Source organism: Nocardia sp. SYP-A9097 (genome assembly GCF_009649815.1).
Lineage (GTDB): Bacteria > Actinomycetota > Actinomycetes > Mycobacteriales > Mycobacteriaceae > Nocardia.
In genome coordinates this window covers 57,405-115,075 of sequence record NZ_WJIC01000018.1, presented here as the reverse complement: position 1 = coordinate 115,075, position 57,671 = coordinate 57,405, and the positions used below count along the sequence as shown (strand labels likewise).

At 66.6% G+C, this 57,671-nt stretch carries 53 protein-coding genes (1 of these 53 only partly in view); 24 read left to right on the top strand and 29 right to left on the bottom strand.

The features are described from left to right. From GFY24_RS29030 to GFY24_RS29015, 4 genes are all read right to left on the bottom strand, one after another. Positions 1 to 479: the 5' portion of a helicase-associated domain-containing protein gene (locus GFY24_RS29030; RefSeq protein ID WP_375336119.1), read on the bottom strand. Its footprint begins 1,858 nt before the window's first position; the window shows 479 of its 2,337 coding nt (coding positions 1-479); the start codon lies at positions 477 to 479; its stop codon lies beyond the left edge, outside the window. Between the two features lie 259 nt (positions 480 to 738). Then, positions 739 to 927, bottom strand: coding sequence for a hypothetical protein (locus GFY24_RS29025; RefSeq protein ID WP_309231466.1), 189 nt, complete (start codon positions 925 to 927; stop codon positions 739 to 741). A gap of 124 nt (positions 928 to 1,051) precedes the next feature. Next, entirely contained in the window at positions 1,052 to 1,681 is a 630-nt protein-coding gene (locus GFY24_RS29020) for a resuscitation-promoting factor Rpf1 domain-containing protein (protein WP_153808288.1), read from the bottom strand. A gap of 426 nt (positions 1,682 to 2,107) precedes the next feature. Next, positions 2,108 to 2,338, bottom strand: a complete 231-nt coding sequence (locus GFY24_RS29015) for a hypothetical protein (RefSeq protein WP_153808287.1) — start codon at positions 2,336 to 2,338, stop codon at positions 2,108 to 2,110. A gap of 182 nt (positions 2,339 to 2,520) precedes the next feature. On the opposite strand from GFY24_RS29015, the gene GFY24_RS29010 reads away from it, so the two are divergent. Continuing rightward, positions 2,521 to 2,949, top strand: a complete 429-nt coding sequence (locus GFY24_RS29010) for a cold-shock protein (protein ID WP_309231477.1) — start codon at positions 2,521 to 2,523, stop codon at positions 2,947 to 2,949. A gap of 82 nt (positions 2,950 to 3,031) precedes the next feature. On the opposite strand, the gene GFY24_RS29005 is transcribed toward GFY24_RS29010, so the two are convergent. The 3 genes from GFY24_RS29005 to GFY24_RS28995 form a co-directional block, all read right to left on the bottom strand. Next, positions 3,032 to 3,616, bottom strand: coding sequence for a DUF2771 domain-containing protein (locus GFY24_RS29005; RefSeq protein WP_153808285.1), 585 nt, complete (start codon positions 3,614 to 3,616; stop codon positions 3,032 to 3,034). Positions 3,617 to 3,631: 15 nt separating this feature from the next. Then, the gene (locus GFY24_RS29000; RefSeq protein ID WP_309231465.1) at positions 3,632 to 5,383 is read right to left on the bottom strand and encodes an MFS transporter; all 1,752 of its coding nucleotides are present in this window, start codon (positions 5,381 to 5,383) and stop codon (positions 3,632 to 3,634) included. Positions 5,384 to 5,618: 235 nt separating this feature from the next. After that, the gene (locus GFY24_RS28995) at positions 5,619 to 6,413 is read right to left on the bottom strand and encodes a glutaminyl-peptide cyclotransferase (RefSeq protein ID WP_153808284.1); all 795 of its coding nucleotides are present in this window, start codon (positions 6,411 to 6,413) and stop codon (positions 5,619 to 5,621) included. Positions 6,414 to 6,430: 17 nt separating this feature from the next. Here GFY24_RS28995 and GFY24_RS28990 point away from each other — a divergent pair, with 17 nt between their 5' ends. Both GFY24_RS28990 and GFY24_RS28985 read left to right on the top strand, forming a co-directional pair. Next, positions 6,431 to 7,444, top strand: a complete 1,014-nt coding sequence (locus tag GFY24_RS28990) for a DUF3027 domain-containing protein (protein WP_309231464.1) — start codon at positions 6,431 to 6,433, stop codon at positions 7,442 to 7,444. Between the two features lie 322 nt (positions 7,445 to 7,766). Next, on the top strand, positions 7,767 to 10,778 hold the full coding sequence (locus GFY24_RS28985) for a sacsin N-terminal ATP-binding-like domain-containing protein (RefSeq protein ID WP_153808283.1): 3,012 nt from the start codon (positions 7,767 to 7,769) through the stop codon (positions 10,776 to 10,778). 191 nt (positions 10,779 to 10,969) lie between these two features. On the opposite strand, the gene GFY24_RS28980 is transcribed toward GFY24_RS28985, so the two are convergent. Beyond that, complete coding sequence (locus GFY24_RS28980; protein ID WP_153808282.1) at positions 10,970 to 11,584, bottom strand: TetR/AcrR family transcriptional regulator; 615 nt, start codon at positions 11,582 to 11,584, stop codon at positions 10,970 to 10,972. A gap of 169 nt (positions 11,585 to 11,753) precedes the next feature. Between GFY24_RS28980 and GFY24_RS28975 the strand changes: the two genes are divergently transcribed. Then, the gene (locus tag GFY24_RS28975; protein WP_309231476.1) at positions 11,754 to 13,787 is read left to right on the top strand and encodes a neutral/alkaline ceramidase; all 2,034 of its coding nucleotides are present in this window, start codon (positions 11,754 to 11,756) and stop codon (positions 13,785 to 13,787) included. Between the two features lie 24 nt (positions 13,788 to 13,811). On the opposite strand, the gene GFY24_RS42335 is transcribed toward GFY24_RS28975, so the two are convergent. Continuing rightward, positions 13,812 to 14,051: a DUF2530 domain-containing protein gene (locus GFY24_RS42335; RefSeq protein WP_309231463.1), complete on the bottom strand. Its 240-nt coding sequence runs from the start codon at positions 14,049 to 14,051 to the stop codon at positions 13,812 to 13,814. A gap of 163 nt (positions 14,052 to 14,214) precedes the next feature. On the opposite strand from GFY24_RS42335, the gene GFY24_RS28965 reads away from it, so the two are divergent. Next, positions 14,215 to 14,652, top strand: a complete 438-nt coding sequence (locus GFY24_RS28965) for a MarR family transcriptional regulator (RefSeq protein ID WP_309231462.1) — start codon at positions 14,215 to 14,217, stop codon at positions 14,650 to 14,652. 4 nt (positions 14,653 to 14,656) lie between these two features. On the opposite strand, the gene GFY24_RS28960 is transcribed toward GFY24_RS28965, so the two are convergent. Together GFY24_RS28960 and GFY24_RS28955 are read right to left on the bottom strand one after the other, a co-directional pair. Beyond that, positions 14,657 to 16,369: an AMP-binding protein gene (locus GFY24_RS28960; protein ID WP_153808278.1), complete on the bottom strand. Its 1,713-nt coding sequence runs from the start codon at positions 16,367 to 16,369 to the stop codon at positions 14,657 to 14,659. Positions 16,370 to 16,409: 40 nt separating this feature from the next. Further along, positions 16,410 to 16,799, bottom strand: coding sequence for a YccF domain-containing protein (locus GFY24_RS28955; RefSeq protein WP_309231475.1), 390 nt, complete (start codon positions 16,797 to 16,799; stop codon positions 16,410 to 16,412). 213 nt (positions 16,800 to 17,012) lie between these two features. On the opposite strand from GFY24_RS28955, the gene GFY24_RS28950 reads away from it, so the two are divergent. Further along, positions 17,013 to 18,686 (top strand): hypothetical protein, encoded by a 1,674-nt coding sequence (locus GFY24_RS28950; protein WP_228566736.1) that lies wholly within the window; start codon positions 17,013 to 17,015, stop codon positions 18,684 to 18,686. 60 nt (positions 18,687 to 18,746) lie between these two features. Here the strand turns inward: GFY24_RS28950 and GFY24_RS28945 are convergent, their stop codons facing one another. From GFY24_RS28945 to pdxH, 5 genes are all read right to left on the bottom strand, one after another. Further along, on the bottom strand, positions 18,747 to 19,952 hold the full coding sequence (locus tag GFY24_RS28945; protein ID WP_153808276.1) for a GNAT family N-acetyltransferase: 1,206 nt from the start codon (positions 19,950 to 19,952) through the stop codon (positions 18,747 to 18,749). Between the two features lie 452 nt (positions 19,953 to 20,404). Then, positions 20,405 to 21,718: a citrate synthase gene (locus GFY24_RS28940; protein WP_084514680.1), complete on the bottom strand. Its 1,314-nt coding sequence runs from the start codon at positions 21,716 to 21,718 to the stop codon at positions 20,405 to 20,407. A 203-nt stretch (positions 21,719 to 21,921) separates the two neighbouring features. After that, positions 21,922 to 22,296, bottom strand: coding sequence for a DUF4189 domain-containing protein (locus GFY24_RS28935; protein ID WP_153808275.1), 375 nt, complete (start codon positions 22,294 to 22,296; stop codon positions 21,922 to 21,924). A gap of 97 nt (positions 22,297 to 22,393) precedes the next feature. Next, positions 22,394 to 23,674 (bottom strand): MFS transporter, encoded by a 1,281-nt coding sequence (locus tag GFY24_RS28930; protein ID WP_309231461.1) that lies wholly within the window; start codon positions 23,672 to 23,674, stop codon positions 22,394 to 22,396. Between the two features lie 109 nt (positions 23,675 to 23,783). Then, positions 23,784 to 24,509, bottom strand: a complete 726-nt coding sequence (pdxH, locus tag GFY24_RS28925; protein WP_153808274.1) for a pyridoxamine 5'-phosphate oxidase — start codon at positions 24,507 to 24,509, stop codon at positions 23,784 to 23,786. A gap of 101 nt (positions 24,510 to 24,610) precedes the next feature. On the opposite strand from pdxH, the gene GFY24_RS28920 reads away from it, so the two are divergent. After that, on the top strand, positions 24,611 to 25,750 hold the full coding sequence (locus GFY24_RS28920; RefSeq protein ID WP_153808273.1) for a citrate synthase 2: 1,140 nt from the start codon (positions 24,611 to 24,613) through the stop codon (positions 25,748 to 25,750). A gap of 94 nt (positions 25,751 to 25,844) precedes the next feature. Here the strand turns inward: GFY24_RS28920 and GFY24_RS28915 are convergent, their stop codons facing one another. Continuing rightward, entirely contained in the window at positions 25,845 to 26,630 is a 786-nt protein-coding gene (locus GFY24_RS28915) for an RDD family protein (protein WP_153808272.1), read from the bottom strand. Positions 26,631 to 26,806: 176 nt separating this feature from the next. Here GFY24_RS28915 and GFY24_RS28910 point away from each other — a divergent pair, with 176 nt between their 5' ends. Together GFY24_RS28910 and GFY24_RS28905 are read left to right on the top strand one after the other, a co-directional pair. Next, positions 26,807 to 26,992, top strand: coding sequence for a DUF1272 domain-containing protein (locus tag GFY24_RS28910; RefSeq protein WP_153808271.1), 186 nt, complete (start codon positions 26,807 to 26,809; stop codon positions 26,990 to 26,992). Between the two features lie 44 nt (positions 26,993 to 27,036). Then, positions 27,037 to 27,906: a polysaccharide deacetylase family protein gene (locus GFY24_RS28905; protein WP_309231460.1), complete on the top strand. Its 870-nt coding sequence runs from the start codon at positions 27,037 to 27,039 to the stop codon at positions 27,904 to 27,906. A 134-nt stretch (positions 27,907 to 28,040) separates the two neighbouring features. Here GFY24_RS28905 and GFY24_RS28900 read toward each other — a convergent pair whose 3' ends face one another. After that, positions 28,041 to 28,868, bottom strand: a complete 828-nt coding sequence (locus GFY24_RS28900; RefSeq protein WP_228566735.1) for a hypothetical protein — start codon at positions 28,866 to 28,868, stop codon at positions 28,041 to 28,043. Positions 28,869 to 29,001: 133 nt separating this feature from the next. On the opposite strand from GFY24_RS28900, the gene serC reads away from it, so the two are divergent. From serC to GFY24_RS28885, 3 genes are all read left to right on the top strand, one after another. Continuing rightward, positions 29,002 to 30,126, top strand: a complete 1,125-nt coding sequence (gene serC / locus GFY24_RS28895) for a phosphoserine transaminase (RefSeq protein ID WP_153808270.1) — start codon at positions 29,002 to 29,004, stop codon at positions 30,124 to 30,126. A gap of 175 nt (positions 30,127 to 30,301) precedes the next feature. Continuing rightward, positions 30,302 to 31,456: a septation protein SepH gene (gene sepH, locus GFY24_RS28890; RefSeq protein WP_309231459.1), complete on the top strand. Its 1,155-nt coding sequence runs from the start codon at positions 30,302 to 30,304 to the stop codon at positions 31,454 to 31,456. Positions 31,457 to 31,867: 411 nt separating this feature from the next. Next, positions 31,868 to 32,605, top strand: a complete 738-nt coding sequence (locus tag GFY24_RS28885; protein ID WP_153808269.1) for a DUF6928 family protein — start codon at positions 31,868 to 31,870, stop codon at positions 32,603 to 32,605. 20 nt (positions 32,606 to 32,625) lie between these two features. On the opposite strand, the gene GFY24_RS28880 is transcribed toward GFY24_RS28885, so the two are convergent. Next, positions 32,626 to 32,916 carry a DUF2537 domain-containing protein gene (locus tag GFY24_RS28880; protein ID WP_309231458.1) on the bottom strand — a complete coding sequence of 97 codons (291 nt, stop codon included), beginning with the start codon at positions 32,914 to 32,916 and terminating at the stop codon, positions 32,626 to 32,628. Continuing rightward, the gene (locus GFY24_RS28875) at positions 32,913 to 33,716 is read right to left on the bottom strand and encodes an RNA methyltransferase (protein ID WP_309231457.1); all 804 of its coding nucleotides are present in this window, start codon (positions 33,714 to 33,716) and stop codon (positions 32,913 to 32,915) included. Before GFY24_RS28875 ends, GFY24_RS28880 begins: the two co-directional genes overlap by 4 nt. 91 nt (positions 33,717 to 33,807) lie before the next feature. Here GFY24_RS28875 and GFY24_RS28870 point away from each other — a divergent pair, with 91 nt between their 5' ends. Then, entirely contained in the window at positions 33,808 to 34,170 is a 363-nt protein-coding gene (locus tag GFY24_RS28870) for an FKBP-type peptidyl-prolyl cis-trans isomerase (protein WP_153808268.1), read from the top strand. Between the two features lie 96 nt (positions 34,171 to 34,266). Here GFY24_RS28870 and GFY24_RS28865 read toward each other — a convergent pair whose 3' ends face one another. The 6 genes from GFY24_RS28865 to GFY24_RS28840 all read right to left on the bottom strand — a co-directional run bounded on the left by GFY24_RS28865 (position 34,267) and on the right by GFY24_RS28840 (position 40,603). Then, positions 34,267 to 34,551, bottom strand: a complete 285-nt coding sequence (locus tag GFY24_RS28865) for a hypothetical protein (RefSeq protein WP_153808316.1) — start codon at positions 34,549 to 34,551, stop codon at positions 34,267 to 34,269. A 153-nt stretch (positions 34,552 to 34,704) separates the two neighbouring features. Further along, a complete protein-coding gene (locus tag GFY24_RS28860; RefSeq protein ID WP_309231456.1) occupies positions 34,705 to 35,862 on the bottom strand; it encodes a hypothetical protein in 1,158 nt (385 codons plus the stop codon). 29 nt (positions 35,863 to 35,891) lie between these two features. After that, entirely contained in the window at positions 35,892 to 37,268 is a 1,377-nt protein-coding gene (locus GFY24_RS28855; protein ID WP_153808267.1) for a sensor histidine kinase KdpD, read from the bottom strand. Between the two features lie 4 nt (positions 37,269 to 37,272). Further along, complete coding sequence (locus tag GFY24_RS28850) at positions 37,273 to 37,980, bottom strand: response regulator transcription factor (RefSeq protein ID WP_309231455.1); 708 nt, start codon at positions 37,978 to 37,980, stop codon at positions 37,273 to 37,275. Between the two features lie 25 nt (positions 37,981 to 38,005). Then, entirely contained in the window at positions 38,006 to 38,392 is a 387-nt protein-coding gene (locus GFY24_RS28845) for a hemophore-related protein (protein ID WP_153808265.1), read from the bottom strand. A gap of 81 nt (positions 38,393 to 38,473) precedes the next feature. After that, positions 38,474 to 40,603: an AMP-binding protein gene (locus GFY24_RS28840; RefSeq protein WP_153808264.1), complete on the bottom strand. Its 2,130-nt coding sequence runs from the start codon at positions 40,601 to 40,603 to the stop codon at positions 38,474 to 38,476. A gap of 337 nt (positions 40,604 to 40,940) precedes the next feature. On the opposite strand from GFY24_RS28840, the gene GFY24_RS28835 reads away from it, so the two are divergent. The 6 genes from GFY24_RS28835 to GFY24_RS28810 all read left to right on the top strand — a co-directional run bounded on the left by GFY24_RS28835 (position 40,941) and on the right by GFY24_RS28810 (position 49,360). Further along, positions 40,941 to 45,239 (top strand): sensor histidine kinase, encoded by a 4,299-nt coding sequence (locus GFY24_RS28835; protein ID WP_153808263.1) that lies wholly within the window; start codon positions 40,941 to 40,943, stop codon positions 45,237 to 45,239. After that, complete coding sequence (locus GFY24_RS28830) at positions 45,236 to 45,649, top strand: roadblock/LC7 domain-containing protein (RefSeq protein WP_029930951.1); 414 nt, start codon at positions 45,236 to 45,238, stop codon at positions 45,647 to 45,649. The genes GFY24_RS28835 and GFY24_RS28830 overlap by 4 nt, the downstream gene beginning before the upstream one ends. A gap of 7 nt (positions 45,650 to 45,656) precedes the next feature. After that, positions 45,657 to 46,031: a DUF742 domain-containing protein gene (locus tag GFY24_RS28825; RefSeq protein ID WP_067531005.1), complete on the top strand. Its 375-nt coding sequence runs from the start codon at positions 45,657 to 45,659 to the stop codon at positions 46,029 to 46,031. Next, positions 46,012 to 46,614 carry an ATP/GTP-binding protein gene (locus GFY24_RS28820; RefSeq protein ID WP_174562575.1) on the top strand — a complete coding sequence of 201 codons (603 nt, stop codon included), beginning with the start codon at positions 46,012 to 46,014 and terminating at the stop codon, positions 46,612 to 46,614. Before GFY24_RS28825 ends, GFY24_RS28820 begins: the two co-directional genes overlap by 20 nt. Before the next feature lie 62 nt (positions 46,615 to 46,676). Next, positions 46,677 to 48,251 (top strand): carboxyl transferase domain-containing protein, encoded by a 1,575-nt coding sequence (locus tag GFY24_RS28815; RefSeq protein WP_375336118.1) that lies wholly within the window; start codon positions 46,677 to 46,679, stop codon positions 48,249 to 48,251. A 248-nt stretch (positions 48,252 to 48,499) separates the two neighbouring features. After that, a complete protein-coding gene (locus GFY24_RS28810) occupies positions 48,500 to 49,360 on the top strand; it encodes an aldo/keto reductase (RefSeq protein WP_153808261.1) in 861 nt (286 codons plus the stop codon). 60 nt (positions 49,361 to 49,420) lie between these two features. On the opposite strand, the gene GFY24_RS28805 is transcribed toward GFY24_RS28810, so the two are convergent. Further along, on the bottom strand, positions 49,421 to 50,047 hold the full coding sequence (locus GFY24_RS28805; RefSeq protein ID WP_153808260.1) for a TetR/AcrR family transcriptional regulator: 627 nt from the start codon (positions 50,045 to 50,047) through the stop codon (positions 49,421 to 49,423). An 87-nt stretch (positions 50,048 to 50,134) separates the two neighbouring features. Between GFY24_RS28805 and GFY24_RS28800 the strand changes: the two genes are divergently transcribed. Then, positions 50,135 to 51,121 (top strand): NAD-dependent epimerase/dehydratase family protein, encoded by a 987-nt coding sequence (locus tag GFY24_RS28800; RefSeq protein WP_153808259.1) that lies wholly within the window; start codon positions 50,135 to 50,137, stop codon positions 51,119 to 51,121. 3 nt (positions 51,122 to 51,124) lie between these two features. On the opposite strand, the gene GFY24_RS28795 is transcribed toward GFY24_RS28800, so the two are convergent. Next, positions 51,125 to 52,324: an FAD-dependent oxidoreductase gene (locus tag GFY24_RS28795; RefSeq protein WP_153808258.1), complete on the bottom strand. Its 1,200-nt coding sequence runs from the start codon at positions 52,322 to 52,324 to the stop codon at positions 51,125 to 51,127. Positions 52,325 to 52,358: 34 nt separating this feature from the next. Here GFY24_RS28795 and GFY24_RS28790 point away from each other — a divergent pair, with 34 nt between their 5' ends. From GFY24_RS28790 to GFY24_RS28775, 4 genes are all read left to right on the top strand, one after another. After that, positions 52,359 to 53,084 carry an enoyl-CoA hydratase gene (locus GFY24_RS28790; protein WP_153808257.1) on the top strand — a complete coding sequence of 242 codons (726 nt, stop codon included), beginning with the start codon at positions 52,359 to 52,361 and terminating at the stop codon, positions 53,082 to 53,084. 41 nt (positions 53,085 to 53,125) lie between these two features. Beyond that, on the top strand, positions 53,126 to 54,247 hold the full coding sequence (locus GFY24_RS28785; RefSeq protein WP_228566734.1) for an MBL fold metallo-hydrolase: 1,122 nt from the start codon (positions 53,126 to 53,128) through the stop codon (positions 54,245 to 54,247). Positions 54,248 to 54,286: 39 nt separating this feature from the next. Then, positions 54,287 to 54,586, top strand: coding sequence for an antitoxin (locus tag GFY24_RS43845; RefSeq protein WP_153808313.1), 300 nt, complete (start codon positions 54,287 to 54,289; stop codon positions 54,584 to 54,586). Positions 54,587 to 54,715: 129 nt separating this feature from the next. Beyond that, positions 54,716 to 56,989, top strand: coding sequence for an ATP-dependent DNA ligase (locus GFY24_RS28775; protein WP_153808255.1), 2,274 nt, complete (start codon positions 54,716 to 54,718; stop codon positions 56,987 to 56,989). Here GFY24_RS28775 and GFY24_RS28770 read toward each other — a convergent pair. After that, entirely contained in the window at positions 56,928 to 57,605 is a 678-nt protein-coding gene (locus GFY24_RS28770; protein ID WP_153808254.1) for a YitT family protein, read from the bottom strand. The genes GFY24_RS28775 and GFY24_RS28770 overlap by 62 nt on opposite strands. Positions 57,606 to 57,671: the final 66 nt, after the last annotated feature.

Genomic DNA, 57,671 nt, shown 5'->3' with positions numbered 1-57,671 from the left:
TCCGGTAGCTCGGTGGTGCTGCCGAGCGGCCAGGGCAGGGCCTCCTGCGCCGCGGTCGTCAACCGCAGCGCCTTGTCCGACCCCCACACCAGTGCCCGGGTGCGCAGCTTCGCCACGGAGCCGTCCAGCATGGCCTTGGAGGCGCGATCCCCCAGTAGCTGAGTCAGTTTGGTGCGCGGCGCGGGCTGCGGGTCTCGCAGATCGGCGGCGCCTTGCACCACAAGGGTTTCGATAACGGCGAAGTCGAGCGTGTCCAGCTCGTCGGTGGCCCGCAGCACCGAGGCGCGCTGTTCGGTCCGCGCCGCCAGCACGGCCATGGAGGCGGGTAACGGCACCGCCAGATCCGGCCGTAATTGCAGCAACTCCACGAGCGCGTCATCGCCGAGCGCGGAGAGCCATTCGGTCAGTGTGGTCGGCTCGGGAAGCTTTGTGCCCGCGGCTTTCCGGGGCTTGGCCGTTTTGGTCGCCGCCGCCGTCACGGGCTCGGCAGCGCCGTTTCCGGCGGGGGGAACGGTATCGCTCACTTCACCCGATCCAGGCGGAAGACTGCTGTTGTCTCGAATGCGCGGCGGGACAGGCGCAGTGCGTGCCGCGGCGGTAGGTATGCGCGCGGGCACAGAGCGCCCGGCGCATGATGAAACGGCGGTGTGTGGCGCGGCTCGGTGGCCGCCGCGTGCGCGACGGCCGCGGGTAGGTGAGCCGCGCCGTTGACCGCATGGTTATCGGTGCAGAGGCTGATCAGCGGTTGATGATCGTGTGCGGGTGCACGTAGGGCAGCTGATCCACGGGGAGCGGGAACTCGGTGTCCTCACCGTACGGGGAGAGGCCGCCCGAGCGGGTCGACGAGAGCTCGGTGACGGCGTGATCGCCATTCGCCGTATCCGGCCAGCCATTGTCGACGTAGGGTTTCTTCGATTTGTTCACCACGCGCTCATTCTGGCATGAGCGGTATCCACGCGTCCCCTCCGGCACCCGGATGTTTGCTCGCGGAAAACGCAAACGCCCCGCATCATCATTGATGCGGGGCGTTTGTGTGCGCGAACGAGGTGTCTCAGCTGGGGAGCAGACCCTTGTTCGCCTGGAAGAAGTTCACGAGGCCCGGATCGAGCTGAGTGTTGTTGGCCTTGCTGACATTCAGGAAGTCGAGCACCGGCTGCGGGATATTGATGCCCTGCTGCTGGGCGATCTCCATGGCGCGGTCGACGGCCTGGTAGACCTGCTGGCTGCCATCGGCGGCCTGCAGGTTGCCCGGGTTCGAGCCCGGGTTCCACTTGGTCGGCGCTTCGGTTTCGGGAGCGGTGCGCTGCGAGGGCGCGCTGTGCAGGCCGAGGCTCGAGGAGCAGGAGGGCCAGGCGCCCCAGCCCTGCGAGGCGAGGACCTTCTCGGCGACGGTGATCTGCTGTTCGCGGCTGGCCTGGTTGGCGGTGGGGGCGTACTGGCCGCCGCCGTGAGCGCTCCAGGTGCTGGGCGAGAACTGCAGCCCACCCTGGAAACCGTTCCCGGTGTTGATACCCCAGTTGCCTCCGGCTTCGCACTGTGCGAGGCGATCCCAGTCGGAGTCGGGTGCCGCGCTGGCGTTACCGGCCATGGCCACTCCGGCACCACCGAGGGCGATGCCCGTCAGGGCTACCTTGGCGACCGTGCGACCGGTGTTACTCGGCTTGCGATGGCGTCCACTCATGTTCGGGTTTTCCTCTCGTACGCTCCTCGAGGCGTGACTACCGGGGGCGAACTGAGAGGTCGTCCGCTCCGGCGCGCTGGTGCGCGCTGTTCCTCGTCCTCACCCCTGGTTCCAGTTGGGGTCCGTACCCGCGGGGTGAGGTTCGGTGCGGCGGGCCGGTGGCGCCGGGCTGACCCGGCTGAGGAGTGACACTACGACGCCTGCCGCGAAAAATCACTATTTGGTAACCGTCGTGTCTGTCCGGGACGCTATCCGGCGCAACGGGTTCCGCTTACCGTCTGCGCAGGTGGTCACGGCGAGTCTCCGCCGATAGGGGTCAGTCACCTCGCTGTGACCGTTCTGTTATGTGACGAAAATCACACGCATGCCCGGGTAACGAAGTGGGCATTCGGACGTGTCACAGACGGACCGCCGCGGAAGTGTGTTTCAGCGCGCGCGCCGACCGGACCACAGCGCGAAAACCAGTGCCAGCAGGAACCCCAGCGGTGCTGCCATGGCGAGCAGATACAGCCACACCCCCGGCTTCGAATCGGTCAGCAATCCGACGCCGAAGATCGCGACGATTGCCAGCAATCCCACCGCGAACAAGGTCATCGCCGTATAGAGCAGCCAGCTTCCGGACCTGCGCGGAGCCTGCTGAGAAGAAGTGTCGGACATCCTGAGACCGTAAAACTGATGTGCTTGCGCTATACGCACCGGGGTAGACTCGGGCCGAATCGCGTCCTGCCATCGCTGTGGGGCGCGTTCTTTTCGCGAACGGAAGGTTGCGGACGATTGGTCCGACAGCCAACAGCTGTGCCCGGCGAGTCCGGGCATCGAATGACGAACGGGTGAGCGCAGTGCCTACCGGCAAGGTGAAGTGGTACGACGTCGAAAAGGGCTTCGGCTTCCTTTCCCAGGATGAGGGTGAGGATGTCTATGTTCGATCGTCGGCGCTGCCCGAGGGTGTCGAAGCGCTCAAGCCCGGACAGCGGGTCGAGTTCGGGATGGCGGCGGGCCGTCGCGGTCCGCAGGCGCTGAGCCTCAAACTGCTCGAAACCCCCACTGTCCGTGGACCTGAGCGCGAACGCGGTGAACGCCGCCCGCGCAGTGAAGGACCCATCAATCGCAAGTCCACCGATGAGCTGCACGGCCTCATCGAGGACATGATCACGATTCTGGAGACCAAGGTGCAGCCCGATCTGCGCCACGGTAAGTACCCGGATCGCAAGACCGCACAGCGCATCGCCGAGGTCGTCCGCGGCGTCGCGCGCGAGCTCGACCACTAGGCCGGAGCCGAAAAGTGAACGGGCCCCGGTGAGTTCATCTCACCGGGGCCCCGCTGTATTCGAGATGGCTTGCGCCACCGTGCTATTGGATCTCGAGGCCCTGGTATGCCGGGGTGTGAATGGACCAGATGGCGCTGGGCACCCAGCCCACATTGCCCGCCGCGTCCATGGCCGGCACGGGCAGGTACAGCTCGGCCACGGCCAGCTTGATCTGCGGATCGTTCGGCGTGGGCACGGTGATCGCGTACGGCGTGCCGTCGCTCTTGACCTCCGTGTTGACCAGGCCCTTCTTGTAATCGTCGTAGGAGAACGCGCCGACGGCCACATTGTCACCGGGGATGCGGTACCAGAGCTTCATCCGCCAGGGTGCGTTCGCGATCTCCTTGGGCAGGGAGATCTGCAGCGGGGAGCCCGGCGGCACGTCGAGGGTCGAGATCGCCTCGCTGGTACTGCAATCGTTCAGATCGATCTGACCCTTCGCGACCTTCGGATCGCAGAACATGAACGGCGCCACCGTAACCGCGTGACCGTGCGCGTACGCGGTGATCTCCGGCTCCGGCTCGCTCGCGCGATGGGCGACCACCACGATCACCGCGACGTAGGCCACGGCCACCACGAGCAGGGCCGCCGATAGCGCGACGATCGTGCGGGCGTTCGGTTTGCTCACCGTTGCTTCCTGTCCTCACTGGGTGGGCTCCTCGGCGCCGTGAGCGCCGGGGATCTCCTGCTGCGCGTGCTGTGGTCGATTACCGCCCAAACCGGGCAGCAGCGAATGCCCACGGTAGCTGACCACCGTTTGCGTCAGGCCCAGCGCCATCACCGCCGTGACCGCAGCGAAACCTTTCCACCAGTCCGTCGGCAGCAGGACGCCCATCGCGCCGCCGAGTACCCAGGACAGCTGCAAAACCGTCTCCGACCTGCCGAAACCGGAGGCGATGGATTCGGCGGGGAGGTCGTCCTGAATGGCCGCGTCCAGGGAGACCTTGGCCAGTGCGCTGGCGCCCGCGGCGACCAGGGTGGCGACGGCCGCGCCCAGCAGGTTGTCCAGTACGGCCGCGCCGACCGCCACGCCCACACACGCGATGGTGCAGAGCAGCACGCTCAGGGTGGGGCGGCCCAGTTTCATGCGCGCGCCCGTGGCATTACCGGCGAAATTGCCGATGGCGGCGGCAGCGCCGACCACGCCGAGCATGGCGACCTGTTGTGCCGGGCGATGTTCGGTGGACTTCACGACGAAGGCCACATAGAAGGTGAGGAATCCGGTGAGGATGCGAACCGTGCCGTTACCCCACAGGCCGGTGACCACCTCGCGGCCCAGCGGCTGCCGGCGGCGACTGGGCTGAATCTGCGCGGCCTGCTTGGCATCGAGGACCTCGGTGTGCGAATCATCGCCGTGATAGGTCAGGGTCGCGGGGACCTCACCCTCGGTGACCTCCACCCAGGACGGGATCTTCAGGCTGAGATAGCAACCGGCTCCGGCCAATACGGCCGCGAACAGCAGTGCGCCCGGCGAGTGCGCGATTGCGGCGATCAGACCCGCCACACCGCCCGCGCCGAGCGTGCCGCCGACCAGGCCGAACACGGTGAGCCGGGAATTGGTGCGCACCAGGTCGATTCCCGGCGGGAGCACACGCGGTGTGACCGCGCTCTTCAACACCGAGAACGATTTGCTCAGAATCATCATGCACAACGCGAGCGGGTACAGCGCCCAGTTGTCCACATTGAAGATCAACAGCACCGCGACCAGCACACGCACGGCGAACGAGCCCGCCAGAGCCAGTCTGCGGCCGCGCTGCAATCGGTCCAGCATGGGCCCGATCAGCGGCGCGATCACCGCGAACGGGGCAATGGTGATCAACAGGTACAGCGCGACCTTGGTCTTGGATTCCGCTGTCGCACTGGCGAAGAACAGCGTGTTCGCCAATGCCACGGCAACCGCCGCATCCGTGGCGAAGTTCGCCATGGTCGCGTAGACCAGCGCCGTCAGACCCGACTCCTCGGCCCCATCCGCCTTGGCCGCCCGCTGAAAAGTCGCGAACCCCCGCTCGGTCAACTCGATACTCCGCCGAGCCGCCACCCGAGTGACAGTCAACTTCCGCGGCGGCTTGTGCAGCCTCGCATCGCCGACCTGCTCGTTCTCACCGCCCTGCGCATGCGAATGTGGCAGCGGCCGAGTCGCTTCCGGCCGCGTCTGATGCGGCTGCTCCGGCTTCCCCGCAGACCCCGCGTCGGTCACACGCCCCGGCGCGTCGGATGGCGGCTTGGGCTTTCGGTGAGCCAGGAACTCCGGCACTTCCGGGTCCCCGGGGCGCGGCTGCCGCGCAGGTTTGTTCACGGGCGGGTATCGGTCGTATCCGGGGTGTCGTTCGATGAGCGGAGACTCCTCGTCACCCCACCGACCGGAGTCGGCGTCGGGATCGCGGGGAGTCGTCACGCGCTCAATTCTTGCAGTGTCGAACGACAGTGGCTCCACCAGCGCGGGTGTGCGACGACATAGGGCGGCCGTCCAGGTCCATGGACAGTGCCCCGTCCGGACGCATTCGTGCAGGGCAGAACGCTGTGCGCCGTGAACGCGGTCATCGATCGGCCGCGACGGCGGGCGGAAATCGCGGTATCTCGGTGCGGTTCTCGCGCGCCCACATGCGGCGTGTCGGGTTCATCCGGCTGCATCAGGCCGGGATGAAGCGGACTTCATAGGTGGCGGGCCATTTCTTGCCGGTGAGGAGGAAGTGGTCGGTGCCGGGAATGGCGGTTATGCCGTTCAGGACGTCGGCTCCGGGGATGCGGGAGTCGCGGGGATAGAGGGCGGAGGCGTCGATGGTGTGCAGGACGGTGCCTGTTTCGGGGTCTATGTGCAGGATCGTGTCGGTGGGCCAGGCGTTGGCGTAGACGGAACCGTCGGGGGCGCAATCGAGTTCGTTGAGTTCGGTGTTCTCGTGGCTGGTGAGGGTGACCGTGCCGGTGGGAGCGAAGGTGTGCGGGTCGCGGAAGGTGAGGGTGCCGGTGCCATTGCTCATGAGGATGCGGTCGCCGCGCGTGCACAGACCCCAGCCTTCGCCGTCGAATCTGCTGCGGTGCAGTTCGGCAAGGGATTTCGGGTCGCGGGCAATGGCGATGCCGTCCTTGTAGGTGAGCTGCCAGAGCTGCTCCCCGGCCTTGGTTACGCCCTCGCCGAACAGCGGCGCGGGTAGGTCGGCGCGCGCGAACTCGATACCGCTGTCGAGGGTGGTTGCGCGAACGAAGGACTGGCCGGAGAGTCCGGTGCTTTCGTACAGCGTGTCGCCGTCGATCTCGAGGCCCTCGGTGAAGGCCTGCGTGTCGTGCGGGCGAGTCGCGATGACTTCGACACGCAGACTCGGCGTGTCGTCGGCTCTTCCGCATGCGGTGATTGCGGCGGCCAGGCATATGGCCGTGGACAGCAGTATCTTCACGGCCGCTACCGGTGCACGACGTTTGCGCTCCATACGGCAAAATGTAAGGCGTGAGCGCGGTTGGAGTTTCGGAGTCCGGTGTTCGGCCGATCCTGGCGGAGGCGGTCGACCTGGCTCGCCGTGCGCTCCTGGAGTTGGAGCCGCTCGGCGTCGGCAGGCATATCGGTGTCACGGCCGAGGATGATTCGGCGGCCACCCATCACTTCGAGGCCACGCTGCCCGGCTATCGAGGCTGGCAGTGGGCGGTCGTGGTGGCCGCCCCGCCCGCGGCCACCCATGTCACGGTGAGTGAATCGGCGCTGCTACCCGGCCCGGACGCGCTCATCGCCCCCGATTTCCTGCCCTGGGATCAGCGCATCCGCCCCGGCGATCTCGCGCCCGGCGATCTGCTGGCCCCGCCCGCCGGTGACGTCCGCCTGGTTCCCGGCTATCTCGCCACCGGTGATCCGGTCGTCGACGATGTCGTGCTGGAGCTCGGCCTCGGCCGCTCCCAGGTGCTGAGCCGCGAAGGCCGCGAGGAGGCCGCCGACCGCTGGTTCTCCGAATTCGGCCCCGACACGGATATGGCGCGCGCCGCCCCCGGCACCTGCGGAAGCTGCGGTTTCTTCGTCCCCCTCGCCGGTGGCCTGCGCGCCGCCTTCGGTGTCTGCGCCAATGCCATGGGAGCCGACGGCCGCGTCGTCCACATGGAGTACGGCTGTGGTGCCCACTCGGACACCGAACTCCCCACCGGCGCAGGCTCACCCGCCTTCGAGGCGTATGACGACGCCGCCTTCGACGTGATTCCCGCGGCGGAAGTCCGCAAGCCGGAATCAGCCCCCGCGACCCCGTCTGCCGAAGCGGATTCGATCGTCGCCGAACCGGTCACCGGCGCCGGTGCGTCCGTGACCGTCGAAGTCTCCGGTGTGGCGTCGAATTCCACTGTGGCCGAAGATGTTTCAGAGATGCCCGCGCTGTTCGAGGTGGCCGATCCCGATGCGGCGGTGGACGATGCCTGGGGCGTGAGCGCGGTTCGGGTCGAGGCGGAGACCGATGCCGCGCGGACGGATGAGTCCGGGGCGTAGGAGTAGTACCGACTGCGGCCGGTGTCCGGGAGACCGGACACCGACTCGTGCACGTGGTGGGCAGGACCGCCGCGGGGGTTGCGTCGGCGCGCCGCGTTTCAGGATCGCCGATGCCGCGATGACACCTTCGGCCGGCGCTGCGGCGTGCCCGGTGGTCCGCACGAGCGGCAGCTCGGGTGAGGTGTGGAAAGCGCAGGACAGCAGGGGTTTTGCGGCCCCGATGCGATGAACTGGCCGATGCGTGCGGAAACGCGCCTATTGTGTGCTGTCCGTTCGGTTCGGCCGGGCGGGTAGGCGTGTGTGGTCTCGATGAGCGGAAGGGATGCGTGGGTTGAACGGCGGTAGGGGAGTTGGGGATCCGTTCGATACTGCGGGGTTGCGGGCGGGGGTGATCGCCGCTTGGCGGGGGTCGCCGACGCGATTGCGGGAGGACGCCGCCACCGAGGCGGACCTGGTGCGGGCGGGGTACCGGGATCGGGTGCTGACCGAGCTGGCGCAGAATGCCGCCGATGCCGCCGCGAAGGCGGGGGTCGCCGGGCGGGTCGCGGTGTGGCTGGTGGAGCGGGAGCTGCATGTGGCCAATACCGGGGTGGGGCTGGATGTTTCGGGGGTGCACGCGCTGACGGCGCTGCGCGCGTCGGCGAAGACCGGGGCCGATGCCTCGGTGGGGCAGTTCGGCGTGGGGTTCACCGCGGTACTGAGTGTGTCGGACGAGATCGAATTCCGGTCCCGGGGCGGGTCGGTGCGGTTCTCGCGGGCCGAGACATTCGCGCTGCTGACTGTCGAAGGGGTTGAAATACCCGCTGTAGCAGAGGATTTTGCGCCTCCCGCACTGCGACTGGCCTGGCCGAGTGACGCGGAGCCCGGGGACGGGTTCGACAGTGAGATCGTGCTCCAGCTGCGCGAAGATGTGGACGCCGACGCCTTGCTCGTGGGAATGCGGGCCGAAGCGGTGGACCTGCTGCTGGAATTGCCCGCGCTGCAGAGTATTCGGGTATCCGATGACGAGATCGCAAGTGCTGTAACAGATCTCGGCAACGGTATTCAGGAGCTGCGGGTCACGGGGGAGTGGGAGGACCGGCGGTGGTGGCAGTATCGGACCGCGCGGGCCCGCTGGCTGCTGCCCGTCCGCGAAGGGCGTCCGGTGGCTGCGCGCCCGGATGTATTGCGCGCACCCACCCGCTCGGACGAGGAGCTGTCCCTCCCCGCGTTGCTGATCGCCGATATCCCCATGCAGCCGGATCGCCGGCGCCTGCTGCCGGGCGCCCGGATTGCCGAATTGGCCTCCGGTTATGCCGATTTCGCGCTCGCCCTGCCCCCGGCCGATCGCCTGGTACTGGTACCCGCCCCGGCCTTCGCGCGCAGTGAGGCCGATGCCTCGCTGCGTGAGGCCCTGGTCGCCGAACTGCGTGATCATGCCTGGCTGCCGGTGCTGCACGGCCCCGAGCACGCGCCGGGAATCGCCTCGCCGCACGGTGCCGATCCGCTGCTCGATATCGATGCCGCCCTCGAAGCGAACGCGGCACGCGGCGCCATGCCCGCCGCGACCATGCCCGGCGATGAACTCCAACTCGAACTCGATCTGACCGGCGCCGAGCCCAGTGCGAATGGTGCTCTCGGCCATGATCTTTCGCTGGATCCGGGCGATACTCCCGCTGCCACGGCCGCGCCCGAGGTGCCCGGTGTGCTGCCGCCGCGGCGCGCGAGCGTATTCACCGGTGTGACCCCGGAACTGGCCGGTTTGCTGGCGGAGGTAGTCGGGCCGCTGGTTATTCCGGAGCTTTCCGGCCGCGCCGGATCCGACGCGCTCGGTGTGCTGGATGTGCATCGAATCGGCCTGGCCCGGATCGCGGAACTCTCCGGCAGCCTGGAACGCCCGGCGCAGTGGTGGTATTCGCTGTACGACGCGCTGGAGCCGTTCGTCCTGGATCCCCTCTCCGTGGAGGAGTTGGGGGCACTGGCGGTGCCGCTGGCCGACGGCCGGGTGGTGACGGGCCCGCGCACGGTGGTTCTGGACGATCAACTGGAGTCGGCGATTCCGGTGCATTGGGCACGCCTGGTGCATCCGGAGGCCGCACACGAACTGCTGGGCCGCTTGGGCGCTCGCGCCGCGACCCCGGAGGATCTGCTCAATGATCCTGCCCTGCAGGCGATTCTGGAGGACGACCCGAGTGATCCGGATACCGTGGAGGCGGTGCTGAACCTGGCCACGAACGCGGTCCCCGGCGCCTTGCCCGCATGGCTCGGACTGCTCGAATTGCCGGACAGCACAGGCGAATTGCTGCCTGCCGACGAGCTTCTGCTGCCGGCGGCCCCGCTGGGTCGAGTGCTGGTGGCGGAGTCGCCGTTCGAGACCATCGCCGAGCAGGCTCTGGACCGGTACGGCCGGGAAGCGTTGCGCGCCATCGGTGTCGGCTGGAGCTTCACCGTGCTGACCGAGGAGGATCCCACCGGCCCCGATCATCATCTCGATGACGAGGACGCCTGGTGGGAGGGCTTGCAGGAGGATCCGCCGGTGCTGCGCGCCGTGCGCGACCTGGACCTGGTCGACGAGGAGGAGTGGCGGGAAGCCTTGCGCCTCTTGCTCTCCGACGAATCCACCCGCCCGCTACTCGCCGACCGGGACGGCTACACCGCCTGGTGGTTGCGCAACCATGCGCATATCGACGGCATCCCGCTCGGCCTTATGCGCCACCCCGAGGATGAGAGCCTGCACGGCCTGCTCCCGCAGATCCCGGGCTTCACCGAGCCGGATCTGCGGGTACTGCGCGGCGTTCTCGCGGCCCCCGAGATCATGACCGCGCAATTGGCGGAGGAGCTCCTCGACGCGCTGGCCGATCCCGCCAGAATGCCCACCCCCGAAGCGATTTCGATAACCCACCGCCGACTCGCGGAGGCCCTCGACGCCGGTCTGCTCGATGTCGACGACCTGGATTTCCCCGGTCAGGTCCGCGCCCTCTCCGGCGCGGTCATCGACCCCGCCGACGCCCTGGTCCTGGACCAGCCATGGTTCGGCCCGGCCCTGCCCGCCGGCCGCCTGGTGGTGGGCGATATCGCCTCGGCCCACTCCCTGGCCGCCCTGCTCGATCTCCCTTTGGCGTCGCAGGCGGTCACCGCCGAGGTCCTCGGCGCGGGCCGCCCCACCACCTGGACCGCCGACCCGCTCGGCGTCCTGCTCCGCCTGCAACTCGATACCCCCACCCGCACAGGCGAACTCGTCATCCACGAGGAACTCCGCGTCCGCCTCACGGGCGCGGTGGAAGCCACGGTGACAGTGCCATGGTGGCAAGTCGGCGAAACCACTCACGTTCAGTCCCGACACCACAGCGACTGAACCGATACGCGCGAGCCCCACCGTCATCCCGGCATGCTTTTGGCCGGGATCTCACCTGGCTCTGTGGATCCCGGCCAAAAGCGCGCCGGGATGACGGGCGCGTCTCAGCCGGAGTGGCGGGTGACTGATGCTTCCCCCGGAAATGGCTCCGGCGCGCGAGGATTCGCGCGCCGGAGGGAGGTTGGGGGTGGTCAGGAGGCGTGGGAGCAGACCATGACCGCCAGGAGGTCCAGTTGTTCGCGGACCGCGGCGCTGTCGTTATCGACCAGCCAGCGCAGCACGATTCCGTCGATGGTGTTGAGCGTGAAGCGGCTGAGGGTGGCGACGGGGATGGACCACTGGGTGCCGGTGGCTTCGCGGGCGTGTTCGATGATGTCGGCGAGCGTGGAGTCGTTGAACGTGTACTGCTCGCGCGCTATTGCGAGTTTCGCAGGAGTTTGTTCGCCTTCGCGAAGTGCGTAGGTGGTGGTTTCGTAGGTCAGTAGTTGACGTTCGGGTGTGGCTTCGACGTTGAGCCACATGAGTTCCAGGGCGGAACGCACCAAATTCTGAAGCGCTTCTTTTCCTGTTCCGACGTCATGCCATACCGCTTCGTTGGCGTCGACGGAATCACGCAATTCCATCGAAAGTGCCTTGACCAGCTCGGTCATCAGCTGGTCTTTGTTTTCGAAACAGTAATGCACCACACCGAGCGAAACACCGGCCGCCTGTGCAACGTCGCGCGTGGTAACTCCTGCCACGCCCTTTTTTTCGGCAAGGCCGATGGCCGCCTCGATAAGGTGGGCCCGTCGTTCTTCGACGCTCAATCGGGAGGACACTCCAGGGAGTTAAGCGCCCGGGAAGCGTGCAGTCAATTCGCACGCTCCGAAATTCTGGACTGGACGAACGTCCAGTTGTATGGTTCGCTCCTTTCCGGGACGGAAGGAGACGCGAATGGCGCTGTCGGACAACGGAACGGCCGATCGAAGCGAGGCCGTGACCGTCTCGCGCAGAACCGTTCTGGCCGGTGCCGCAGTCGGTACGGCGGCGCTCGCGGTTACAGCTACATTCGCACTACCCGAGAGCGAAGCGCGCGCGGATTCCGGCGAATACCTCGTCGGAGTGGGCATTTCAGACATAACCGGTCCGGCCGCCGAATGCGGGATGATGGGTTACTCGCAATTCGGACAGGACACCGCCGGCATCCACCTGCGCCCGCGCGCCCGCGCCTTCATCTTCGGCACCGCCGCCCAGCGCCTGGTCTACGTCGTCGCCGACAACGGCATGATCTTCCAATCCGTGCACCGTGGCGTCATGACCGCACTCGCCCGGCAATTCGGCGACCGCTACACCGAGCAGAACGTCCTGCTCACCTCCACGCATTCACACGCCACCTGCGGCGGCTCCAGCAACGATTACGCGTACAACCTGTCCATTCTCGGATTCCAGCAGCAGGTGTACGACGCCGAAGTGAACGGCATCGTCGAAGCCATCACCGCCGCCGACGCCGATCTCGCGCCCGGCAGTCTCGCCCTCGGTCGCGGCGAACTGCACGATGCCAGCGTGAATCGCTCCAGGATCGCCTGGGAGCGCAATCCCGAAGCGGACAAACAGGTTTACCCCGATGCCATCGACCCCACCGTCACCGTGCTGTCCCTGCGCCGGGCCGGTCGCGAGGTCGGCGTCATCACCTGGTTCGCCACCCACAACACCTCGATGAGCAATACCAACCGGCTCATCAGCGCCGACAACAAGGGTTACGCCTCATACTCGTTCGAGCACACCGAGCACGGCGTCCGCTACCTGGACGGCTGCGATTTCGTGGCGGCCTTCCCGCAGACCAACTCCGGCGATATGTCGCCCAACCTGAATCTGCACCCCACCGACGGCCCCACCCGGGACGAATTCGAGAACACCCGGATCATCGGCGACCGCCAATACCGTGCCGGCAAAACGGCTCTCGCGTCCGCCCGCCCGCTGACCGGACCGGTCGACAGCATGCTCTGCTACATCGACCTCGCCGACATCCAGGTCGACGGTCGCTGGACGCCCGGTGGGCAGCCACGGCACACCGCCCCCGCCTGCGCGGGCGTCTCACTCATCGCGGGCAGCACCGAGGACGGACCCGGCCTGCCCGGTGTCCCCATCCCCGAAGGTGTGCGAAACCCGTTCGTGGACGCGCTCGGTGGCGTCAACCAGCCCATCCCGGACTGGCTCGCGGACGCACAGGCCCCCAAGGCCATTGTCGCGCCCCTGGGCCTCATGCCGCCGGTTCCGTGGGTGCCGAGTGTGGTGCCGCTGCAGATCGTCCGGATCGGCGATCTCTACCTCGCCTGTGGCGGAGCGGAATTCACCATCACGTCGGGCCTGCGCATCCGGCGCGTCGTGGCCGAGGCTCTCGGCGTCCCTCTGGAGCAGGTCCTCATGCAGGGCTACGCCAACTGCTACCACGAATACGTGGCCACCCCCGAGGAGTACGACGCCCAGCAGTACGAGGGCGGCTCAACCCTCTACGGCCGCTACACCCTTCCCGCCTATCAGCAGGAATTCCACCGCCTTGCAACGGCTTTCGCCGCGCAGCAACGCGTCCCCCGCGGACCCGCACCGCGAGACGTCTCCAACCTGCAACCCAATTTCGTCGCCGCACCCGGCCCGGACGCCACCCCGCCCGGCGCGACCTTCGGCGATGTCCTCACGCAACCGGCCCCCACATACGCCGCGGGCGACCAGGTCGCCGCCGAATTCGTCTCGGCCCACCCGAAACACAACACCCGGCGCAACGGGACCTTCCTGGAAGTCCAGTGCGCCGGTGTTTCCGGCTGGACCCGCGTCGCCAACGAAGGTGAATGGGCGGTCAAATTCTTCTGGTCCCGCCGCGGCGCGGATATCTCGGTAGCCCGCTTCACCTGGGATATCCCCGCCGGAACACCGTCGGGCCGTTACCGTTTCCAGCACTTCGCCGACCAACTCGCGGCCGACGGCACCCTGTATCCCTTCACCGGAACCTCGAACGAATTCGATATCCGCTGAACTGAGCTACGCCAGGGGTCCTGTTCAGTCCAGGCCGAGCTGAGCGCCTTTGTCGCCGCGCCGTGCACCACGACGCTGGATCGCGAAGATGGTGTAGCCGAGCAGGCCGACGCCCAGGCCCATCAGGCAGATGGGGCGGGCGGTCGCCCAATCGTCGTTCAACCAGACCACGATGGTGGCGATCAGGAAGCCGATGCTGCCGGCCAACAGGACCGGGCGAGGGTCGGTGAAGCGCGGGGGAATTTCCGGCACGGGCTGGGTCACAGGTTTCAGGGTAGACAGTGCGGGGGTAATAGGGGTTGGGGGCGTGTACCGGTGGGTTCGCCACCCGGTGGCGGGGCCGGAATCCTGCATGTCGGTACGGGTGTGCGGCGGGAGCGCACGAACAGGCGTCCCACGCGCGAGGTGTCCCGTATCGTTTCGCTCTGTGACAACGCCTTCCGATATTCGAGCGCTCGCCGGTGAACTGTCGCTGGCGGTGGTGCGCTTGACGCGACATCTGCGAGGTAGGCGCGCCGATGCCCAGATTTCGCTGACTCAGCTCTCCGCGCTCGCCACGCTCAATCGCGACGGTGCCATGACCCCGGGTTCGCTGGCGGCCAAGGAGCGCGTCCAACCGCCGTCCATGACCCGGGTGATCGCGTCACTGTCGGAAATGCGTCTGGTGCAACGCGATCCGCACCCGACCGACGGCCGGCAGATCATCGTGTCGCTGTCCGAGCACGGGCGGGCGCTCATCGCCGATGAGACCCATGCCCGTGAAGCCTGGATGACCGAACAGCTCTCCCGGCTGAGTCCCGAGCAGGTGGCGGTGCTGGAGCAGGCCGTGGGCATTATGAAGCAGATCGTGGACCAGTCGGAGTAACCGGTCAGTGCGGGGAGCGGCCGTACTCGGCGTACTCCCGCAGTAGTTCCGCCCGCAGTTCGGGTGTCGCTGCCCGATACGCCAGGTTTTTCGTATTCCCAAGGTAGACAGGGTCTTCGGTGAGCCAGGAGGCGCGGCGCAGGGACGGCTTGTCAATCTTGCGGGTGGCGGTGACCGGAATGGATTCGGTGATCCGCACGAACCGCGGCGCCCATTTGGTGCCCAGGTCGGGTTGTGCGGCGAGGAAGCGGCCGAACAGTTCCGGGTCGAAGACCACGCCCGCGTCCAGTTCCAGGGTCGCCATCACCTGATCGCCGGTGCGCGGGTCCGGAACCGGGTACACCGCAGCGAGTTTCACGCCCGGGAAGCGCGCCAGAATCCGCTCCACCGGTGCGGTGGCGAAGTTTTCGCTGTCCACCCGAATCCGATCACCGGATCGCCCGGCGAAGTAGAAGAAGTCCTCGGCATCCCGATAGCCGAGATCCCCGGAGCGGAAGATCGCGCCGTCGACCCGCTCCGCGCTCGCCTCCGCATTGCGATAGTAGCCCTCGAACATGACCGCACCGGTGCGATTCACGATCTCGCCGATGGCCTCGGCGGCATTGAGTAGCGCCCCATTCGAGTCGAAAACCGCACGGGGACACTCATTTCCGTGCTCGTCGTGAATGGCGACCCGCATGAAATCGGGTGCCCGCCCGAGCGCGCCCGGGGGTGAGTCGTCGGTCAGCCGGATGACCACGCCGCCCTCGCTGGAGCCGTAACTCTCGACCGGCCGCACGCCGAACCGCCGCGCGAACTCGGCCCGGTCCCGGGGCGCGGCCTCGGTGCCGAAGGCCGTGCGTAACTTGGTGTCCCGCTCCAGCGGCGATTCCGGTGCCGATAGCAGGTAGGCCAGCGACCGGCCGACATAGTTGAAATATGTTGCGCCGAACCGTCTTACGTCGGGCAGGAAGCCCGAGACGGAGAACCGCCGGCGCATGGTGAAGGTCGCGCCGGTGAAAACCGAAGGGGCCCAGCACGCCATGATGGCATTCCCGTGGAACAGCGGCATGGCGTTGTAGGTGACATCGGCGCGGGTGAGTGAGGCGTGATTGGCCGCGCCCAGCGCCGCCAGCCGCCCGGTCGTGCAGATCACCGCCTTGGGCGCACCGGTCGATCCGGAGGTGAAGGTGAGCAGTAGCCGGGTGGACCGATCCCGGGCGGCGGGCGCGATCCGCACAGGATGTGTGGATTCGGCGGAAACCCTTTTCTGCCAATCGGATTCGTCGATGGCGAGAATCCGGTCCGGATCCACACCGGTATCCAGTCCGGCCAGCGGTGCGCACTGCGCGGTGTCGGTGAGAATCAGATCGCAGTCCACCCCGCGAATATCGGCGGCCAGTTCCGCGCCCCGCCGGGTCGGATTGATACCGATCAGGGTCGCTCCGGACAGCGCCGCCGCACCGAGCAGGAAGATGTACTCGGGCACATTCTCCAGCAGTACGCCGAGGTGGAAGGGCCGGTCCGGGCGCCGCAGAGCGGTGAGTACCGCTGCGCGGGCGGCGCATTCGCGCACCACCTCGGCCCAGGTCCAGGTCGAATCCTCGAAGCGGAGCCCGGGATGATCATCGTGCTCGCGGTTCAGCAGCAGGTCGCCGAAGGTCAGTCCGAGCTCGGCGGTTTCGGCGGGCGTGAGGCGCGGGATCTCCGGGCCGGACGCCCACAGTGGATTGTCCATGCCCATCATCTTCATGCGCGAGCGGCGGGTGCGGAGCGGTTCAGGCGCCGAAACTCCGGTCACTGGACACGATTTCGCGGCCCAGCGGGAACAGCGAGACCGGGATCAATTTCAGGTTCGCCCAGGCGAACGGGATTCCGATGATGGTGATGGCCAGGGCAATGCTGGTGAACAGGTGTCCCAGCGCCAGCCACCAACCGGCGAAGATCACCCAGATGACATTGCCGATCAGCGAGCCTGCCCCCGTGCCCGGCTTCTCGACGGCCTCCCGGCCGAACGGCCACAGCACGAACGAGGCGATACGGAACGAGGCAATACCCCACGGGATGGTGATGATCAGAATGCAGCAGATGACTCCGGCGATGACGTAGCCGATGGCCATCCAGAATCCGACCAGCACGAGCCACAGGATGTTCAGAAGCAACTGAATCGGTTTCACGCTCTCCAGCATGCCAGTCCGAGCGGTCCAGCGGCACCGGGAAAACCCTGACTTCGCAGTGGGGGCACCGGTCGGGGACGGTGTGGATAGTCCGGATTGTCCGAGGTCGCGCGATATCAATATTTCTGCGCTGCTAATCTCGAGCAAGCTACTGCTCTGCAGCTCTATCTGTTTTCGCAGCCAATGAGTGAACAGGAGCACGGTTTGAGCAACAAAACACGCCTCTGTGCGAGTGCGACAGCGCTGGCCATGCTCACCGCAGGAGCCCTCACCGCCTGCAGCAGCAATGACAGTTCGGACTCCGGATCGACATCCACCTCCGCGGCCGTTGCCGCCGCCGCGAGTTCCGCCGGTTCCGGTCCGGCCCGCAACCCCTTCCTCTCGGCCGAGAAGTTCGCGGTCACCCATATCGACCCGGCCCAATCGGACAGCTTCCCGGCCGCCGTCCCGCGCGGCACCTTCCATATCGACCCCGCGCAGATGCCCCGCGTTCCGGGCGGCCCGGTCAACATCATGACCCTGGCCTCGACTTCACCGGATTACATGTGGGTCTCCTCGACTTCCGGCCCGCGCTATGTGGACGTCGCCGATGGCGAGTTCAAGGAGGTCGCGTCCATGGACGCGCCGGGCATCGCGCCGATCCCCACCCCGCAGCTCGATCAGGTGCTGAACCAGCAGTTCACCGATACCGCGCAGATCGAGGGCGCGATCGCGCAGGGCTGGGGCGGCGCGAACTGGCAGCGCATCGCCAATGGTGTCTACGCCATGGTGGACAAGGACAATCACTTCTACTTCATCAACCAGAGCGCGGAACTGATCGTCTTCGCGCTGAAGAACAATGACAAGCCCGAAGACGGTATCGAGATCATCGCGCAGCGTGACTTCAAACCGATGCTCTCCAATGCCATGACCACGCTCGGCATTCCGGAGACCATTGTCGGCGCGGATATGACCTACGACGGGCATCTGGTCGTGCTCGCGTCCCGCGAACTGTACGTAATGAACCGCGACCTCACCGGTGATCCGCAGGTGGTGCGAACCGGCGATGACGAGACCATCTCCAACTCCATGGCCATCGACGCGGACGGCGGCATCTACTTCGCCTCCGACAAGGTGATGCGCAAGGCGGTGTGGAAGAACGGCAAGCTCTCCACCGACGTCGCCGACGGCGCATGGTCTTCACCGTACGATTTCGGCCGCCAGCCCCCGGCGGTGAAGTTCGGTATCGGCACCGGTTCCACACCCACGCTGATGGGCTACGGCAAGGACACCGACGAGCTGGTGGTCATCACCGATGGTTCCGACCATATGAAGCTGGTCGCGTTCTGGCGCAATGGAATTCCGGATGGCTTCCAGCAGAAGCCGAACACCAAATCCAATCGGATCGCCGATCAGATCCAGGTGACCGCCGGGCTGCAGAATCCGCCGGAGTTCATCCAGTCCGAGCAGTCGGTGGTGGTGAACGGATACGGCGCGTTCGTGGTGCAGAACATCGGCGCCGGCGGCTCCCCGGACCGGCTGGTGGACGTACTCGCCAACGGCCCGGTCGCCGAACCGCCACACGGTATGCAGCGTTTCGAATGGGATCCCAAGGCACACCAGTGGAATTCGGCGTGGACCCGCGGTGATGTGGTCTCCACCTCCATGGTGCCCGCGGTCTCCGCGGGCGAGGGCATCGTCTTCGTCAACGGATACTCCAAGGCGGACGGCTGGGAGGTCACCGGCCTGGACTGGAAGACCGGAGAAACGGTGCACCGCACCATCTTCGGGCAGAGCAACCTCGGCAATGGGGCCTACGCGATCGTCGAAGCCTTCCCCAATGGCGACCTGCTGTTCAACAGTATCGGCGGCCCGTTCCGCGCCAAGATCGCCAAGTAACACCGTGATACGAGCGGGGCGGCACCGAATACGGTGCCGCCCAGCCGTTTTCGCCGAGGCTCAGAAGAACCAGCCCAACTCCGGATCACGATCACCGACGAAAGCGCTGTCGAAGGCGCGCAGTACGGCCGCGTCCTTCGCGTGAATTCGATTGGCGGAGGCGAAGACTCGCGCCCGATGCGCGCCGAAGTACAGGCTGCTCAGCACATCGATACCGAGTTCGAGATCCGCCGGGCGAGCGGTCGGCTCGCATTCGGCCACACCGTCCCGGACCCGCAGCGCGAAGGTGCCACCCGCGTCCCGGAATGGATCCGCCACGCCCAGTACGAGATCCAGGTCGGTGCGGTAGGTGCGCGCCGAGAGCGCCTGCGGCACATCCATGATCCGCGCCCACAGCCCGTCGAAACGGTGTTTGGTACGCACCAGCCGCGGATTTGTCACCAGCCACGGCAGCGGATCGTCATCGGTGAGGTCCACCTCCAGCCGGTCCAGCAGATCGAGGCTGAGCAGCACCCGCCACAGCGCGATATGCGCCTCCGGGGTGACCGCGCGGAACTCGGCCACGGAGGCGATCGACTCGTGCTCGACCCACTGCCGCCGGTACAGCACATAACCGTCCGGATGGGTCAGCGCGAAGAGCGTCGACGCGCCGTCGCGATAGCGCTCCGGGTCGGCGAACCACATATTCCAATTGGCCTCCGGCCGGATCTGAGCGCCGGGGACCAGCCGCCGCCAGCGGTCGTACACCTCACGGAGATGGTCGTGCGAGTCGGCGAGTTTCGCGGTCCGAACGCCACCGGGATCCGGTGTACCGGAACGGAATTCGGCCTGCTTGCGGTCGATGGTGACCGTGGTTCCCGCGGTGGCGGGACCATAGCCGAAGCGGCCGTAGATGGTGCCCTCGCTGGCGGTGAACATGGTCAGCGGAACGCCCTCGGCCTCGGTGCGGGCGTGCTGCTCGGTGTAGAGCGCCCGCAGAATGCCGCGTCGCCGATGTGTGGGCGCGACGGTGACGGCGGAGACGCCACACGCCTGGATGGTTGCCTCGCCGGGCACGGTGACCGTCATGGTGCGGTCCACGGTGTGGCCCACGATCTGCCCGTCGTCGACCGCCACGATCGCGCGCTCGGTCGGGAACAGGCCCGGCATATTGTCGATCTCGGGTTGGTCGTAGCGCATTCCGAAGCAGACCTCGGCCAGCTCGACAATGGCGGGTAAGTCGCTCTCGGTGGCCGAACGCAGGGTAATGCCATTCGCAAGTGCCATGGCTCGACCATCCCATGAATCCGCCCCCCGGCGCATTCGGTTTTCCCCCGGGTGGCGTCACCCGCCCCCGACTGCTTCGGGTGACGCCACTCGCCCCTGTATCCCCCCGGCGGTGCGCCTCCCCGCGCCTCGCCGTCCCCCCGACTCCGCCACCCCCCGGTGGCGGCCCCCCAGTTCTGTCACCCTCCCCGGTGACGTCCCCTCCGAATCGCCACCCTCCCCAGTGACGCCCCCCGGTACCACCGTCACCCTCCCCGGTGACGTCCCCCCGGTCGAGATCGTCTCGATCTCGTAAGAACTACTTTGCCGGGCAGTACTGATGATCTTCTTAACAAGTCCTTGCAACCGCAGTACACTGCCGAAACCCCTCTGCGGGAACGACTTCCGAGATGACGAAACCCGCCTCCGTTGTGCCGGAGGCGGGTTCGATGTCAGGAACTACGCGAAGCAGCTCAGCGCTCGGTGATGCCGCGGTAGTCGCGCTCGGCGTGGCCGGTGTAGATCTGGCGCGGACGGCCGATCTTCAAAGGCTCGCTGTGCATTTCGCGCCAGTGCGCGATCCAGCCGGGCAGCCTGCCCATGGCGAACAGCACGGTGAACATGCGGGTCGGGAAGCCCATGGCGCGGTAGATGACGCCGGTGTAGAAGTCGACGTTCGGGTACAGGCGACGCTCGATGAAGTACTCATCGGTGAGCGCGGCCTCTTCCAGAGCCTTGGCGATATCGAGCAGCTGATCGTCGCCGCCGATCTTCTGCAGGATGGTGTCGGCGACATTCTTGACCAGGGCGGCGCGCGGGTCGTAGTTGCGGTAGACGCGGTGCCCGAAGCCCATGAGCTTCACGCCGTCTTCCTTGTTCTTGACCTTGCGGACGAACTCCTTGACGTCGCCGCCGTTCGCCTTGATCTCGTCCAGCATCTCCAGCACGGCCTGGTTGGCGCCGCCGTGCAGCGGACCCCAGAGCGCGTTGATGCCGCCGGAGACGGAGGTGAACAGGTTGGCGTCGGACGAACCGACAAGGCGCACAGTCGAAGTGGAGCAGTTCTGCTCGTGATCGGCGTGCAGGATGAGCAGCATGTCCAGCGCCGCGGCGACCTCGGGGTCGACCTCGTACGGCTCGGCCGGGAAGCCGAAGGTCATGCGCAGGAAGTTCTCGACCAGGCTCAGCGAGTTGTCCGGGTACAGGAACGGCTGACCGACCGACTTCTTGTAGGCGTACGCCGCGATGGTCGGCAGCTTGGCCAGTAGTCGAATGGTGGAGAGCTCGACCTGCTCGGGATCGCGGGGATCCAGCGAATCCTGGTAGTAGGCCGAGAGCGCGTTCACCGCGGACGACAGCACCGGCATCGGGTGCGCGTTGCGCGGGAAGCCGTCGAAGAAGCGCTTGAGATCCTCGTGCAGCAGGGTGTGCCGGCGGATCCGGTCGGTGAAGTCGTCGAGCTGGGCCTGGGTCGGCAGCTCACCGTAGATGAGCAGGTAGCTGACCTCGATGAAGGTCGACTTACCGGCCAGCTGCTCGATCGGGTAGCCGCGGTAGCGCAGGATGCCGGCTTCACCGTCGATGTAGGTGATCGCCGACTTGGTCGACGCGGTGTTCATGAAACCGGGGTCGTAGGTGACGTACCCGGTGCTGGCCAGCAGCTTGCCCAGGTCGATCCCGTCGTTGCCCTCGACGGCCTTGGCAACGGTCATCGGGTACTCACCGCCGGGGTAGCTAAGCACCGGCTTGGCGTCGTCGTCGACGTTGATGATGTTCTCAGCGGGCACGGAAGGATCCCTCTCAGGCTTGAAACCATAGGCATCGGCGCGGTGGCGCACGACGCGCTTGCTTCAACGCTAGTCGCTGTCCGGTAAGCCCGACTAACGAGGGTGTCCCTTTGCTACCTCACAGTCACATGGCCGCGATGTGAGGATCGGAGCGGTCATGCGCTATGAGCATGAACCGCTCCGATGGCCCCGCAGGTTACGCGCTAGTCGTTGCAAACGGTCTTGATTATCTCGGAATCGAAGGCCACACGAGCGCGGTCCTCGGCCTCCTCGCGGGTCGCGCCGTAGCGGCCGACGTACTGGTGCTGGCTGCGGGAATGGCTGATCGAACCGCAGTCGGTGAAGGCCACCAGCACCTCGCAATTGTGGCCGTTGCAACGGTTCAGCGCCTCGGACTTGGCGTCCTCTTTGGTCGAATAGTTCCAGGAGGCATGCCAATTGCCCTCGTCGGAGACGGCGATCGCGCCCCAGGTGGTGCCGGAGGCGTTCGCCTGGGCCGGAACGACGAGTCCGGCGAAGCCGATGGCTGCCATGGCGATGGTGGCGGTGATGGCCTTGGTCGTGAAGGGCTTCAGCATGATGTTTCCCCGTGCATCCGATAGGTCCTGTGCTGGTGATGCACTTGAAATTAGGGGGCTGTCTTTGCGAAGTCCTTGGAAAATTCTTATCGGATGCTCAGGCGGGAACTTCGGCGTGCGCCCGCGCCACCCGGTAGCGAACGAAGGCCGGGAAGACCAGCGCCGAGATCACCATCCCGATCACCACGAGCACGCCACCGCCCGCGGCCGCCGCCGCGGTTCCCACCGCCGCTGCCGCGAAACCGTGTGCAACATCACCGATTCGGGGTCCGCCCGCCACCACCACGATGAACACGCCCTGCAACCGGCCACGCATTTCATCGGTGGCCACCGACTGCAACATTGTGGTGCGCAAGGCCGCCGAGAACATGTCGACCGCACCGCCGAAGGCCAAGGACGCGAATGCGATCCACAGCGCCACCGTCGTGCTCAGGCTGTGCCCGGCCGCGCCGACCGCCAGGCCGAAGCCCACCATGCCCACACCCCACAGCACGATCAGCACCACAACGGCCAAGCCCTGCCGGCGAATTCGGGACAGCCAGCCGGAGAAGACGCCACCCAGCACCGCACCCACCGACATGGCCGCGAACAGCAGGCCGAGGGCGTGGCCACTGCTCGCGGTATCGCCGAAACTGTCCTGCGCGATCTGCGGGAACAATGCGCGCGGCATACCGAAGACCATGGCGACCAGGTCTACGGCGAAGGACGCCAACAGGATTCGCTGCGTCGCCAGGTAGACGAAGCCGTCCAGGACCTCACGCAGACCAGCGCGCCGGGCCGCACCGGTGGGCGGGATCGGCGGCAACTTCCAGGTGGCCCACAGGGTGGCCAGCAGTGCGATGGAGTCCAGCAGGTACAGCGTGGAGAGCCCGCTGACCGGAATCAGCATGCCCGCCACCACGGGTCCCGCGATCGCACCGAACTGCATGACGGTCATGGACAGCGAATTGGCCGCGGGCAGTTGATCTTCCGGCAGTAGCCGCGGGTAGATGGCACTGCGCGCGGGTTGATTCACCGCGAAGAACGCCTGCTGTACCGAGAAGAGAATCAGGATCAGCCAGGGATTGTTCAGTCCGGCCGCCGCCTGCCCCCAGAAGGCCAGCGCGGTCAGCCCGGTGCCGGCGCTGGTGATCAGCAGCAGTTTGCGCCGGTCCATCACATCGGCGAGCGCACCGCCCCACAGGCCGAACACGATGAGCGGAATCAGGCCGAAGAGTCCGGCCAGTCCGACATAGGAGGAGCTGTGCGTGATGTCGTACAGCTGCTTGGGCACCGCTACGACCGAGAGCTGCGCGCCGATCACCGTGACGATGCCGGTGGTCCAGAGCCTCCGGTAATCGGCGTTGCGTAAGGGGGTTATATCGGCGAGCAGCTTCACCGCCGTGACATTAATGGGATGAATTGCTGTGTGACTAGCCTTTATTCACGGTCGTCCCATGATTCGGACGTGAGAAAACCCACGCGCCGAAGTATTGCGATCATGCTGGTCAGGGCTGCAAACGCTCGATCTTCATGGCCGCGGTGTCGGTATTGCCCGGCTCCAGAATGACGCGAATGCGATTGTGCATGCGGCTGCGGCGGCCCTGCCAGAACTCCAGGTACTCCGGCTGCAACAGGAATCCACCCCACTGCGGCGGCACCGGAATCGGATCGACGCCCTCGAAACGAGAGGTCACCGCGGTGAGCTGGCGGTCCAGCTCCTCGCGCGAGGCGATCGGCCGGGATTGCAGCGAGGCCCACGCCCCGAGCTGCGAATCACGCGGGCGGGACTGCCAATAGACCGCGGTGGTCTCCGGCGTGACCCGGCGCACCGGACCGCGCACCGTCACCTGCCGCCCGAGCGCGGGCCAGACGAAAGTGGCCGACGCATACGGTGTCGCGGTCAGTTGCCGCCCCTTGAACGATTCGTAATTCGTGTAAAAAGTCACACCCTCGGGCGAGAGTCCTTTGCAGAGCACGCTCCGCGACGACGGCCGCGGACCCGACTCGGTGATCTCGACGGTGCACAGCACCATGGCATTGGCGTCGGTCAGTCCGGCACCGGTGGCGTGCTCGATCCAGTTGCGTAGCAACGGTTCCCAGCCGTCCGCCAGCCAGCTCTCGTCGAGGTCGGTCTCCGGTCCCGGATGATTGTCGCCGGCGTCGACTCCGTACTCCACGCGCAGGGCCGCGATATCGAGGTCGGAAGTGGCGTAATTCTCCTGGTCGGACATGGGCCAGACGTTACTCCGCAGTAATGCGCGCGTTAAGGTCATAGGTGATCGGCGTGGCTGCCCATGGATCGGGCAGCCCGATTTGCAAGGAGAGTCACAACATGACTGCCAGCGCTGCGGCCAGCCCTGTCATCCCAGCTGATTTCGTCAGCGGTCTAGAAGGCGTGGTGGCATTCACCACCGATATCGCCGAACCGGATAAGGATGGCGGCGCGCTCCGGTACCGCGGCGTCGACATCGACGACCTGGTCGCGAACCGGGTCACCTTCGGTGACGTGTGGTCCCTCCTGGTCGACGGTGAATTCGGGCACGGCCTCCCGCCGGCCGAGCCGTTCCCGCTGCCGATCCACACCGGCGACGTGCGCGTCGACGTACAGGCCGGGCTCGCCATGCTCGCCCCCATCTGGGGTTACCAGCCGCTGCTGGACATCGACGACGCCACCGCCCGCGACAATCTCGCGCGTGCCTCGGTCATGGCGCTGTCCTATGTCGCCCAGTCGGCGCGCGGCATCTACCAGCCCGCGGTACCGCAGAAGAAGATCGACGAGTGCACCACCATTACCGAGCGGTTCATGACCCGCTGGAAGGGTGACCCGGACCCCAAGCACACCGAGGCCATCGACGCCTACTGGGTGTCCGCCGCCGAGCACGGTATGAACGCCTCCACCTTCACCGCCCGCGTCATCGCCTCCACCGGCGCCGATGTCGCCGCCTCGCTGTCGGGTGCGATCGGCGCCATGTCCGGCCCGCTGCACGGCGGCGCCCCGGCCCGCGTGCTGCCGATGATCGAAGCGGTCGAGAAGTCCGGTGACGCGCGGGCTCTGGTCAAGGGGATCCTGGACCGCAAGGAGAAGCTCATGGGCTTCGGGCACCGGGTCTACCGGGCCGAGGACCCGCGTGCCCGCGTGCTGCGCGCCACCGCCAAGCGCCTGGCCGCCCCGCGCTACGAGGTCGCCGCCGCACTCGAGCAGGCCGCCCTGGCCGAACTGCGCGAGCGCCGCCCGGACCGCGCCATCGAGACCAATGTCGAATTCTGGGCCGCGGTCATCCTGGACTTCGCCGAGGTGCCGGCGCACATGATGCCCGCCATGTTCACCTGTGGCCGCACCGCCGGCTGGTGTGCGCACATCCTCGAGCAGAAGCAGCTCGGCAAGCTGGTCCGCCCGGCCGCCATCTACACCGGCCCGGCCCCCCGCCTGCCCGAGACCGTGGTCGGCTGGGACACCGTCATCCGCAAGTGATTCCGGCGCGCGCGGCCGAATAGGCAACGCCCCCATACAGTTCGTGGCCCGCAGCGGATTCCGCTGCGGGCCACACTGTTTCGTACCCGGCTGACTAGACCTTCACCACGATGGTGTTGACGATCTTGTCGGCCAGCGTCTGGCGCTTGCTGTCCCACAGCGGCATCAACCAGCCGATGTAGCAGGCGAAACTGTCCACCGCGTGCAGCATCTTGCGGCCGAGCGCGAGACCGAAACCCACCGGCTGGCCGGTGGATTCGCGCACCAGGCGAATGCCGGCGATCTTCTTGCCCGGTGTCTGGCCGGTGGTGCCCTCGCGGTAGACCAGGAAGAGCACGGCGCCCACGAAGAGCGCGAACGCCAGCAGCACGCAGATGATGCCCAGCGCATTGAGTCCACCGGAGGTGCAGCCCGCCGAATAGCTGTGGGTCGAGCTGTAGGTGTTGTTGTTGTAGTAGGACGAGCAGTCGGGCGTATCCGAGCCGGCGGTGCCGGCCAGCACCTGAAGGATGATCGCGGGCACGAAGAACATCAGCATGTCGAGCAGGTACGCGCCCACCCGCGCACCCCAGCTCGCGTACGGCAGCTGCGGCGCGCCGTAGGGGGAGTAGCCGCCATAGCCGGGTTGTGCTGCGCCGTAAGGCTGTTGGGCATAGTCGTAGACCGGCTGCGCGGCACCCTGCGGTGGGAATCCGGGCTGTGCGGGCGGTTGCTGCGGGTACCCGGGCTGTGCGTAGCCGGGTTGTGCGGGCTGCTGGGGATAGCCGTAGCCGGGCTGCGCGTCCTGGGGCGGGTAGCCGCCGTATCCAGGTTGCGGTTGCTGTGGGGGATAGCCGTATCCGGGCTGCTGCGGCGGATACGGGTTGTTCGGGTAGGTCATGTACTTCCTTGTTGCGAGTCGAAACGGCCGATACCGCAAGGGGGAGCGGTACCGGGCACCCCCCGATTGCCGCCGATTGGCTACCGGCGGACAAGGTGACTGGGCCGATACAGTCTGGAGCACTCGCGTGGTGCCGGCGCGCCGGGGTTCGGCAGAGTGAAACATGGAGGTGCGACATGGCATTGGAGATGCGGACGCGTTGCGAACGTTGCGAAGCAGTGGAATTGCCCGCGGACGGTCCGGCGGTCATCTGCTCCTTCGAGTGCACGTTCTGCGAACCCTGCGGCCGAACAATGAATTACATTTGTCCGAATTGTCGTGGTGAATTGGTTGCGAGGCCGCGAAGGTCCGAACAACGCTGATTTCAATCCTGGGTGTCGGGTTGCGTTTGGCATAACCTGCCCAGGTGCTCGATGCAGGACTTTCGCGGAGACGTCTGCTCACCGTCGGTGCGGCCATGGCCGCCGGCTATATATCCGCCGGCTGCGGGAGAGCCAGCGGTAACGACCGCATTCTCGAACCGCCGCTGAACCGTGCGGACAAAAGCCTGGCCTCCGCCGACCTGCCGCTCGCGCACGGCGGAGTGGGCCCGGACGCGGTGGCCGCCAAATACGCCGGGAAGAACCCGCAGCAGTGGGGCACCGATATCTCCGGCATCCGCACCAACTTCGACACCGCCGGAAGGCAATTCGCGCTCACCTTCGACGCGTGCGGCGGTCCGGGCAATAACGATATCGACGAGAATCTGCTGAGTCTGCTTATCGCACAGCAGCTTCCGGCGACCCTTTTCCTCAACAAACGCTGGATCGACGCGAATCAGGTGCGCGCCGCCCAACTCGCCGCCAACCCGCTCTTCGAACTCGCCAATCACGGCACCGCGCACCGGCCGCTCTCGGTGAACGGCCGTCCCGCCTACGAGATCAAAGGCACCGGCAGCCCGCAGGAGGCCGTGGACGAGGTCTGGGGCAATCACGAACGCCTCACCAAGCTGGTCGGGCGCGCGCCCCGCTTCTTCCGCAGCGGCACCGCCCATTACGACGAATTGGCGGTGGCCATCGTCCAGGACCTGGGCGAAACCCCCGTCGGCTACTCGCTCAACGCCGACTCCGGCGCGACCTCGAATGCCGCTCAGGTACAAGCGAACATGATGAAGGCCAAACCCGGCGGCATCTCCCTCGCCCATATGCACCGCCCCAACTCCGGGACCGGTCCGGGGATGTACGCGGCCCTGACCGCCTTGAAAGGCAACGGGTTCCAGTTCGTGCGACTCCCGTAGGGGGCGGAATCCACTCGGTCCTGTGGATCCCGGCCACAAGCACGCCGGAATGGCGGGATGTTGCGCGCTCTGGGATGGCCGGGTGTTGCGTGCGCTGCGATAGCGGGGGTGTTGTGTGCGCAGGCTGGTGATTGTCAGTCGGGACGGTGCGAGGCATACCAGTCGACGGTCACGGACTCACCGTGGTCGACGGTGAAGAAGGCGACTTCCAGGTGGCCGCCCAGATCGACCAATTCCAGGGCGGGCAGCGGGACGGGCGCGATGATGCGGACTCGCCAGGGGGAGGGTTCGTCCCAGGCGCGCAGTTCCAGGTCCAGGCGCAGTACCGGGTCGTCGCGGCCGGTGTAGTCGGCGGCTACGGGCGTGGTGGCCAGGACGGTGGCGCGGGCGCGGCGGCCGTCGGCCAAGATCTTGGCGATATTGGTGCGGCTCGCCTCCTCGACGGCGGGCACGTAGAGGACCACGCGGTCATGGTCGCCGGGGTCGACGCGGCAGGACACCACATCGCCGGGCTGCATCCATTCCTGGTCAGGGGCATTGACGCGCTGGCGTACGCGGGTCTCGTACGCGTTCCGGCCCTCGAGCTGAATACGCACCCAGAACTCCTGGCCGGGCCCGGGGCGCGGGTCCGCGAATTGTGGCGCGGGGTCGATACTCCGGGCCGGGGGTTTCCCGGCCTCGGAGCGAACGCTCAGGATGGTCGCGGTGCCTTCGGCGCCGTGCATGAGCAGCTCCCGGCGGGCGGCATCATCGAGGGCCGGACCCCGGCGGACGAGCCCGTGCGAGCCGAATTGGGAGGACAGCCGTAGTCCGGCCAACCGGCGCAGCAGCCCGGGACGCGGCTCCGGTTCCGTGCGACGGCCCGCCTCGACCACGGTAAGACCCTGTGTACCGGCCGATTTCGAGGCCGCGGCGGGTGTGCCGAGGGGAGATCCAGGTCGCTCGTGCGCGGCCATGTTCATGCTGCTGAACGGTAGTGCCTGTGTGGCTCGCACCACAGCGATACCCGTTGTTTGCCGGAGCCCGCGCGCCGAACGTGTTCCAGGGTCGACCCACTCGTTTCGGGGCTGATACGCAGCAACTACCCTTGTCGCCATGACCTCTGCGTTCCCGACCATCCCCGACGATCTCAAGCCCGCCGACGGACGGTTCGGCTGCGGACCCTCCAAGGTGCGTCCCGAACAGCTGCAGTCCCTGGTGGATACCGGCGCCTCCGTATTCGGTACCTCGCACCGGCAGAAGCCGGTCAAGGACGTGGTGGCCCGGGTGCGTTCCGGCCTGCGCGAATTGTTCACCCTGCCCGACGGTTACGAGGTCGTGCTGGGCAACGGCGGCACCACCGCGTTCTGGGACGCCGCCGCCTTCGGCCTGATCCGTGAGAAGTCGCTGCACCTGACCAATGGCGAGTTCTCCTCCAAGTTCGCCTCGGTCGCCAAGGCCAACCCGTTCATCGGCGACCCGATCGTGGTCAAGGCGGAGCCGGGCAGCGCGCCCGAGCCCACCTCCGATCCGTCGGTCGACCTCATCGGCTGGGCGCACAACGAGACCTCCACCGGTGTCGCCATTCCGGTTTCGCGTCCCGCGGGTTCGGAGAACGCGCTGATCGCCATCGACGCCACCTCCGGCGCGGGCGGTCTGCCGGTGAATATGGCCGACGCCGATGTCTACTACTTCGCACCGCAGAAGTGCTTCGCTTCCGATGGCGGCCTGTGGATCGCGCTGATGAGCCCGGCCGCGCTGGCGCGTGTCGAGGAGATCAAGAACTCCGGTCGTTTCACCCCGGAATTCCTGTCGCTGCCCATCGCGGTGGATAACTCCACCAAGGACCAGACTTACAACACCCCGGCGCTCGCCACGCTGTTGCTGTTCGCGAATCAGATCGAATGGATGAATGGCAATGGCGGACTTGATTGGTGCGTGAAGCGCACCGCGGATTCCTCTTCGCGTCTGTACAACTGGGCCGAGACCAGCGAATTCGCAACGCCTTTCGTGGTGAACCCGGCGCATCGCTCGCAGGTGGTCGGCACCGTCGACCTCAATGATTCGGTGGATGCCGCACAGGTTGCGAAGGTATTGCGTGCCAACGGAATCGTCGATACCGAGCCGTACCGTAAGCTGGGCCGTAACCAGTTGCGTGTCGGTATGTTCCCGGCGATCGATCCGGAGGATGTGTCGCAGCTGACCCGCTGCATCGATTGGGTCGTAGAGCAGATCGGCTGATCCCGAAACTTAGACACAGTATGCGGCGCGGGACTCTGGCGACAGATTTCCGCGCCGCGTGTCTCGCCCCATGAATCACAGAAGTGCACTACTGTTCCAGAACGTGGGCGGTGTCGCGAGCCTGACCGCTGTGTAGACGCAGCACTGTGTTCGACGCAGTGACAAGGAGGTAACGGTGCGTGAACTTCGAGTAATCGGATTGACGCCCGATTCCACACATATCGTGTGCATCGATACCGAGAGTGGTCAGAAGTACCGGCTGCCCGCCGATGACAAACTGCGCGCCGCTGCCCGCGGAGATCTTGCCCGATTCGGCCAAATCGAGATCGAAACGGAAGCCACGATGCGCCCTCGCGATATCCAGGCTCGAATCCGTGCCGGTGCCTCGGTCGAGCAGGTGACCGAAGAGTCCGGTATGCCCGCCAGTCGAGTGGAGCGCTTCGCGTATCCCGTTCTCCTGGAACGTGCCCGGGCCGCCGAGCTGGCGCAGAAGGCGCATCCGGTGCGCAATGACGGCCCCGCCGTCGAGACCCTCATCGAGATCGTCTCCGCGGCCTTCGCCGAGCGCGGCCACACCATCGAGTCCGCCGAATGGGATGCCTGGAAGGACGAGAAGGCCTACTGGGTCGCGCAATTGCAGTGGCAGGCCGGTCGTTCGGTCATTGCCGCGCACTGGCGCTACCAGCCCGACGCGCACGGCGGTTCGGTTGTGCCGCTCGATGATCCGGCCTCGGATCTGATCGACCCCGACTTCGGCCGGGCCCTGCGCGGGCTCGCCACCATCCTGCCGGACCAGAACGAACCCCTGGCTCCGGAGCCCGCTCCCGCGCCACGTACCACCGCACCCGCGCCCCGCGAGGAGCGCGCGGAGTACGAATCCGCGCCGGCCCGGGTCGCCGGCCAGCAGTCCATGGACGGCTACTACGAGCAGCGCCCCGCTGTCGGTGACGGCACCGTGCCCGCTCCGGCGGTCGCCGCCGCGGCCGCGGCCCCGGTCGCCACCCCGACGGCTCCGGTCACGACTCCGCCTGCGGCCCCGGCACATTCGGCTCCGGCGCAGACGGCTCCCGCGTATACGGCCCCGGCGCAGACCGCGCCCGCTCCGGCGGCGCCGGCCCCTCCCGCTCCGGCTCCGGTCGAAGAGCCCGCTCCGGCGGAACCGGCCGCACCTGCCGCCCCCGCGGCCGCTGCTACCCCGGCCGCTGCCGCTCCGGCCGCGCAACCGGCCGCCAAGCCCGCGCAGAAGCCCAATCGCGCGAAGCGTGGCGGTAAGGCCCCCATGCCGTCTTGGGAAGATGTGCTCCTAGGCGTGCGCAGCTCCGGTCACTGACCGCGTCCCGCCCCCGCGATGCGATGGGTGCGGAACGGCTGTGTGTGGCTGGAGTTCGCGCATTCGACTACAGATTGAATGCTGAAAGTTTGCTATCGCACGAAATCTGCTGCGTCACGGTGGCTGTTGTCGATTGCCGCCGACCGAGGTTTCCTGATCGGTGCGGATGTGTCCGAGCGCAACCGCGAAAATCGGCCAAATGACTGAATTGTCCGAAGATCCCCAGGCGGCGGGGAGTTCGCCGCGCCGGGGAAGACCTCCCGCAACAGCGACATTTCGGCCGTGGCGGGGGTAGATTTTGTAGTGGTGGCGGTGATTGCCGGGGCGGTCCGCGCCTATGTCGATTAACGGTCACCGAATGTTGCTCAAAATTTGCCAGATGTAGATTTTTGAGAATTCGGGAGGTGCGAATTGCCATCCACAGTCTCGTCCCTCTGGTACGTCGACGCCTCCGATCCGGTCGGAGTGCTGCGCGCGCACCCGGGACCGGATCCGGCAGCGGCCTGGGCGCTGGCGCGTCAACTCCATCCCGACCGCGATGTGGTGCCCGCCGCCTCCGGCACCATGAAGGTGTGGGCGGGGCCCGATCCCGAATCCATTTATATCGGCTGCTATCCCGGTGTGACCGTGGTCTGCTCCACCCGGGCCGCATTGCCGCGCCCCACCAAATTGCCTGAGCTGCTGGTCCGTCCGCTCGCCTCCGAGCACACCTACCTGGTCTCCTACGACCTCTCGCTGGGCTGGGGTGCGTTCGCCGAATGGGAGCGCGGGGAATTCCGCCGATCCTTCAGCGCCAGCCGCGTCAATATTCTTGAGGACGAGGGCATGCCCCAGGTATGGGAGCGGCCGTATTGGGCGGGGGAGTACCCGATCGAATTGGAGCCCGGGGAATTGACGGACCCCCAGTTATTACCGTTCGACCCACCGGATTTCGCGGGCGCCGCCAATCAGGAGTGGCTCGGCTTCCGGTATCGCGGCAAATTCTCCGAGGACGCGCTCACCCCGGATCAAATCGAAGTGTGCGGATTCTCGCTGTTCCCCAAGGGCGAAGCCCCCGCACTCGACGAACCCGCCGCACCGGTGACCGCGGAACGCAATGGCAAACGCGGATTGTTCGGCTGGCTGCGCGGTAAGGACCGGGTGTCCTGAGTTACCCGGCCCGGAATTACTCAGGCCAGCAAGGCAATCCAGCCGAGGAGTACGCCCGCACCCAGCCCGGCGATCACCCAGCGCGTCACCGGCTGAAAGCGCCAGCGCCACGCGGTCGGCGTAACACCGCCCACCGCAATGAGATTCACGGCCACCGACAGGATGGGGTGTATACGCGCCAGTGCCTCACCGAAGGCATAGACCCCGGCCGCGCTCAGCAACGCCACGAAGGCGATGACGGCGATACCGGACGCCCACGGTGTCGGCTCGGAGTATCCGTATCCATAGGGTCCATCGGGCGGATAGCTCACTGGGCACGCACTCTTTCGTAGAAGGCCATGGCGGCGGCGGTGGCCACATTAAGGGAATCGGTGCCCGGTGTCATGGGGATGCGAGCGCGAATATCGCTGGCGCGCATGGTTTCCTCGGTCAGGCCCGGACCCTCCGCGCCGAGCAGCAGGGCCACCCGGTCGCCGGTCATGGCGTGCGCGAGGGTGTCGGCCGCGGGATCGGGGGTGAGGGCGATAATCTGGAAACCCTTGTCGCGCAGGGTATTCAGGCCATCGGGCAGGTCGGGCAGCGGTGCGAAGGGAATGCGCAGCACATGCCCCATGGAGACGCGCACCGAACGCCGGTACAGCGGATCCGAGCAGCGGTCGCCGAACAGCACCGCGTCCGCGCCGAGTCCCGCCGCGTTACGGAAGATCGAGCCGATGTTCTCGTGATCGTTCACGCCCTCCAGTACGGCCACCGTCCGCGCGTTCGCGAGTATGTCCGCGGCGGTGAGTTCCGGGGGCCGCCGCGCCGCTGCCAGCACACCGCGATTCAGATGGAATCCGACGATCTCCGCCATCACCTCGGCCGTCGCGCGGTAATACGGCACGTCGACGGCCGCCAACTGCTCGGCGAGAATCTCGTATTTGCGTGCCACCCCGAGTAATCCGAAGGGCGCGAATCGTGAGGTCAGCATGCGTTCCACCACAACCGTGCCCTCGGCGATCACCAATCCTTTTCCGCCGGGCAGGTCCGGTCGCCGGTCCGCATTACTGAGGTCGCGGAAATCGGCGACGCGCGGGTCGGCGGGGTCGTCGATATCGATCACTTCGGCCACCGGGACATTCTCGCGCGACGTCGTTCATGGTCGGTGCGGGGCACCGCATAAGGTGATTGACGATCCGATCCCCTATCGAAGAGGACTGCCCATGAGCAAGCCGCTTATCGAATTCCAGGACGGGCCCGCGCCCGCCACGCTGGTCATCAAGGACCTCGTCGTGGGCGACGGCGCCGAGGCGAAGCCGGGTGATACCGTCGACGTGCACTATGTGGGCGTCGAGTTCGACAGTGGTGAAGAGTTCGATTCCTCCTGGAACCGTGGCGAGTCCATCACCTTCCCGCTGCGCGGCCTGATCCAGGGCTGGCAGGACGGCATTCCGGGCATGAAGGTCGGCGGACGCCGCCAGCTCACCATCCCGCCGGAGCTCGCCTACGGCTCCGCCGGCTCCGGACACCACCTGTCGGGCAAGACCCTGGTCTTCGTCATCGACCTGCTGGACGTGCTGAGCTAGGCTCTGCGCCCTCGCCAGCGCGAAAAACAATGCGCCCGCCTCACTTACGCGAGGCGGGCGCGGTTGTAGGTGGGGATGGAAGACCCCGCCCAGGCGCTAGGAGCCGATGATGGAGTTCATGATGGTGCCGGCGCTGGTGGCGGTGGCACCGCCGAGCATGGCGTTGGCGACCATTTTGGGGGAGCTCGCTCCGCCGCCCCACTTCTCCCAGGCGAATTTGCCGCCGCCGTAGGTGATGGCGGCAATGCCGGACATCTGGGTGAACCAGGTGAAGTAGCGGAACATCTTCATCATCTTGTCGGCCATGGGCGGGGTTTCGGCCGTGGGATTGCCCATCTGGGCCAGGACTGTGCCGTACATGTCGTGCGCGGCCAGCAGCATGCTCACAATCGTTTCCTCTCCGGTACCGGGGCGCTGTGGGGTGGAGCCGTGGCGCGGGTCAGGCTGGAGCGTCAAAACAAGATCGATTAGAGCAAATCGGAGTTGATCTTAACCGGGCAAACCGCCGATGTGTTGCTGATTGTTTGCCAACATTTATTTGCGGACGATATCCACCGGATCGGAGAGTGCCGAAGCGATCGCCGACTGCTGCGGGACACCGCGCTGCGGCAGCGCGTTCAACGCCTGCGTGGCCTGATTGCCCAGCGTGGTCGTGACGGTTTGCAACTGCGTCACCCCGGAGGTGAGCGCGTGCAGCGCGCCCAGCAACTGCGTCTTGCCCTGATCGGCCAGCGCCGGAATGCTCGCGGCCAACTGACCGCCCTGATTCAACTGCGCGCTCGCGTCACCCAGGCGCGACGCCCCCGACCGCAGCAGTTGACCGAGCTGGGTATCCGGGGTGACGGTGATACCGACCAGGTCGCCCACCCCATTGAGCTGCGTCCCGGCCTGATTCGCGACCGTCTGCAACCCCTGCAGCTGGCTGATAATGCTCGCCAGCTGCGGATCGCCCGCGAACGGCAGCCCCTGCAGCAGCGGCACAATGGCATTGATACCGGTGCTCAACTGATTCGCGGCCTGCGAGACCTGCCCGACCGTGACCCCGGTCGAATCCAGGGCGGTGGCAAGGTCATCGGCCTGCGTGGTGGCGGCCGAGACCGTGGCGTTCAGCTCGGTGATCGCCGAAGTGATCTGTCCCGCACCGTCTTTCGCCTGATCGAGGAAGGCCAGCATCTCATCTGCCCCGGAGCCGAACTGCTGGGACGCGTCGGCGGCGGCCTGCACGCCCGCGTTCAGCAGGGTGGTGGTGAAGGCGACCTGCTGCATCTGCCCGCGCGCGTTGTTCATGGACGCGAACAGGGTGTCCATGCCGGATGCGCTGATCCGCTTGGTGACGTCATTGACCGCGTCGTTCACGATATTCGCGTCGGCGCGGTTATTGGTGGTCACGGTGACCTCCGCCTTGCGCGGCTTATCGGTACCGAGCGAGGCGATATCGGCGGAGAGGTCGGTGGGCAGGGTAATGATCACCGCGTAGTCGTCGGTACTCGCCGAGTCGACCACACTCCAGTCGCGAGTTCCGCTGTCCTGCAATGCCCGTGCGATTTTCGCCCCGGTCGGCCCGGTATCGCCGTTGATCAGCGCCACCCCGGTCGGCGCGGGTGACATCCGCAGGTAGGCGACCGCACCGGCCGCGACCGCGGCGGCCAGCAGCATGGTGAACAGGACCAGGACGCGACGTTTTCCCAACACCGTTAAGACCGTACTGGTATGAATTGCGGTCAGCTCTGACGTTTGTCTGAGAGTTCGGTAAAGACCGGCGCATTCGGCAATTCCAGTACCAGGCGCACGCCACCGAGCAGTCCATCGTCGAAATAGGCACGCCCGCCGTGCAATTGGGCCTGCTGCGCCACCAATGCCAGTCCGAGCCCGGATCCGCCCTTGGCGGCCTGACTGCCGCGCGCGAAGCGTTCGAATACCGCGGTACGTTCGTCGGCGGGAATACCGTGCCCATTGTCGTCGACCGAAATGACTATGTGCCCGTGGGGATCTCGATGCGCGGAGACCAGCGCGTCGGTCGCGCCACCGTGTCGCGCGGAATTGGCGAGGGCATTGTCGATGGCGAGTCGCAGCCCGGTCGGCAGGCCGCGGGTGACGAGCTCGGCATCGGTATCGATGCGCACCTTCAGATTCGGGAAGTGCCGATTGGCGTCGTGCGCGGCGGCGTCGACCAATTCGGCCACATCGGTGGCCACGTGATCGCGGGCATTGGTGAGATCGCCCGCCGCGAGCCGTTCCAGTGCGGCCAGGGTGGATTCCACCCGGTTCTGGCCGCGATGCAGGTCGGTCAGGATCTCCGCGCGCTGGGCCTCGTCCAGGTCGAGGGTGCGCAGCACCTCCAGGTCGGTGCGCATGGCGGTGAGGGGTGTGCGCAGTTCGTGCGCGGAGACGGCGGCGAAATCGCGTGCGGTCTCCAGCGCGGCGGCGGTCTCGGCCTGTGCTCGGTCGATGCGCTCCAGCATGGTGTTGACCGCGTCGGCGAGCTGTTCGGATTCCCGGACGCCGTGCCCCTCGACGGGGAGCGGCCCGCCGGGTTCGCTGTGCCGGTCCAGTTGCCGGGTGAGACTCTCGATGGGCCGGACCGCGCGCCCGCCGAAGAGCCAGCCCAGTCCGGCCGCCGCGGCGACGGCGATCAGTGCCGCCCACAGCACCCAGCGGCGTTGCGCGGCGGTGGTCTTCTCGTTCTCGGTGGTCGGAATGCCAAGGGAGACAACACGTCCCGAGGGCTGATTCTGGGTGGTGGTGAGCACCCGATAGGTATTGCCGGCCACCGCGACGGTGTGATTACCGACCGGCAGCGGTGGCAGCTGCACCGAGGTGCTGGCCAGTGACCCGTCGGCATTGCGCACGGTGAGCGCCATATCGTTGGTCGGCCCGAGCACGCCCAGCACGGTCACCGCGAGCACCGGTTCGATGAGTACCACCCGAGAGGTGACGGACAGCTGCTGATCGGCCTGGGCGAGATTATTGCGCTCGATGGCGTACATGGTGAACCAACTCAGCGCCGCCACAATGATTGTCGCGCCGAGGGCGGCCGCGCCCGCGACCCGCGCTCGCAATGAGAACGAGCGGCGGCGGGGACGGCGGAGGCGATTCATGGCGTCATTTCGGTGCTCGTAAGACGAATCCGACGCCGCGAATGGTGTGCAGTAGCCGGGGCGTGCCGTCGATCTCCATTTTGCGTCGCAGATAGCCGACGAAGACATCCACCACATTGGTGTCGGCGGCAAAGTCGTAGCCCCACACCAACTCCAGTAGTCGTTCCCGGCTCAATACCACTCCGGCACTGCGCGCCAGGGTGGAGAGCAGTTCGAATTCTCTTTTGGTGAGCTCGATTTCGTTGCCGTGCAATAGCGCGCGATATCCGGCGACATCAACTTCCAAGGGCCCCACCGTAATTGCACCGGGCACCGTCGAGGCGGGGGTATCGCTGCGCCGCCGCAGCAGCGCCTTGATGCGCGCCACCAGTTCGGCCAGGACGAACGGCTTGACCAGGTAGTCGTCGGCCCCGGATTCGAGTCCGGCGATCCGATCGTCGACCGAATTGCGCGCCGACAGTACGCAGATCGGCACCTCATTGCCCATGGCGCGCAGTGCGGTGACCACGCCCGCACCGTCCAGGATGGGCATATTCATATCGAGCACAACGGCATCGGGCGAGGTCTCGTTCACCGCGCGCAGGGCCTGCGCCCCGTCCCGGGCGATGACCACCCGGAAGCCGGAGAGCCGGAGCCCGCGTTCGACGGAGACGAGAACGTCCTCATCGTCGTCGACGACCAGGACAGTCGGAATCTCTCCGCGTTCGACCACGGGCTCCATTCTGGCAGCCGTTACGTCAGTAGTTGTGGCAGGTGTCGGCGACGGTCTGGATCGTGGCGGCGATTCCACCCGCGCGCGGGTCGCTGGTGGCGGAGTTGGCGGCATCCGGGTTGTCGCGCACGTAGGCGTCGAACTCGGCCTGGCGCTGGGCGGGGGACTGGTCGAACTTGGCCTTCAATTCGGCCTTCTGCGCGGGGTTCTGGTCGAGGATCGAGGCCAGGGCGGGGGCCTTGTCGTGCAGGGCGGCATCGACCTGCGCGAAGCTGCAGGTCGAATTGAGTAGGGGCGCGGCCAGATCCAGCGGGCCGGCGGAGGCGGTGGCGGGAACCAATGCGATCGCCATCGTGGCGAGGGCACCGGCCCCGAGGACTGCGGCGATCCGGCGATTACGGACGAGACTCATGCCACGGACGCTAGGCCATCGCCATGGGAGTCGCGTGAACGATCTCTGAGAAAACCTTGTGGGTGACCGGATTCGCCCCGGTCAGCTGGTGGGTGCCGGATCTCCGGCGGGTGTGGCGGCGGGTCCGCCGGGCGCGTTGGGATCGATGCGGCGGAAGGGTGTGGTGGCGGCGGCATCGGCGGCGGCGATGCGCTCCTTGTCCTCCATCAGGGTCACGGCATCGCGGATCTGCTTCTCCAGCGTGGGCAGCATGGCGACATCCTCGATGGTGGGCGGTACCTCATAGGTTTCGCCCGCCGCGATCTGACGCATGGTGCGGCGCAGGATCTTTCCCGAACGCGTCTTCGGCAGCGAGGTCACCAGGACCACGTCGTAGAGGGTGGCGATGGCACCCACCCGCTCGCGAACCCGCGCGATGATCTGCGCGCGCAGCTGCTCGGCATCGATATCGACCCCGGCCTTGAGCACCACATATCCGATGGGCCGCTGGCCTTTCAGCTCATCCGCCACCCCGACCACCGCGGTCTCGGCGACCAGCGGATGTCCGGCGATGGCGGCCTCGATCCCGCCCGCGGACAGACGGTGTCCGGCCATATTGATCACATCGTCGCTGCGGCCCAGGACGAACAGGTAGCCGTCCTCGTCGAAGAAACCGGAGTCACCGGTCAGGTAGTGCCCGGGATACGCGGAGAGATAGGAGCGTTCGAAGCGCGCGTTGTCCCGCCACAGTGTGGTCAGCGTGCCGGGCGGCAGCGGCAGCCCGATGACGATATTGCCCTCGGTATTCGGCGGTACCGCATTGCCTTCGGAGTCCAGCACCCGCAGCCGGTATCCGGGCACCGGCACCGAGGCGGAACCGGCCTTGATCGGAAGCTGTTGCAGCCCGAGCGGATTGGCGCAAATGGGCCAGCCGGTCTCGGTCTGCCACCAGTGATCCACCACCGGGCAGTCCGGCCGCTCCGCGAGCAGGGTATCGACCGACCATTCATAGGTGGCCGGGTCGAGCCGCTCACCGGCGCAGAACAGGGCGCGCAGCGAGGAGAGATCGTGCCGCCGGGCCAGCGCGGCTTCCGGATCGGCGCGGCGGATGGCGCGCAGCGCGGTCGGCGCGGTGAACATGACATCCACCTTGTAGTCGTCGATCAGCCGCCAGAAGGTGCCCGCGTCAGGGGTTCCGATCGGCTTACCCTCATAAAGAATGGTGGTCGCGCCGACCAGCAGTGGCGCGTACACGATGTAGGAGTGCCCGACGACCCAGCCGATATCGGAGGTCGTGAGCATGACCTGACCGGCGTCCAAGTCATAGATATTGCGCATGGACCAGGCCAGCGCGACCGCGTGCCCGCCGTTGTCGCGCACCACGCCCTTGGGCTTTCCGGTGGTGCCGGAGGTATAGAGGATGTACAGCGGATCGGTCGCGGCGAGCGAGACCGGTTCGGCCGGTTCGGCATCGCGGATGGCCTCGTCCCAGTCCAGCCAGTGCGCGGCCACGGTCTGCGAGGAGTCCGGCAGATGTTCGGTGGCGGCCTGGGTGGCCGGAAAGCGCAGCTCCGGAAAGCCGTCGCGCTGTTTGACCAGCACATTGCGGGGCGCGGTGGTCTCCGCGAGATCCAACGCCTGCAACACGATCGGCGGGTACTCGATACGGCGGCCGGGTTCGAGGCCACCGGAGGCGGTGACGATCAGCACAGGCTCCGCATCGTCGATGCGGGCGGCCAGTTCGTGTGCCGCGAAACCACCGAAGACCACCGAGTGCACCGCGCCGATGCGGGCGCAGGCGAGCATTGCGATGACGGCCTCGGGAATCATCGGCATATATATGACGACTCGATCGCCGGTACGCACACCGAGTCGCACCATGGATCCGGCAAATCGGGCGACTTCGTCCAGGAGTTGTGCGTATGTGTAAACACGCCTGGTGCCCGTCATAGCGGAGTCGTATATTAGTGCGGGCTGATTAGCGCGACCCCCCTCCGGACTGTCGGAACCGTCCTCCGAGGGTGTGATCTCGCGCACATGCCGATCCAGCGCGTTGTAGGAGGTGTTGAGGCGAGCGTCCGGAAACCAGCGGGCCGTCGGCCGCGAATTCGAGTCGAGAATCTGGGTCGGTGGTACATCCCAGCTGATGGATTCGGCCGCGGTGCGCCAGAACTCAGAGGGGTCGACCAGGCTCAATTGATACGCCGGTCGGTACTCCTGCTTCGCGTTCAACCCGGTGACTCCCTAGCTCCGCTGCACGCATATGAAGGGCATGGATGCCCGCCTCGATAGATCAGCCTGATTGTGGCAGACTTCACGCGACGTCCGGGCGGACGCCGCGACCTTTGATTTTGCCTGCAAATGGCTGGTCAGCGGCCGGTGGTTGCCAGAAGGTCACACAAGAAGTTATTGATCCGTTAGAATCGCATGTCACATATTTCGGCCGTCATGGACGCAATTTCTCGGCCAGCCGCAGTTCTCGGCCAGTTCCGTCTGTCGAGCCCAGCGTGCGATCGCGGAGGCTCGCTGATGGCGCGTGGCTTGGGCCAGTTTGGAAAGTGAGTGGGAGATGCGTGACGCCGCAAGGTCCGGCAGCAATAAGCGCTGGGCGCTGAGCAACTGGGACCTGCGATGGAAGGTGACGGCGGTACTCGCCGTCCCGCTTTTGGTCGCGGTCGTGCTCGGTGCGTCCAGGATCTCGGCGGAGTTCGCCGATGCGAGCCGCCTGTCGACCGCTGTCGATCATGTCGGGGTCATTCCCGCGATCACCGGCCTCAGTGCCAATTCCGCGCAGGTGGCCGGTGGCCAGATGGTCATGATCACCCCGACCCAGTCGCTGACCTCCGAACCGGAGTTGCAGGCGCTGCAGACCTCGATCGAATTCGCCGAGAAGGCCGCGGCCAGGGTCAGCGATATTCCGAGTGCGCGGGCCGCCCTGGACGACATGATCGCGGGTGCCAAGGCGATCAAGGCGCAGGGTCTGGCGCCCTCGAAACAGGTCAGCGACGCCACCACCGCCATCGAGAAGATCCGCGGAAACAGTGTCCGGACGGTCGAGACCATTGTGGCCTCGGTCGCTGACAAGACCGTGGACCAGTCCAAGCTGCGCTTGGTCGACGCGCTGAACACCCGCGCCATCATGATCGGTCAGATCGCCGGTCTCGCGGACGCACTGCGCGGCAATACCAAGGACGGCCTGCGCGACTTCACCATCAGTGCCAATACCGAGCGTCAGATGCTCGGCGTGCTCACCCATCGCTTCCCCGATGGCGACGCGTCGATCGCGGACCTGAATCGCCTCGTCGACACCCGCCTGCAATTGGCCACCGGCGCACAGGCCAGCTCCGGCCAATTGCCGATCGCCGATCTGAAGGATGCGCTCGCGCAGAGCCTCGGCATCTATCAAACGATCGTGAACAACTCCACCAAGGACATTGTGTCCCGGGTGGATTCGCTGGCGAACACCGCGCGCACCGATGCCATTCGCTACTCGGTGATCGTCATCGCCACCATCCTCGGCGCGCTCGCGCTGGCCGTGTTGATCGCGCGCGCGATGATCGTCCCGCTGCGCCGACTGCGCTTGGCCGCGCTCCGCGTCGCCGAATACGACCTGTCGCAGGAGGTCTCGCAGCTGCGCGAGGGCGCCGATCCGCAGGACGTACCGCTCGAGCCGATGCCGGTGCACACCTCCGAGGAGATCGGTCAGCTGGCGCGCGCCGTCGACGATATCCACGGGCAGGCATTGCGCCTGGCCGCCGATCAGGCGTCCATGCGTTCGCAGGTCAACGATATGTTCGAGACGCTGGCACGACGGTCGAAGTCGCTTGTCGATCATCAGCTCTCGCTCATCGAGGCGATGGAGTACGACGAGAAGGACCCGCGCCTGCTCGAAAACCTCTTCCGCCTGGACCATCTCGCCGCGCGTATGCGGCGTAACGGTGACAACCTGCTGATTCTGGCCGGTACCAAACAGCGTCGCACCAAATCGGCTCCGGTCGAGATCGCCGACGTGCTGCGGGCCGCCATCTCCGAGGTCGAGGACTACGAGCGCGTCAAGCTGGGTGCGACTCCCCGTGGCTCACTGACCGAACCGGCCGCCTCCGATATGGCGCACCTGTTCGCCGAGCTGCTCGATAACGCGCTGCGTGCCTCGCCGCCGGAGACGGACGTGAAGTTCACCTTCGCGCAGGCACACGATCAGGGTCTGCTCATCGAGGTCGCGGATCGCGGTATCGGTATGCCCCCGGCCGAAATGGCCGAGATCAACCGGCGTTTGGAGACCACGGCCGAGGTCGGTCCGGACACCGCGCGTCATATGGGTCTGTTCGTGGTCGGCCGCCTGGCCGAGCGCCACGGCCTGAGCGTTCGACTGCGCCCGACCTTCGATACCGCTCGCGATCCCGGCGTCACTGTGACGGTGCATGTGCCCAAGCCACTCATCGTGGCCGCGGGCGGAGCTATTTCGGTACCGCCGCAGGGCAATTCGCAGCAGCCGGGCCCGGCTCAGCAGCAGGGTGCGGGCAGCCAGGCCGGTGCGCCGTCGCCCATGCAGACCCGTGCGGTCACCCGCACCGCGACCGGCAATGTCATGGTCACGGTGGATCCCGGTGGGAGCGGGCCGATTCCGGCGGGGGCGCCCGGCGCGCCCGCTCCGGCCGCCGCCTCGGGTAGTGCCTCGACCGGTTTGCCGCAGCGCGCGCCCGGCACCGCTATTCCGGGCGGTCTGCCCGGTGCCGGCGGGTCCGCCGGTGGCGGGCTCGGTGGTGGTCTGCCGCAGCGTCAGCCGGGTGTGAACGGCCCGACCATGAAGCACTCCGTGGCCACGCCGTCGGTGGATAGACCGGGTGGCCTACCCCAGCGTGACCCCGGTGCGAACAGTCCGGCCGGGCCGGGCGCACAGCCGGGCGCGAATCTGCCGCAGCGGCAGCCAGGCGATGGTCCGGCGCGACCGGGTGGCGGTCTCGCCGCCAATATGCTTCGCCGCCAAGGCGGTCCGGGTGCACCGGGTGGAATGCCGCAGCGTCCGGGTGGCCCCGGAGCACCGGGTGGTCTCGGTAATTCGGGTGGTCCCGGTGGTCCCGGCAAGTCCGGTCTCGGCGGCCCCAACGGTCTCGGCCAGGGTGGTCCGGGTGAGTCCGGTCTGGCGCAGCGCGGTCCGGTACCGCCGCAGCGTGATGGTCTGGCTCCTCGGGATCCGTCGAACGGTCTGCCGCAGCGCGGCGGAGCGGATTCGTCCAATGGTTCGGCTCCCGGTGGTCTGCCGACGCGTCAGCCGGGTGCCAATGGCGCACCGGGTCGTGAGCCCAGCGTCGGCCTGCCGCCGCAGCGCTCCGCTCAGGGCGGGCTGCCTACTCGTGAACCGGGCCGGAACGGTGCGCCTTCGCGCGATGGTCTGCCGCAGCAAGCGCGGGGAGGCGGAGCGGGTGAGGCTGCTTCGGGTGGTCTTCCGCAACGGGATTCGGGTCCGACCAACCGGCCGCAGCCGCCGCAGCGCGGTGGAGCCGACTCCGCTTCGGGTGGTCTCCCACAGCGCGGGGCCGATGCCCTCTCGGGTGGTTTGCCGCAGCGTGATCCGTCCGCGGGTGGTCTGCCGCAGCGTGATCCCGCAGCGGGTGGTTTGCCGCAGCGTGATCCCGCAGCGGGTGGTTTGCCGCAGCAAGCGCGGGGAGGCGGAGCGGGTGGCGTGGACTCCGGTCCGGCGAACCGGCCGCAGCCACCGCAGCGTCCGGGCGCGGACTCGCTCTCGGGTGGTCTGACACAGCGTGATCCGGCCGCGGGCGGTCTGCCGCAGCGCGAGCCTGGTTCGACCGCTCTCCCGCAGCGGGATTCGGGTCCGACGAACCGTCCGCAGCGGGACCCCGCCGCCGGTGGTCTGCCGCAGCGCGATGCGTCCGGTGGGTTGCCGCAGCGTGATCAGTCTGGTGGTCTGCCGCAGCGTGATCAGTCTGGTGGTCTGCCGCAGCGTGATCCGGCCGCGGGTGGTCTGCCGCAGCGGGATACCGGTCGCCATGGTCTGCCGAAGCGGGATGCTGGGTTGCCGCAGCGGGATTCCGCCGCCGGTGGTCTGCCGACTCGTGAGCCGGGCTCGAATGGTTTGCCGCAGCAAGCGCGGGGTGGCGGAGCGGATGCCGGCAATGGTTTGCCGCAGCGTGGTGGAGCCGATCAAGCCGGTGGTGGTCTGCCGCGTCGTGCGCCCGGTGGCAATGGCACACCGCAGCAGGAAGCCGCGTTCGGTGGTTTGCCGCAGCGGGCTCCCGGTGGTCTCCCGCAACGGGATTCGACCGGTGGTTTGCCGCAGCGCGAGGGTGCTCCCGGTCTTCCGCAGCGGGCTCCCAGTGGTCTGCCGCAGCGTGATCCGGGTGCGGGCTTGCCGCAGCGGCCGGCTCCGCTGCCGGGTCTCGGTCTGACACAGGGTGATTCAGGTGATCCGAAGGATCGCGGCCGGCACAGCTTCCGTTCGAATCCGCAGAAGGCGGCCTCGTTCTTCCAGACCCGGTTGCAACCGGCCGGTGAGTCCGAGCCGTCGACGGGTACGCCGATCTTCGCTGAGATGATGTCGGCGTGGCTGTCCGACCCGAGTGCCGAGCGATCCCAGGTGGACTCGTCCTTCGAGTCACCGGGTGATGAGGGTTGGCAGGCCGCGCAGCGCGCCATCGAGGCGGAACCGCAGCGGCGTACCGCGGTGGGTCTGCCGCAGCGTGATCCGGGTAACCGGCTCGTGCCGGGCGGTGTGAACGGAAATGCTGACAAGGCGGCTCATCGCGACCCAGAATCCATCAGGTCGAGTCTGAGTCGGCATCAGCAGGGTGTCCGGGATGGCCGTGCGATGAAAGAAATGAACCTAACCGGAGATAAAGGAGACCGATGAACCCCGATCTAGGTGGTACGAAGCGTCAGCTGGATTGGCTGGTTTCGAATTTCGCCAATGAGGTTCCGGGCGTTGCGCATGCGGTTCTGGTTTCGGCGGATGGTCTGCTGATGGCCGCGAGCGCGCAGCTGCCCGTGGATCGCGCCGAGCAGCTGTCGGCTGTCACCGCAGGCCTCGCGAGCCTGTCGGTGGGCGTGTCGAATCTGTTCGAGGGCGGCACCGTGCTGCAGTCGGTGGTCGAGATGGAGCATGGCTATTTGCTCCTGATGGCCGTCGGCGACGGTTCCTACCTCGCGGTGCTCACGAATACCTCATGTGACATCGGACAGGTTGGATACGAAATGGCGTTGTTGGTCGAGCGAGTTGGCCAGACAGTCCAGGCCACACCTCGCGTCACGATGGGTTCCTGATGGCGGGATGGACATAGACAACGAACGCGTCGGTAGCGCCGAGCCGAGCCTCGTCCGCCCGTATTCACTGACTGCCGGTCGTACCCGGCCGAAGGTGGAATTGGCGTTGGAGGCGCTCGTCGCATCGCATCCGGTCGCCCTCGAGCGGCAGTTCGAACTCACCAACATCGAGACGTCAATCGTGGAGTTGTGCAGAGAATCGCCGTCTGTCGCCGAGGTCGCCGCGCGCCTGGGTATCCCGATCGGGGTTGCCCGGGTGCTGGTCGCTGATCTGATCGAAGCCGGCCATGTACGGGTTTCGGCGACATTGAAAGACGATTCCAGCGACGATGAACGTCGCGAGCTGATCGAAAGGGTTCTCAGTGGACTCCGGCGTATTTGATTCGACGACACAGGTCGATACGCGCACCAGCAAGCCCACGTCGGCCAAGATCGTTGTGGCCGGTGGCTTCGGTGTGGGTAAGACGACCCTGGTAGGTGCCGTCTCGGAGATCGTTCCGCTGCGCACCGAAGCTCTGGTGACCAATGCCAGTGTGGGCGTGGACTCCCTCACGGGTGTTCCGTCCAAGGCCACCACCACGGTGGCGATGGACTTCGGCCGTATCAGCCTGGCCGATGATCTGGTGCTCTATCTGTTCGGCACGCCCGGCCAGTACCGCTTCTGGTTCATGTGGGACGACCTGATCCGCGGCGCCATCGGCGCGGTGGTGCTGGTCGACACTCGCCGCCTGGAGGACAGTTTCGCCGCCGTCGATTACTTCGAGGCCCGGAACCTACCCTTCCTGGTGGCGATCAATGAATTCGATGATGCGCCAAGGTATCCGGTGGAGGACATTCGTCAGGCGCTCGCGGTGCCCGCCGATGTCCCGATCCTGTCGATGGACGCTCGTCGCCGGGAACCGGTGAAGCAGGCGCTGGTCGCTGTCACCGAGTACGCGCTGCGCAAGGTCGTGCAGGGCTACTAGCAATACGACGCGGCCCTCGACGTTGCCCGCAGCAATGTCGGGGTCCGGTTATGCTCGCGCGCGTGAAGATCTCGGCGCGGGATTTGCTCGGCGAATTGCTCGATCCCGGTTCCTTCGAGAGCTGGGATCGACCGCCGGTCGCTGTGGCGACCTCCGCTGCCTATCGGGCGGAGTTGGATACGGCCGAGCTGGTGGCCGGTACCGATGAATCGGTGCTGACCGGTGTGGGGCTCTTGCGCGGGCGGCGGGTGGCCGTGATCGCGTGCGAATTCGCTTTTCTCGCAGGGTCTGTCGGGGTGGCGGCGGCCGAGCGGATTGTCTCGGCGGTGCAGCGGGCAACCGAATCGGGCCTGCCGCTACTGGCCTCGCCGACCTCGGGTGGTACCCGAATGCAAGAGGGCACAGTGGCTTTCGTGCAGATGGTGAAGATCGCGGGTGCGATCGCGGTGCACCGGTCCGCCGGGTTTCCGTATCTGGTGTATCTCCGCGATCCGACCATGGGTGGCGTCTTTGCCTCGTGGGGATCGTTGGGGCACATGACATTCGCCGAACCCGGCGCGCTGATCGGATTCCTGGGACCGCGTGTCTACAAGGCGCTGTACGGGCGCAGCTTCCCCGAAGGGGTGCAGACCGCGGAAAATCTGTACCACAATGGCGTGATCGACGGCGTGGTGCCGGTCTCGGTGTTCCGCCGGATCGCGCACCGAGCCTTGAACGTGCTGTGTGACGGCCCGCAGCCGCTGCCCGAATTCGATGGCAGCACACGCGATTTCGACAGCGGTGTCGGGATTCTGCAGTCCGGGCACGAATTGCGCGGCCCGGCCCTGCAGGTGGGTGACAATGTGCCGGCCTGGCAGTCGGTGCTGATCTCCCGGCGGGGTGACCGCCCCGGCATTCGTGAACTGCTCCGCCACGCCACGGACCGAGTTCCCTTGTCCGGCACCGGACAAGGTGAAGCGGACCGCACGGTCGTGCACGCCCTGGTCCGCCTGCGCGGTCAGCCCTGCGTGCTGTTCGGCCATGATCGCGCAGGTCAGTCGCCGGAGCAGACCATGGGTCCGGCCGCCCTGCGCGAGGCCCGCCGCGCCATGCACCTGGCCGCCGAACTGCATGTGCCGCTGGTCCTGGTGATAGACACCATCGGCGCATCGCTGTCCCGGGAGGCGGAGGAGCGGGGGCTCGCCCCCGAAATCGCCCGCTGCATAGCGGATCTCGTCACGCTCGACACCCCGACGGTCTCGGTTCTGCTCGGTCAGGGCAGCGGCGGCGGCGCACTCGCCCTGCTCCCCGCCGACCGGGTGCTGGCCGCCGCCAATGGCTGGCTCGCTCCATTGCCGCCCGAGGGTGCGAGCGCGATCGTCTACCGCGATACCCTGCATGCTTCGAAAATGGCGGCGGCGCAGGGTATTCGCGCGACCGAGCTGAAGGCGAACGGCATAGTCGACGGTATCGTCCCCGAATACCCGGACGCGGCGGACGAACCCGTGGATTTCGCCTTGCGTATGGTCGCCGCCATTGCCGCCGAGGTAGCCGAGCTCACCGCCGCACCCCTGGATGAGCTCCGTTCGGTGCGTCACAACCGCTACCGCCGCCTGGGTCTGCCGCCCGAATCACCGCGCCCAACTGGCGGACCGTAGCGAAATAGATGAAAATGCTTGCGGCGTAATGCGATTGCTTCGCGAGGTCTGATCGCGGAGGTTTCCGTGCGCCGAACTGCTCGTCTCGTCACGATCGGAGCGGTCGCGGCCGCGGCGTTGACCACCGGCGCCGCGGCCGGCTCGGCCGATTCCTGGTCGCTGATAGTTGGCCCGCTCACATTCGGTGATCGGGGCTGACACGCGCGGGCGCGTGGTTGACGCCCGGGTGTGCCGCTCCTACGGTCGGAATGGTGACTTACCGGAGCGAGACCAGCGCAGTTCCCGCGATCGTCCTCAATGACGGCCATGTGATGCCAAAGCTCGGCTTCGGCGTGTTCAAGGTCGAGGCGGGGAACACGGTCGACACCGTGGCTGCCGCACTACAGGTCGGGTACCGGAGCATCGATACTGCGGCCGTCTACGGCAATGAGGCGGAGGTGGGCCGGGCCATCGCGGATTCCGGTCTGCCGCGCGATGAACTCTTCATCACCACCAAACTGTGGAATCGCAACCAGGGCTACGACTCCACCCTGCGCGCCTTCGACGAGAGCATGAAGCGCCTGGAACTGGATGTGCTGGACCTCTATCTGATTCACTGGCCGATTGCCGACTCCGGTTTGTACGTCGACACCTTCCGCGCCCTGCAAGCTCTCAAGGCTCAAGGCCGAGTCACCTCGATCGGCGTCTCCAACTTCACCCGCGCCCACCTGGAGCGCGTAATCGCGGAGACCGGAGAAACCCCCACGGTCAACCAGGTCGAGCTGCACCCCTACCTCGCCCAGCACGACCTACGCGCCTTCCACACCGAGCACGGCATCATCACCGAAGCCTGGAGCCCCCTGGGCCGCGGCGCGGAACTCGAAGACCCGGTAATCCTCTCCATCGCCACCGACCAGGTCCGCACCCCCGCCCAGGTCCTGCTGCGCTGGCACATGCAACTGGGCAACGTAGCCATCCCCAAATCGGTAACCCCCACCCGCATCACCGAAAACTTCGAGATCTTCGACTTCGAACTGACCCCCGACCAGATGTCGCGAATCACCGCCCTGGACAAGGGAACCCGCATAGGCCCCGATCCCGACCAGTTCCAGGTCGACGTCCCCGCCTAACTCCGAAACCCTCGACGCCTCTCCGCGGGGCGTCGCGCGTCGACCAGGAACTGATGGTCGCTAGGCCTCCGGCCGGCGGCTGTTGATCATTTCGGTGAAGAGGCGGGTGACGCGGTCGGAGAGTTCGGCCGCGGTGGTTCCCATTTGGGCGGAGCGTAATTCGAGTTTGCCGTCGACGGTGAGGGAGGCGAGGCCGTGGGCCAGGCTCCAGAGGGCGACCGCCAGGGTGTCGATGTCCTCGGAGGGGAGGGCGTCGGTACTGGTGGCTTCGGCTATGGCTGCTTCGAGTACCGCGTAGGCGGCATCGCCGGCTGAAGACGCGTCCGGGTGTTTGTCCGCTTCGTAGAGTTCGGGCCGGAACATGAGCCGGAAGTAGGCTGGGTTGTCGCGGGCGAATCGCACGTAGCCGACGCCCATTCCGATGAGGGCCTCGCGTGGGTTGGCGGCTTGGTCCCGGGCTGAAATCATTTGTGCGCCAAGCTGTTCGAACCCGCGTGCGGAGAGGGCGGCGAGTAGTGCGGCGCGGTCGGTGAAGTGGTGGTAGGGCGCGCCGGGGCTGACCCCGGCTTCGCGGGCGACGCGTCGGAGGCTGACCGCGGTCAATCCCTCGGTTTCGATGAGTCGCAGCGAGGCGCGCAGCAACTCCTCGCGGAGGTCTCCGTGGTGGTAGCGGTCCTTGGTCGGCATGGGATGAGCGTAAGGGGTTGACTTGGGCGCGCCCTTGAATCTATACATTGTTTAGATTCTAAACACTGCTCAGATTGGAGTCGGCTCATGTCGGATCTCGTTCTCGTCACCGGTGCCTCGGGCTATCTCGCCGGCCATATCATCGACGAATTGCAAGGTCAGGGGTATCGGCTGCGCGGCACGGTGCGATCGACGGCCAAGGCCGCGGAGCTCACCCAGCTGACCGGAGTCGAATTCGTGCAGGCCGACCTCGACTCGGATGCGGGCTGGGCCGAAGCCGTCGCGGGCTGCCGATTCGTACTGCACACCGCCTCCCCTTTTCCGGTCGCCGAACCCGAGCACGCCGACGAGCTGGTCCGCCCCGCCGTCGACGGCGCACTGCGAGTGCTGCGTGCCGCGGCGGCCGCCGGGGTGGAGCGGGTGGTGCTGACCTCCTCGGTCGCCGCGGTCATGATCGGCAATCAGGAGCACCGTAATACCGAGGCCGATTGGTCGGATGTCAACGCCTGCAACGCTTATGAAAAGAGCAAGACCCTGGCCGAGCGCGCCGCATGGGATTTCGCGGCCGTGCATCCGGAACTCGAACTGTCCGTGATCAATCCGGGCATGATTCTGGGTCCGATCCAGCGCGCGGCCTGCAATACCTCGGTCGATGCCGTACGTTTGCTGTTGGCCCGGGAGATGCCCGGTGTCCCCGACTTCGGTTTCGCTGTGGTCGACGTCCGCGACGTAGCGATCGCGCACCGCCTCGCCATGGAACTGCCGCGGGCCGCGGGCAATCGCTACATCTGTGCGGGAGACCAGGTTTCGCTGCCCGAGATGGCCCGAATCCTCGCCGATTCCTACCGTGTCCCGACTCGCGTACTCCCGAACTGGCTGGTCCGCGTGGCCGCCCGTTTCAATCCGGCCGCCCGCACCGCCGCGCGCTACCTCGGCCGCACCGAAAACGTCAGCTCCACCAAGGCCGCCGATGACCTGGGCTGGACCATGCGCCCCGTCCGGCAGTCCCTGCTCGACACCGCCGCCAGCCTGATCCGCTTCGGTATCGTCCCGAATCCGGGAGCCACCTCGTAGGGATCAATCCGTTTGCAGCCCCAGATATTTGGTGAGTTCCACCGCGGCGGCTCGGCCCGCGCGATTGGCGCCGATGGTGCTCGCGGAGGGCCCGTAGCCGATCAGATGAATACGCGGGTCCGACGCCACCTGGGTGGCGAGTTGCCCGGTCATGGTGATGCCCCCGCCGGGCCCGCGCAGGCGCAGTGGAGCCAGATGATCGAGGGAGCTGCGGAATCCGGTCGCCCAGAGAATGACGTCGGCCTCCTCGAATGTGCCGTCGGCCCAGCGGATTCCATTGGGTTCAATGTGATCGAACATCGGGTGGCGGTCCAGCACACCGCGGGCGCGGGCGGCGCGGACGCGATCGTCTTCGGGCAGCCCGGTCACGGAGACGACCGAGCCGGGCGGGAGGCCGCGGCGGACGCGGTCCTCGACCATGGCCACGGCCGCGCGTCCGGCGTCGGGACCAAATTGGGTGTCGCGGAAGACAGGTTCGCGGCGGGTGACCCAGGTGGTACCGGTTACCCGCGAAATCTCGTCCAGCAGTTGGATTGCGGTGATACCGCCGCCGACCACGACCACATGTTTCCCCGCGAATTCGGCGGCGGTCCGATAGTCGTGTGCGTGCAGTTGCCGTCCGGCAAAGCTGTCGGCTCCGCGATAGAACGGAATGAAGGGCTTATCCCAGGTTCCGGTGGCATTGATGAGCCCGCGGGTGCGAATACCGCTGTCCACGACCGGTTCAACGACCGACCGGTCCGCGTAGCCGAGGCTCATCGGCCGCACCTCCGCATGCAACAACCCGTCCACCTCCGCATCCGGACAGGTCGCCGCCGTAGCCCGATCGCACACCACGCTCACCGATACCGGCCGATGCACCCGCAGATCGAATCGCTTCTCGTACAACTCGAAGTAATGCGGTACCGCCGTGGCCGCCTGCGCGTTCTCCGACCCCTCCGGCAGTGTCGCCGCAAAGGACATACCGGGCAGATCGTGCACCCGGTTCACTGTGCTCAATGTCAAAGAGGGCCAGCGGAACTGCCACGCCCCACCCGCGCCCGGCGCGTGATCGACAATCAGAAAGTCCTGTTCGGGCCGTAATCCGAGCCTGCGCAGGTGGTACCCGACCGATAATCCGGCCTGGCCCGCACCGATCACCAGGATGTCGACATCGGGTGTTGCTGTCACGGACCCGACGGTACGCCCGCTTACAGTGAACATGTCCATGGGTACGTAGCACAGTGGGGAAGGACAAATGCTCGGAGTAAGTCGCGATGGGGACGTCGTCACCATCGAATTGCAGCGTCCAGAACGGCGGAACGCGCTCAACGAGGAACTCGTGAGGCTGTTGCGCGACGCGATCGAGGAGGCCGCACGGTCGGCTCGGGTGATCGTGCTGACCGGTGCGGGCCCACTGTTCAGCGCGGGCGCGGATCTGGATGGGGTGTATTCGGACAGTTTCCTGAGCGCACTGCTGGGCATGCTGCGCAGCATCGAGACCGCCCCGGTGCCGGTGATCTCCGCCATCAACGGCGGTGCACTCGGCGCGGGCGTGCAAATGGCCATCGCCTCGGACCTGCGGGTGATGAGCCCGGATTCGTTCATTGCCATTCCGGCCGCGAAACTCGGTATCTCCGTGGATCGTTGGACGGTGCGGCGACTATCCTCGCTGATCGGTCCGGGTCCGGCCCGCACCATTCTGCTGGGTGCGGAGCGGGTGTCCGTGGAGGATGCCTACAACTTCGGCTTCGCCAATAAGATCGGCACGCTCGCCGACGCGCAGATGTGGGCCAAACAGATCGCCGAACTCGCGCCGCTGTCACTGCGGCATATGAAGCTGGTCTTCAATGACGACGGCACCCGCGGTGACGATACCGCCGAACAGCGGGCCGCCCTGGCCGCCGCCTGGGCCAGCGATGACGCGCAGGAAGCGCGCGCGGCCCGGGCGGAGAAGCGCACCGCGAGGTTCCTGGGTCGATGAACGGCGAGCGCGTGGGCGCGAATGCGCGGAGACTGGCTGGTATGGCTGCGGGTGCGTTCGGAATCTCCTGGGTGGTGCGGGCGGCATGGGGTATCCCCAAGGCCATCGGCGCGTCGATCACTGCGATCGCGCCCACCGCGACCGGGGCGACAACCTATCGGAACAACCAATTCCACAACACCGAACCGAGTTCACAGCTCACCGGTTCCGGGCTGGAGTTGCTGTATCAGCTTCTGACACAAAGCAATACGGGTAGGCCGCCGGGGCGGATCCCGCTCGAGACGCCCGTCGTACCGGAGCAGCCCGCCGATCTCGCGGTCACCTGGTATGGGCATGCCAGCTGCCTGGTCGAGGTGGATGGCTACCGGGTGCTCACCGATCCGGTATGGAGTGAACGGGTTTCGCCGTCGTCGCTGGTCGGTCCGGCGCGGCTGCATCCGGTGCCCACACCCTTGGAAGCATTGCCGCGGGTGGACGCGGTGCTCATCTCGCACGACCACTACGACCATTTGGACCGCGACACCGTCGAGGCGCTGGTGCAAACCCAGGACGCGGTCTTCATCGTGCCCATCGGCATCGGCGCGCACCTGCGGCACTGGGATGTGCCCACCGAGCGCATTGTCGAATTGGATTGGGGCTCTTCGGTTTCCCTCTCCGAAGTGGAGCGCGCGCACGCCGACGGTACCGATCTGGTCATCACCTGCTCCGAGGCCAGGCACTTCTCCGGTCGCGGTCTGGTGCGCAACACCACGCTGTGGGCGTCCTGGTCCATCGCCGGTCCGACCCGCCGGGTCTACTTCGGCGGCGATACCGGGTACACCAAGGCGTTCGCGGAGGCGGGCGCGCGGCTGGGCCCCTTCGATCTGACTCTCCTTCCCATCGGCGCCTACGACCGGCACTGGCCGGACGTGCATATGAATCCTGAGGAGGCGGTGCGCGCACACGCCGATCTGTGTGTCGGCGATCCCGGATACGGGGTTTTGGTTCCCATTCATTGGGCAACCTTCAATCTGGCCTTCCACGGCTGGTCGGAGCCGGTTCGCCGGATGGTCGCGGCGGCTCGCGACGCGGAGACCACGGTCGCCGTGCCCAAGCCGGGACAGCGGATCGACCCGATTGGGCTCCCATCAGGGGATACGTGGTGGGAAGATGTGCGCGAATGACCGAAGACCCAGAGTGAAGGAGCAGGGACTGTGAGTCTGATGGACACGCTCAAGGGACTGGTCGGCAAGGGCAAGGAAGTGGCGGCCCAGAACGCCGAGAAGATCGAGAGCGCGGTCGACAAGGCCGGCGGTGTGATCAATGACAAGACCGGGGGAAAGTACTCCTCGCAGATCGGCAAGGGTGCGGCGGCGGTGAAGAACGCCATTCCGATCGATGCTCCGGCGGAGGCGGCCACCCCGCCCGCCGCCGAGCCCGCACCGGCCGAAGCCGCGGCTGAACCCGCACCGGAACCGGCTCCGGCTCCGGAACCCGCGCCGGGGGATCAGCCGCCCGCGTAGTTCCGACAGGTCGATGCGGGCCGTTCGGCTCCGGTGCCTATCGCGCCGGTGACCCGAACGGCCCGTTTGCTTTTGGTGCGAGGTCGCCGGATGCCGGGGATTGTCGGCATCCGGCTCTAGACTGCTGTGATGGGATCCCGGCGGGATTTCGGGGGTATCGAGGTTGGGCTCACCAACCTCGACAAGGTGCTGTATCCGGCCACGGGTACCACCAAGGGGCAGGTGATCGACTATTTCACCGCGATAGCCCCGGCGCTGCTACCGCATATCGCACTGCGGCCGGTCACCCGTAAACGCTGGCCCAATGGGGTGGAGGCGGGGTCGTTCTTCGAGAAGAATCTGGCCGAGCACGCGCCGAAATGGCTGGTTCGGCGCACCATTGAACACTCGGATCGGCCGGTGGTGTATCCGCTCATCGACTCGGTGGCGGGTATGGCCTGGCTTGGTCAGCAGGCCGCACTGGAATTGCATGTGCCGCAATGGCGTTTCGACGGGGCCGAGCGCGGGCCGATCACACGGCTGGTCTTCGATCTCGATCCCGGGCCGGGCGCGGGTCTGGCGCAGTGCGCGGAGGTGGCGCTGATACTGCGCGATGTGGTGCGCGAAGTGGGCCTCGATGCGTATCCGGTGACCAGTGGTTCCAAGGGGATTCACGTCTATGTGCCCCTGGACCGGGAGATCGGGCCGACCGGTGCGTCCGCCGTCGCCAAACAGGTGGCGACGAATCTGCAACAGCTGCGGCCGGAGTTGGTGACGGCGAATATGGCCAAGTCCGAGCGCGACGGGAAGGTGCTGCTGGACTGGAGCCAGAACAATATGGCCAAGACGACCATCGCGCCGTACTCGCTGCGCGGGCGGGCCGAACCGTGGGTGGCGGCGCCGCGTGGCTGGGAGGAGATCGAACAGCGGAAGAAGTTGCGGCACTTGCGGTTCGAAGAGGTACTGCGGCGTTTCCAGGAGAGTGGGGATCTGCTCGCCGGGCTGGATGAGCCGCTCGCATCGGGGCAGTCCGCGGACAAGTTGCAGACCTATCGCTCCATGCGTGACGCGGAGCGCACGCCCGAACCGGTGCCCGCCGCGCCGCCCGCACCGTCCGATGGGAATCGCTATGTGATTCAACAGCATCGAGCGCGCAGGCTGCATTGGGACGTGCGACTCGAACGCGATGGGGTGCTGGTGTCCTGGGCCGTTCCGAAGGGTCCACCCATCGACACCCATGAGAATCGGCTGGCGGTGCACACCGAGGATCATCCCCTCGAATATCTGGAGTTCCACGGCTCGATTCCCAAGGGGGAGTACGGGGCCGGGGAGATGGATATCTGGGATACCGGGACGTACGAGACCGAGAAGTGGCGGGACGACGAGGTCATCGTCCGATTGCGCGGTGAGCGGCTGGACGGGCGGTACGCGCTGATCCAGACGAATGGGAATCAGTGGCTCATGCACCTGATGAAGGATCAGGCCGACCATGGCGCGGAAACCCATGGCGCGCACCAGGATTCCCGGCCGCGTGCACAGGTGCCGCTACCGCACGGACTCACCCCGATGCTCGCCACCCAGGGTGATGTCACGACCCTCGATGCCGAACACTGGGCCTTCGAAACCAAATGGGACGGCTTCCGGCTGCTCGTCGAAGTCGACGGTGGTGCGGTGATTCTGCGCAGCCGCACCGGGCACGTGGTCACCGCCCGCTATCCCGGATTGGCGGTGCTCGGCAGCGAATTATCCGGCCACCGGGTGCTTTTGGATGGTGAGGCGGTGGTCTTCGACGATCACGGTGTGGCGAATCTCGGGCTGTTGCGCGCCGATCCGCGACGCGCGGTCTTCGTGGCCTTCGATGTACTGCATCTGGACGGCACCTCGCTGGTGCGCAAACGCTATGCGGATCGTCGTCTGGTGCTGGAGGCACTCGCGAAACAGGCTCCGTCCCTGCTGGTTCCGCCGCACCTGGCCGGTTCGGGTGCGCAAGCACTGCGCGAGAGTCAGGATCGAGGGACCGAGGGTGTGGTCGCCAAGCGGCGCGATGCCGTTTACCTGCCGGGTAAGCGCGGGCAATCCTGGATCAAGACCCGGAATTGGCGCACGCTACCGGTGGTCATCGGCGGGTTCCGGCGTTCGGAGAATCGGCAATTCGCCTCGCTGCTGGTGGGTGCGTGGCACGAAGGCGAGCTGTACTACCTCGGCCGGGTCGGCACCGGATTCAGCGAACGGGAGATGAGCGAGCTGGCCGCCCAGCTCGATCGCCTCGAGCGCAAGAACAGCCCGTTCGCCAATGAACTCAGCGCCGAGGAGCGCAAGGAGGCCGCCTGGGTGAGCCCGAAGCTCACCGGCACGGTGCGTTTCATGAACTGGACAGAGGCTGGGCGACTATGGCATCCGGCCTGGATTCCGGACTCCGACTGAGAGTTTCGTCCCGGGTGCCGTGCACATCCCGGAAGCCGGGGAGGTAGCGGTCGACGTAGGGGATGAGTACGTGGATCAGTGGCCCGATGCCGAAGGCGTACACCAGTGTGCCGACGCCGACGCTGCCGCCGAGTATCCAGCCGACCGCCAGCACGGTGACCTCCAGGCTGGTGCGTACCATCCAGACCGGTCGCCCGGTCCGCCGAACCAGTCCAGTCATCAGGCCATCGCGCGGTCCCGGCCCCATTCCGGCGCCGATGTACAGCACACTGGCCACCGCATTGAGCAGCACCGCCGCCACCATGGCCCCGATCCGCAGCGGTAACCCGTCGAGCTGCGGCAGCACATTCAGCCCCACATCGACAGCAATGCTGATCACCACCACATTGCTGATCGTCCCCAGTCCCGGCTTCTGCCGCAACGGAATCCACGCCAGCAGCACCACCGCACCGGTTATCGCCACCACCGTCCCGAAGCTCACCGACACATTCCCGGCCACTCCCTGATGAAAAACATCCCAGGGATCCAACCCGAGCGCCGCCCGCAGCATGACCGCCATGGACCACCCGTACAACCACAACCCGACATAGAGGGCGACCAACCTGCGAACCAACATTTCCCCATACTCCAGCCCACTGGCCCGCGAAAACAGATCCAGTCCGCCAATGCTGGACCTTTCTCA

Coding starts and splice junctions, on each gene's coding strand:
- GFY24_RS29020 (WP_153808288.1), bottom strand. CDS start 1,681: ATGAGTGGACGCCATCGCAAGCCGAGTAACACCGGTCGCACGGTCGCC.
- GFY24_RS29015 (WP_153808287.1), bottom strand. CDS start 2,338: ATGTCCGACACTTCTTCTCAGCAGGCTCCGCGCAGGTCCGGAAGCTGG.
- GFY24_RS28995 (WP_153808284.1), bottom strand. CDS start 6,413: ATGGAGCGCAAACGTCGTGCACCGGTAGCGGCCGTGAAGATACTGCTG.
- GFY24_RS28985 (WP_153808283.1), top strand. CDS start 7,767: ATGCGTGGGTTGAACGGCGGTAGGGGAGTTGGGGATCCGTTCGATACT.
- GFY24_RS28960 (WP_153808278.1), bottom strand. CDS start 16,369: ATGGACAATCCACTGTGGGCGTCCGGCCCGGAGATCCCGCGCCTCACG.
- GFY24_RS28945 (WP_153808276.1), bottom strand. CDS start 19,952: ATGGCACTTGCGAATGGCATTACCCTGCGTTCGGCCACCGAGAGCGAC.
- GFY24_RS28935 (WP_153808275.1), bottom strand. CDS start 22,296: ATGCTGAAGCCCTTCACGACCAAGGCCATCACCGCCACCATCGCCATG.
- pdxH (WP_153808274.1), bottom strand. CDS start 24,509: ATGTCCGACCAGGAGAATTACGCCACTTCCGACCTCGATATCGCGGCC.
- GFY24_RS28920 (WP_153808273.1), top strand. CDS start 24,611: ATGACTGCCAGCGCTGCGGCCAGCCCTGTCATCCCAGCTGATTTCGTC.
- GFY24_RS28915 (WP_153808272.1), bottom strand. CDS start 26,630: ATGACCTACCCGAACAACCCGTATCCGCCGCAGCAGCCCGGATACGGC.
- GFY24_RS28910 (WP_153808271.1), top strand. CDS start 26,807: ATGGCATTGGAGATGCGGACGCGTTGCGAACGTTGCGAAGCAGTGGAA.
- GFY24_RS28900 (WP_228566735.1), bottom strand. CDS start 28,868: ATGAACATGGCCGCGCACGAGCGACCTGGATCTCCCCTCGGCACACCC.
- serC (WP_153808270.1), top strand. CDS start 29,002: ATGACCTCTGCGTTCCCGACCATCCCCGACGATCTCAAGCCCGCCGAC.
- GFY24_RS28870 (WP_153808268.1), top strand. CDS start 33,808: ATGAGCAAGCCGCTTATCGAATTCCAGGACGGGCCCGCGCCCGCCACG.
- GFY24_RS28865 (WP_153808316.1), bottom strand. CDS start 34,551: ATGCTGCTGGCCGCGCACGACATGTACGGCACAGTCCTGGCCCAGATG.
- GFY24_RS28855 (WP_153808267.1), bottom strand. CDS start 37,268: ATGAATCGCCTCCGCCGTCCCCGCCGCCGCTCGTTCTCATTGCGAGCG.
- GFY24_RS28845 (WP_153808265.1), bottom strand. CDS start 38,392: ATGAGTCTCGTCCGTAATCGCCGGATCGCCGCAGTCCTCGGGGCCGGT.
- GFY24_RS28835 (WP_153808263.1), top strand. CDS start 40,941: ATGCGTGACGCCGCAAGGTCCGGCAGCAATAAGCGCTGGGCGCTGAGC.
- GFY24_RS28830 (WP_029930951.1), top strand. CDS start 45,236: ATGAACCCCGATCTAGGTGGTACGAAGCGTCAGCTGGATTGGCTGGTT.
- GFY24_RS28825 (WP_067531005.1), top strand. CDS start 45,657: ATGGACATAGACAACGAACGCGTCGGTAGCGCCGAGCCGAGCCTCGTC.
- GFY24_RS28810 (WP_153808261.1), top strand. CDS start 48,500: ATGGTGACTTACCGGAGCGAGACCAGCGCAGTTCCCGCGATCGTCCTC.
- GFY24_RS28805 (WP_153808260.1), bottom strand. CDS start 50,047: ATGCCGACCAAGGACCGCTACCACCACGGAGACCTCCGCGAGGAGTTG.
- GFY24_RS28800 (WP_153808259.1), top strand. CDS start 50,135: ATGTCGGATCTCGTTCTCGTCACCGGTGCCTCGGGCTATCTCGCCGGC.
- GFY24_RS28795 (WP_153808258.1), bottom strand. CDS start 52,324: ATGTTCACTGTAAGCGGGCGTACCGTCGGGTCCGTGACAGCAACACCC.
- GFY24_RS28790 (WP_153808257.1), top strand. CDS start 52,359: ATGCTCGGAGTAAGTCGCGATGGGGACGTCGTCACCATCGAATTGCAG.
- GFY24_RS28785 (WP_228566734.1), top strand. CDS start 53,126: ATGGCTGCGGGTGCGTTCGGAATCTCCTGGGTGGTGCGGGCGGCATGG.
- GFY24_RS43845 (WP_153808313.1), top strand. CDS start 54,287: ATGGACACGCTCAAGGGACTGGTCGGCAAGGGCAAGGAAGTGGCGGCC.
- GFY24_RS28775 (WP_153808255.1), top strand. CDS start 54,716: ATGGGATCCCGGCGGGATTTCGGGGGTATCGAGGTTGGGCTCACCAAC.
- GFY24_RS28770 (WP_153808254.1), bottom strand. CDS start 57,605: ATGTTGGTTCGCAGGTTGGTCGCCCTCTATGTCGGGTTGTGGTTGTAC.